The following is a 57,671-nucleotide window of genomic DNA, read 5'->3' on the forward strand; positions in this document are numbered from 1 at the left end:
GTTGTGTATGGGTACCATTGTAATTAAATACTGAAAAGAAAGGTTTGGTTTTGTCTTTTCTGTTTATGTAGCTCGCATTTTTATTAGTTTGCTCCCAAATGGTTTTCGGCGTATTATTCGCGTTATAATCTGTTTTACTATTGTTGCTACAGTAATATCCAGCTTCTTTTAAATATATTGGGAAGTAAAATTCTTCAGGAACTGCTCTTTTTTCACGATGCCAATCTGTAGCTAACATGGGGGCATAAATACTTGATATTAAAGTGGAACGTGCTGGAGAGCATTGTGCTCCGTTAGAAAAGGCATTGGTAAATACTATGCTATTTTTAGCCAAAGCATCAATAGTGGGTGTTTTGGTGAATTCGTTACCATATACAGCTAAAAACGGACTCATATCTTCTACAACTAACCATAAAATATTAGGTCTTTTTTCTTGAGCCTTCGTTATATATGAACTTATTAGCATTAATATAACGACAGAAAATAATAAGGATTTGTTTTGTGAGCGTATCATGATTTTTTTATGGTTGATTTAGATAGAGGGATACCCAAAACATTGTTTGGGTGTGAAATTAACATAACCTTAAGCTGGAAAAGAAGGCTTGTATTGAGGGTAGGATTGGAGGTGTGCCTATTAAATAAAACAGTACTAAAAAAATTAAAGCTGAACACTATTGTAATTGTTCAGCTTTAATTAAATTAATCCTAAGTAATCAGTTCAGATTACTTAGGACTTCACTAATAATCAAATTATTTTTTCACAACTTTAATCGTTGCAAGATCTAAACCTTTATTGTTCTTAGTTTTAACAAGGTAAATACCTTTATTAAGTTTTGTCATATCTACACCGTTTAAAGCATTTTGAGAACTAACTTTAGCTCCTAGAATATTATAAATATCTACAGAATAAACATCTTTTGATGAGAAATTTAAATAATCTACAACAGGATTTGGGTAAGCACTGAATATTTCTTTAGTTTGACTGTAAGCTGAAAGGGTACCTCCATTAAATAGTGTCGTAACTTCTGCATCAGATATAGCTCTTTGGTATACTTGGATATTATCCATTCTAGTTTGTAAATCTGCAGTTCTTCCATCATTTCTTACTCCATTAGCTGTAAATTCACCTGTAGCAGTGTTGATATGATCTACTCCATCTCCACTTCCTATAGAGTTTCGCCCACTAAAACCTAGGTACACTTTTCTAGTATCCCATTCTCCACTTGGTTGTGCAACGGTAGAAGTTGTTGATAATGCACCATCTTTATATAATCTATAAAGTTTATCTGTAGCGTTGTATGTGATAACAAAATCTCTAGATGTTGGTTCAACCGTACCATATGGAAATCCTCCAGTAGCGGTACCTATGGCTGTTATATCCAGACCAGTAGTAAATCCACCATTTCTAGAAGTTATTCTATCTGATTTCCAAACTCCAGCATCATTACCTACTATCGTTATAATTCCACAGTCGGTACTACCCATACCATGACCGAATACCATATAATTCAATCTAAGTGTGAAACTATCAGTACCTAACGCTGTTTCGTTAATTATGATGTGCCCCGTGTAATCAGTTTGTAAAAGCTTATTTCCTCCATCAGTAAAAATAGTATTTGCAAATTGAGCACGATCTTCAACTACACCAGTATCTTGTTGTACTATATCACCTCCATCTGTTTCAAAAAAATACACATTAGCACCTACAAAGGCCAAGACATTTCCTCTTGTATTGTCAGGGTCAACACTGGTAACACCACTAGGTAAATTATTAAGAGGGTCTGTTCCTTCAAAATCGATTGTAAATTCTGGACCTTGAGAATAAACTAAAAAGTTAAGGGTTAATAATAAAATGGTTGAGTAAATTTTTTTCATTTTAATTTAGTTTTATGGATTAATTAACAACCACTAAACTACATAAAAGTGTAAATGTTTTTGGGGTAAAATGGTGACATGTTATGGGGGGAAATGTTGCATTTCACAGTTTAGTACTTAGTAATCAAGTTTATGGGTTTTAATTAATAGTATTTATAACACTTAAGCTTCAATTTACGCTACGTGAAATTGTGAAGTTTTTTTGTTCCTTATTAAAACACCAATTACTGGCTCACCATCACTTTATTGGTGTACACTTGCTGTCCATTCGATACTGAAATAATATACATACCAGAAACCAATGGGTGATTTAATAATAGAATTGGCTCAAAATTTCGGATGTCATTGTAAATCTCTTTTCCATCGACGGTATACATTTTTATGATAATTTTATCGGAAGGATTACTATTAGGGATTTTTATTTGAAAACGACCATTAGCGGACGGATTTGGGATGATTTTTATTTCTTGATTATTAAATGAGACTTTACTAGTACTTAAAATAGACTTATTTAAAGTGATTTTAAGATGTGAGTACGAGGTTGCTGGCACCACAATGTTCCAGTTGGAAGCGTTTGTTATTGGGTATGTGGATGCTGTTCCCGTATCGGTAGAAGTCCAAAGCTTTCTATTAACAATACCATCACCCATATAATTGTTTAATAATTGTAAATCGACGGTGTTTTCTGTGGTGTTCTTGTTTATAATGTGGACATCGAGCGTCGATTCATTTCCAAAAACAACCAATTTAATATTGCTATTATTAGAGGTAGAGCTAATAACTTGACCTTCCGCATTATTTACTATGTTTTTAAAACCACTATATTTAACAGGGAGAGCACTTCCATTGGCATATACAAAACGTTTACAAACTTGATAGAAAATAACGCCTTCAGCACCACCTCTAATAGGTGCAAAAATATTATCAATACCAGCGATAAGAAGCCCTATGCCGTCTCCCGTGGAATATCTAGTCGCTTCTGTATACCAAACGGGATCTTCTGATTTTGCTACTAATGATGCCCATGTACTATCCCAATCAGATTCAGCGATAGATCCATCATCATAAAAATGAGATCCTACGATGGCTACGCGGTCTTCAATATCATCGACAGAATTTACAGCAGCTGAAAGGGCATAACTTTCAACACCAACCATTTCAGTGCTTCCTAACTTAGTCATCTGATTAATAATTTTTAAATAATCAGAATCATCACCTGGATCTTCATTATAAGGTGCTAAATAATCAACGGTAATTCCGGCATCGGTCATGCGTTGCATAAAACTATCTAAATATGCTGAATAGGTGGTAAGGTTTAGACTGTAAACATTATAAGCACAACACCCTGTCCAAGAAGCTGGGAATTTTTCAGCATTATGATAATTTATACCATAGCCATCACCATTCGCAACACTGGCAAAAATTTTAACATCTGGATTGTAGCTTTTTACAGAGTTTATAACTGTAATAACATTATCATAAATATTATCGGTTATGGGTTGTAAAGCAAATATGGGCACTCTTAGTATTTGTAGATTCATATCTTGAAATAACTTGGCAGATACGCTATTGGTATTGCCTTCAGCCCAAGCTTTAATGGTTAATTTGTTATCGCCTCCAAAAACAACACTTTGGTTAGGTAATGTGGGGTCTATCGTAATAATATCTGATTGTGCATTTACGGATAAACAAAAAAGAAACAGTATTTTGAGAAGTAGTAGTTTTTTCATTTTTGAGACAATTTTAAGTAACAAAGGAGTGATTAATAACTATAAATCACTCCTTTGTTTATACTAGTTTTATGCTGATTTTTATTTTTTTATAGCTTTTACAGTCGCTATACTAACACCTTCGGAGTTTTGACATTTTACTAAGTAAATACCTTTTGATAATGCGGACATATCGACACCACCTTTTACTTTTTGCGTGCTTATTTTAGAACCTAATAAGTTATATATTTCTACAGAAGCAATGTCTTTTGTTGAAAAATATAAACGGTCTGTTACTGGGTTTGGGTAGGCATTGAATGAGGATTTTGATTGAATATCATTAACACCAAGGACGGTTGAGCTATATAAACTCGAAATAAAAGCATCATCAGCAGCACCCGAATAAATACGTAAATCGTCAATGGCACCTGTAAAACCTCTTGCGGCTGGATTTCCATTGTAGTCGTTACCTACTCTAAGTTTTGAAGCCGTTGTATCAACATCTGTCTGCCAGTTGTTATTGGCAAGAAATGCACCATTTATATATAATTTAATACTATTAGGACCAACAGAGTTATCAAATACAACAGCCACATGGTACCAAGTATCAACAACTAAATCTGGTGACGATACATTAAAACCTTTACCTTGAATCTCAATTCTAAGTTTCACACCCTGAGCTTGGAAGGTCCATCGTTTAAAATTTACAGCTTCACCTAAGCCAACTATAGCCTGCCCGCTACCAACAATGGATGTTAATTTTATCCAAGCGGCCATGGTTCGTGATGCATTTCCAGAAATGCTAAAATCGGTGGCAGTTTCTAAATAATCTGCAGCAGTAAAGCCGGTTACTGCTCCATTTGTTACACCGTCTTGTCCTTTTTCAAAGGCGGCAGTAAACCCTGTAGATTCTGTTAAATTCCAATTTGTAGTTTCGTCAAGTAAGTTTCCATCAAACTTATAATGGGCCTCTAATGTTTGCGCATTTAAACTGTTTCCTGCCAAAATAAGAACAGTCATCGTGAAGAGTGATTTTAGAAAAGTAGTTTTTTGTTTCATTTTAATAAAGTTTAAATAGTTAGTAATAATGCTAAACTATTTAAAATCTATCTAAATACTGGGGAGTATTGTAGCAATAAAGGAGTGAAAATGTTTCAGTTTTGAAAGAATGAGATGAATATGATTTTAATTGTCCTTTTTAAGTGTTATATCTACTGATTTGTAACGTATTATCCTGGTTTCATTGATGCCTTATTGAAATTTAGTTTGCTGCTGTGTGTCAAATTCTGCTGAATATTCAATGTTTCTTTCAGTGGGTACAGGGGCATTGGATTCAAGTCTCCAAGTCTCTAGTTTTTTATAAAGCTCTTTTGTTTTCTGTGGGTTTTGTTCCGCAAGGTTATGTTGTTCACCTGCATCTTCCTTTAAATTATAAAGTTCCATGGCGTTATCTTCAAAATAATGATGTAATTTCCAATGTCCTGAGATTATTACAGAGCCAGGTCTAGTTCTAAATAAAGGATCTCTACTACCATCTTTTCCCTTATTGTAAGCTTGTAAGTAAATAGGGAAATGAAAGAATAAGTCTCTGTCTTTTATAGTTTCTCCTTTAACAAGGTTGTTTAAATCTAAACCATCCAATACTTTAGCTCGGTTTTTTGGTTGTGCGATGGTTTGAAGCGTAGGGTAAAAGTCTAAATTTGAAACATTTGTATGGGTTACCGTATTGGCTGTTAAATGATCTGGCCATTTTATGATTAAAGGTACACGAACACCACCTTCATAATACGAGCCTTTTCCGGCACGTAAGGGATCTTGATGCGAAATGGCACGAATACCTCCGTTATCTGAAGTAAAGATAATGAGGGTGTTTTTTTCTAAACCTTTTTCTTTTAAAGAAGCGAGTAACCTGCCTACGTTTTCATCCATAGAGGCTACCATAGCTGCGTATTCAGGGTTGTTTTGTCCGGCTACACCTTTCTTGTTTTTGAATTTTTCAATTAAATGTTCCTTGCCCATAATGGGGGTATGAACAGTGTAATAGGGTAGGTAAACAAAGAACGTACTGTCTTTAAATTTTTCAATAAAATTAATGGCTTCATTTGTTAAGCGATCTGTTAAATACTCGCCATCAGGACCATTTTTAATAAAATCGATGTTATACGGTGAAAAGTAACCACCTTTACCAGGGTTTCCTTTACTGCTGCCTCCCACATTTATATCAATACCTTGTTTCGATGGATCTTCTCCCACATGCCATTTCCCAAAACTCGCAGTGATATAGCCGGCCGATTTGAGCATTTGAGGTAACGTATAAATAGAATCATTGAGGTGATCTGTATTTTTTATAGGAATGATTTGTCGTGTTTTTATTTGCCCCCTATCTGAAGGACTCACGGTGAAAACTCCATGTCTGGGTGTGTTCAATCCAGAAATCATACAGGCTCTACTAGGCGCACAGTTGGCGGCACCAGCATAGGCATTTGTAAACACAAGACCTTCTTTTGCTAAAGCATTTAAGTTGGGCGTTTCGTAATAGGTACTCCCCATAAAGCCGAGGTCTTTCCAACCAAGGTCGTCAACATTAATAAGTATAATGTTTGGTTTTTTTATAGCTTTTTCTTTTGAAGCCGTTTTACAACCTAGTGCTAATAAGACAAAAAATATAAGGGCAGTGTTTAAAAGTTTTTGTAATAGCATTAATCTTGATCTTTATATTTTTTAATGTATTCGGTAGGGCTCATACCATATTCTTTTTGGAAACATTTACCAAAATATTTTTGATTATTAAATCCTGTCATGTATGCTATTTCAGAAAGGTATAAATCATTTGTTCTAAGCAGTTGTTCAGCGCGTTTTAATCTGATTTTCTTAATGAAGTTTACGGGCGTATCATTTAAAATGGTTTGCAGTTTTCTATAAAGGTTGGCGCGACTCATACCAACTTCAGAGGCTAAGTATTCTACGCTTAATAAATTGTCATTCATAGATTCTTCAATAATAGCGACTAATTTGCGTATAAAGCGTTCGCTGTTTGAATCGACTTCAATTTCAGAAGGTTCTGCAGTTATCACTTTACCAAATTGTTTTTTAAGTTGACCTCTTGCTATAAAGGTGTTTTTTACTTTCCATTTCACAAACTCTAGGCTGAACGGCTTTTCAATATAATCGTCGGCACCTAAACTTAAGCACTCTATTTTTGTTTCTTCAGAGTTTTTTGCGGTAAGCATGAATATAGGAATGCTGTTTATTTCTGGGTTTGCTTTAATTTGTTTTAACATAGAAATTCCATCTTCTACAGGCATTAATATATCGCTAATAATAAGCTGTGGTTTTTCTTTTAAAACGGCTTCATAACCTTCTTTTCCATTGGATGCTTCAGTAATATTAAAGTCGTCTTTTAATTCTTCTTTAAGCATTTGCCTTAAATCTAGGTTATCCTCAACAAGCAATACTTTCGGTTTGTTGGTTTGTGGCTGGGTTTTAGCATCATTAGCCATCGCGACTTCTTCTATAACCTGAAATTCAGAATTTTTTATAAAGTTCTTTTTCAATGGTTCAGCCATTTGCAGGCGTTCCCCTTTAGTATATTTATTTTTATCTATAGGAAGAAGAAACGTAAATTTAGTATAGGTGTTTTCCTTACTTTCAACCGTGATAATACCGTGATGTCTATCTATTAGTTTTTCAACTAATTCCATACCAATTCCGGTTCCTGGAATGTTGTTACTAGTCGATTTTGTTGCCTGATAATATCTATTAAAAATAAAAGGTAAATCGGATTCTGGTATGCCAACACCGTTGTCTTGAACCGTACATTTAATATAAGTTCCTTTGTCGAGGCGGAGTGTTGTCGCGCTTTCAGCGGTAATATCGACCTTTTCTAAATTCACATTTATTTCTCCTTGTTTTGGGGTATACTTAAAGGCGTTAGAAAGTAGATTGAAAAGTATTTTTTCTAATATGTCAACATCATACCACCCTTTAATTTCTTTCTCACTGGACGTAAATCCATATTTAATTTGATACATTTTAGCAAAGTCATTAAAAGCCTTTTTTATAATTTCAATGTCTTTAACAATATCATTTTTGGATATTCTAAGTTCAAATTTACCGGCATCAAACTTTCGGATGTCCATAATTTGATTGATTAGCCTACGCATTCTTAAGGTGTTATTGTAAATGCGTTGCGAGGTTACGGGACTAAGCGTGAAATTCTTTTCTTTTATAACTTTTTCAATGGTGCCAAAAATTAAAGACAGTGGCGTACGTAACTCATGAGAAATATCGGTAAAAAACACCATTTTCATCCGGTTATGTTCATTGTCCTTTTCTCTACTAATAGTCTCTTTTACTAAATTCTTCTTTAAATTGTACCATCTTCGAACTAAAACAGCACCAATAAAAAGTAAAATGGCAGAAAAAAGGAAATAAGCGAAATAAGCCAAATTACTTCTCCAAATAGGTGGCTCTATAGTGAATTTTAAGGCTGTTGGTGTCTCGTTCCAGAACCCGTCGCTGTTAGAACTTTTTACTTTAAAGGTGTAAGAACCAGGAGGCAAGTCGTTGTAATTGGCATTTCTATTTGATCCGTTTGTGTAAATCCAATAATTATTAAGGCCTTCTAGTTTATACGCGTATTCATTTTTAATAGGTGCTGTAAGGTCTAAGGATGAGAAGCTTACAACAATATTGTTTTGATTATAAGGAAGCTCAATAGGGTTTTTGGATCCTATTTTAATATCGCTAGATGTGTTTAATTCTGAATTGGTTTGATCTGCTTTGGTAGCGCCAAGTGTTTTAAAATTAGTAATAACGGTTGAAGGAGTCTTGGTGTTTTGAGAAATTTCATTTGTTAAAACACTATAAAACCCATTAGAACATCCAAAATATATTTGATCGCGCATGTTATTTGTTGCGCTAGATTTATAAATAAATTGGCTTTCTTGAATACCTTCTTCTATACCGAAATGTCTAAATTTTTCCTTCTTTAAATTATACCGAATCAATCCATCTTGGGTACTCAGCCAAATGTTTTTATTTCGATCTTCCTCGATTGACGAAATAGTATTGGAAACCAAACCGTTTGATTTAGTGAAATGTTTAAACTTATTGGCACCTTTAATGTATTGGTTTAATCCACCACCTCTGGTTCCTATCCAAATGGTGCCGCTACTATCTTCAAATAAACTTAAAATAGCGTTTGATGTTAATCCGTTTTCTATGGATGGTAAATATTCTTCAATAGATTCATTATTAAAATCAACCTTAAAAAGGCCTTCCCCTCGTGTACCAATCCATAATTCATTTGTTATAGTGTATAACAAGGTTGATGTATGGTTATTGGCTAGTTTGGTTTTAACGGCTTGTTTAAATTTTGATAGTTGATTTTCGGAGTTAATTATGTCTACGCCTCCATTCCATAAACCTACCCATATTTCATTATTGTTTATTACAGCAATATCATTTATTATGTTTTTGAATTTTTTTATCTCTGTTAGTTTTAAGTTACGTTTCTGGGGTGTGTAGCTGTCTGTTATATATAGTGCTGAGTTGTTTACTAAAAGAAGTTTATCTTTTTCGAAATTCCTGTATATAAGATTGAGGTTATTAATTCCTGTTTCAATTTTAAAGTAAGTATTTAACTTGGGGTTGTATTTGTATAACCCATCGTTCATGGCAACTAAAATGGTGTTTGGGTTATAGAATAATAGACTCCGCCCAATAGCATTATCAATCTTGTTTATGGTTTCTATTTTATTAAAATTGAAAATAGAGGTTCGCCCTAAATATTTGTTAATACCTTTTAAAGTACCAATCCATAAGTTTCCGTTGGTATCAAATGTTGTATTGGTTATATGGTTGCTTTTTAAACTGCCTTTTGAAGGGCTTTGAGAAAAGTTGGTAAACTCATAACTATTATCATTTCTAACAGCTTTAAATAACCCTCCTGTTGTGCCTATCCATATATCATTATTGGTTGGGTTTAGTGTTAGGTATGTAGACGTTGCATTAGGAGCCGTAGGATTCATAAAGTTTTCATAATGCTCTAAAATCTCAACTTTGTAGTCTGTTTTATTATAACCTAAAACAAAAAGACCTTTGTCTGTAAGTGCTATAATTTTGTTGTTTTCAAAAAGTTTTAAAGACTTAATACTTTTTTTGAAATTGGATTGTATGTATTCATTTTTATCGTTTAGAATAAAAATGCCTTTTGGTGTACCCAACCAATACCTTCCAAAATGGTCTTCTTCAAAAGAGTTTATTTGTCTTTCAAAGCTAATTAAATTAGCATCGTTCGTATAATTGAATTTGGTATCAAAATAAGTTTTGTCATATTCCTTAGTCGTTCTAATTTTAACAAGCCCTGTATTCCTTAAATTGGCCCAAATATCTCCATTAGAAGACTTATTTAGTACCGTTACTGTAATATTTTTGTAGAAGCCTTTAAATTTATTTTCACTTCTGTTATAGTGTATTAAATAGCTTTCACTTCCAATCCAGAGATTTGTGTTGTCGTCTTCTATAATAGAATTTATACCATTGTTAGGAATGGAGTGTTCGTCGAAAACGTCTAGCTGGAAAGAGATTAAATTATTACCATCGTAGCGGTATAGTCCTGTATCACACCCAATCCATAAATAACCATAACTGTCTACAAATTGTGTATTCACTTTTTTATTAAAGGGCACACCTTGTATTTCCAACTCATGAAAATAAGTGTCGTTTGATTGGGCATAACTAAATGTGAAACTTAGTAGAAATAGATAAAAGGAGCAAGTTGTTAGGGGACGAATTTTATTTCTAAAAAACATGTGTGTGGCTATTTATTTGTTAAGTTGGGAAGCGTTTCCACTTCTAATAATTGTTGAGATAATGGTGAAATCAACGATTGTACAATATCTTATTTTTTTTCTGACACTGCAACATTTTTACCACCCAATCATGTTGTAAAAGGAGCGTAATAATGTCTCAAAACGGCAATATCTTAACTTTTTAAGGATTTTGCAACATATGAGAGCAACAAAAGAGAATATTAGTTTGAATGTTGGTTGTAAGTTTGGTACTGTAAAATAATAGCTAGGAGATAGTAAGTATTTTATATGGTTGAATTAACGAATAATCTTTTCGTTAGATTTTTTTAAATTTTTATAACTAAATGCAAGGGATTGGGTTTTCAACTCCCTTTTTTTAAATCAAACTTAAATGTTCAAATTTTCTTTATCTATCCAAGTTTTAGTTGTTGCGGTGCTTTTAACGTCTTGTGATTTTTCGAATAAAAATCAAAAGACAGAGGCCATTGCTCAAAATGAAAAAAACATCAATGAAAAACAACCAAATATTATATATATTCTTGCTGATGATCTTGGATATGGTGATTTGAGTTGTTATGGTCAAGATAAATTTAAAACACCAAACATCGATAAGTTGGCATCTCAAGGCATGTTGTTTTCTCAGCATTATTCTGGTAGTACCGTTTGTGCGCCTTCTAGGTCTGCTTTACTAACGGGAATGCACACTGGCCACACCGTTGTTAGAGGTAACAAAGAAATGCAGCCAGAGGGACAATACCCTATTCCAGATAATACATATACACTGGCAGAAGTGATGAAAAAAGCAGGCTATAAAACTGGTGCTTTTGGTAAATGGGGACTTGGTTATCCTGGATCTGAGGGAGACCCAATTAGTCAAGGGTTTGATGAGTTTTATGGCTATAATTGTCAGCGTTTAGGACACCATTATTATCCAGACCATTTATGGTCTAATAATGATTCGATTGTGTTAAAAGGGAATGCGGGCCTTTCAAAGACTGAATATGCGCCTAGTTTGATTCATGATAAAACAATGGAGTTTATTGAGCAGAATAAATCAAAACCATTTTTCTTATACGTTGCTTCTATAATTCCACATGCTGAATTGGCAGCGCCAGAAGCTCTTATGGAAAAATATAGAAACAAATTTCTGCCAGAGAAGAAATTTAAAGGGGTAGATAGTGGTCCTGATTATAGAAAAGGGTCTTATGCCTCGCAAAATGAATCTCACGCTGCTTTTGTAGCGATGATTGATTTATTAGATCAACAAGTTGGGGAAATCATGGACAAAGTTGAAGAACTTGGAATAGCAGATAATACGATTATTATTTTCACATCAGATAATGGACCGCATAAAGAAGGTGGAGCCGATCCTAAGTATTTTGATAGTAATGGCCCCTTTAAAGGAACTAAAAGAGATTTATATGAAGGTGGTATTCGTGTGCCTATGATTGCGAAGTGGCCAGGGAAAATAAAACCAGGTAGTAAATCTGAGCTTGTTTCTGCTTTTTGGGATATTTTTCCAACGTTTACAGATATCACAGGTGTTGATACCCCTAAAAATATAGATGGTATTTCAATGTTACCAGAATTATTAGGTAATAAGGCAGAGCAAGTTAAACATAAATATTTGTATTGGGAGTTTCATGAAAAAGGAGGTCGACAAGCCGTTAGAATGGGCGATTGGAAAGCGGTGAAGTATAATGTATTAAAAACACCAGACACCCCTTTAGAACTTTATAATTTAACCAACGATTTGGGTGAAACAAACAATGTTGCAGCGCAGTTCCCTGATGTTGTAGAAGAATTGGAAGCTATTTTTAAAGAAGCAAGAACGCCTTCAGATGTTTTTACATTTAGTCAAGAGACGTTCTTAAATGTGGATTAATTAAATTTTAAGAATACATCAAACATAATAGTAGTAATTCATCATACTAAGTTTTAGAGGTGTTTGATAATAGTTGTGGTGAGTATACCCAATCTAAATCTCAAATCTTATCTTAAGGTTGGAGATGGTGATTTGACATGATTCAAATTAGTGTTTATACTCAAAAGATATATTTAAAAGAACACTACTAATGGAACACGTTTGGGTGTCGTGGTCATTTTAAAATTAAAAAGAAGCATAGAATGAATTTATTATTCAACACAAAAATAAAAAACATTCATTCTTATTATATATTGCTTTTAACTTTAGTTCTAGCAGTATCCTGTAAAAGTGCGGCAGATGATAAAAAAACGTTAAACTCTGGAAAACAACCAAATATCATTGTTATTTTAATTGACGATGCCGGTTATGCCGATTTTGGTTTTATGGGTAGTAAAGATTTAGAAACTCCTAATATAGATAAGCTTGCTAAAAGCGGTGTTATTTTAACAGATGCGCATGTAAGTGCTACGGTCTGCGCCCCTTCAAGAGCCGGGTTAATTACGGGGAAATATCAACAACGTTTTGGATTTGAAGCTAATAATACCGGTTATGGTGATTCTGGAGATATAGGACTCTCTGATGACGTAGTAACCATGGCCGATGTGTTTAAAGCAAATGGCTATAAAACGATAGCTTTAGGGAAATGGCATTTGGGAAAGGACAAAACAGACCACCCAAACCAAAGAGGATTCGATGAGTTTTTTGGTTTTGAAACAGGAAGTCGATCTTATTTTCCGCTAGAGAACCCTTCAAAATATAATATGCTACAACATAATGGCGAGCGTGTTGAGTTTAAAGGTTATATGACGGATGTTTTAGGTGACCAATCTGTAAAATATATTGAAGCGAATAAAGATCAACCATTTTTCATGTATTTATCCTATAATGCGGTGCATACACCTATGGAAGCTAAAGCGGAGCATTTAGAAAAATATAAAAAGCACTCAAGACAAAAGTTAGCAGCGATGACTTGGTCTTTGGATGAAAATGTTGGCAAATTGCAACAAAAGCTAAAACACTTAGGCTTAGAAGAAAATACTTTGATTTATTTTTTAAGTGATAATGGGGGAGCGGCGAACAACAGTTCTAGCGGTGGACCATTAAAAGGGTGGAAAGGTAATAAGTTTGAAGGTGGCCATCGCGTGCCTTTTATAGTTAGCTGGCCCAAAGAAATTAAAGGTGAACAAACATTTAGCGGCCTATCTTCTTCATTAGATATTTTTACAACGTCTTTAGCGGCAGCAAAAATCACAAAAGCAGAAAACTTAGTTTTAGATGGTGTCGATTTATTGCCCTATTTAAAAGGCGATAAAACTGGAAACCCACATGATAAATTGTTTTGGAGAAAATTAGAGGAGGCAGGAGCTAGAATAGGAGATTATAAATTGGTTCGATTGCAAAATTATGGAGCGTCTCTTTATAATTTGACAACTGATTTAGGTGAAACAACCAACCTTGAAACCATTCAAACAGAAGCATTTCAACGGCTACAAGACGAATTGAAAAGTTGGGAAACTAAAATGATGGAACCATTGTGGGGTGAAGAACGTGAGTGGATGGATGTAACTTATCACATTCACAAACGTTTAATGCAGAATAAAGAGGTTTTATACTCCAATCCGAAGACTATGAAGGCGTTAGAGTTTAAGGAAAAATGAGAAGTCAAATAGTATCCTAGAATTTAAATAGTTTTGTTCAAGTAGTAGGAAGTTATTTAATACATAAAAGAACGGAATAAAATTTTGTTAATAGGATATTTAATTTGATAGAAAGCAGGTTTTTAATTAATTGAATTCTTATAAAATTGATATGATAAAAGGTTTATTGGTTTTTAAACAATCCATTTTTAGTAAGCATTTTTTTAAATTGTTTTTGTGTTTTTTGGTAACAAGTTTTTGTTACGCACAAAATAGTCAGAAAATAGCATTAAACGGCGAATGGTCTTTTAAAACGGATCCTTACGCTAAAGGAGAATCATCCAAATGGTTTGCAAAAGATGTAAATACTGCATCTTGGGACACTATGACAGTTCCTGGAAATTGGGATTTGGTAAATGAGTACTCAGAATATGTAGGCGATGCTTGGTACACAAGAACCTTTAGGATTGATGAAACCTTAAATACGGCGCAACTTCGCTTAGTATTTCAATCCGTTTATAATGACTCTAAAGTTTGGGTCAATGGGCATTTTATAGGTGAGAATCATTTTGGATTTTTACCTTTTCATTTAGATATCACCAAATACATTAATAAAGGTGGAGAAAACAGAGTAACCGTTTTGGTTAATAATGTTTTCAAAAGTGGCGCTATGTGGAATTGGGGAGGTATTAGAAGACCAGTTTGGTTAGAAATAACACCTGAAACACGTATCGAATTGCAACATATAGACGCTGTTCCTAACTTGAAAAAGGGTACGGCGCAACTCAATGTAAAAGTCGTAAGTAGCAATTCTGGTTCTAGTCCAAAAGCGGTAAGATTTAATATTGACATTAAGAGAAAAGGAAGTGTTATTGCATCAGGAACAGTAAAAACTACCATTCCAGCCAACACCGTCAACCATATTATCAACTGGTCGTACAACTTACCAAAATCTAAAGTAGACTTATGGCATTTTGATTTTCCTAATTTATATGAATCTCATGTTAGTCTGTCTGATAGCAAAGCTGTTTTACATTCAAACACAGATCGATTTGGTATTCGAAAGATAGAAATAGTGGGGTTGCAATTGCTTTTAAATGGCGAAAGTATTCGTCCTGTTGGATTTAATGTGGTGCCCGAAGATCGCTTTACAGGAAACACGCTTCCCATAGAACGTATTAAGGAAGATGTAGATTTGATGAAGAGTCTTGGAGCCAATATGGCACGACTAAGCCATGTAAACTTACCCAAAGAATATTTGGACTATTTAGATGAAAAAGGGATTATGATCTTTGAGGAAGTGGGTTTATGGGGGAAAGATGTATTAGTAGATCCTGACCATCCAAAACCAAAAGAATGGTTGCAAAGAATTATAGAAAATAGTTATAACCATCCCGCAATTATAGGTTGGAGTGTAGGTAATGAACTAGGAATGGCATCTAAAAATCCTAAAGTTAATGAATATGTAAAAGGAGCACTACAATTGGCAGAAGAATTAGATCCTAATAGAATAGCGGTATCTGTGTCAAATACGGCGAATAACTCTGCTAAAGAAGCGACCATGTACTCCGATTTAGCAATGCTTAATGGGTATCAAAATTGGGGCAAAAAAGCCGAGGGTACTTGGAAAAATCATCAGAAACCAGTTTTCATGTCGGAGTTTGGAGAAGAACTAAATTCGGAAGACCCAAACTTAGGCGATATTCCTGCCGAAAAAATGCTGAATGAATTACGAAACAAACCCTATATTTTAGGTGCTTCGTTATGGGCTTTTAATGATTATAGGAGTACCTATTATGGGAAAACAGGATGGGCAACACCTCCCTCACAAAATAGAGCATGGGGAATTGTAACTTCTTTTCGAGAAAAGAAAAGAGGGTTTAAGAGTATTCAAAAGGAGTTTTCTCCTATTAGGGACTTAACTATTTCAACTATTGATACTAAAAATGGAAAAGCGAAAGTTACTATTCAACCCAGAAATAAATTAGACATTCCTGCCAATATATTGAGGGGCTATCAATTACAATGGACTCTTTTTGATAATAATTTTAAACTTGTTGAAACGCAAACTCAATCTGTTAAAACTATTTTCCCTGGAGATGCTGCATTTGAAATACCTTTAAACTGGAAGGCAGATGCTCATCTGAGTATGATAGAAATCACTTTTATCGATCCGCAAGGCTATAAAGTGTATGAAGAGATTGTCAACTTTAAAGTGCCACAACAGCCCGTTATTGAATTTACCAATACAGCGAACAATGCGGTCCGTCTTTATTTCAAAAAAAGTAAAGATGCAGAGGAGTATTATGTTCAGTATAAAAAAGGAGATTCCATTTTTAAGTCTGATAAAACAATTAACAGCTTTATCGAAATCGAAGATAAAAAAGTGAAGCTTGGAGAAACCTGGACATATCAATTAGTAGCCATTAATAATAAAGGGGAGAGTATCCCTTCTGAACCAGTTTTACTCATAAAAGACGAAGACGAATTACCACCAATAATTTGGGGTTCAAAACGTCTTGAAACTAATCTTTTTATAGCCTATAGCGTATCTCCCTACGATTATTTATATGAAGTAGCTTATGGTTTTGCCCCTAATAAATTAGATCATATAATAACTTCCAAAGTACAAGGAGTACTTAATATTCCCAATCTTGAAAAAGGAATACCTATTTATTATAAAATGAGAGTGATTAAACAATGGGGATTTGCTAGTGAGTGGACAGAAGCGTTAAAAAGTGAATGATTGTTTCTTTGTGAAATCAACTTCAATACGCTTTGCTTCTTATTGTAAACTAATTATTTACAACCTTAAAAAATAAAACAACTTAAATAAAGACAATTAAATGAAAAACAGATTATCACAAATCAGCTTATTGTCACTAGTTTTATTTTGTTTAAGTTGTAAATCTTTAATAGAAAAAAAGGTTGATATAGACACGACTGTTAAGATTGATAAAGGAGAAATAACTTCAGTTTCTGGAACAAGAAATATAAGCGGTGTTTACCCACATTTAACAACGTATGCACATGCAAGAGGAAACGGCAGCTATAGTTTTGGAAATGAATGCGGAATTGGAGCCTTGGCTGTTTGGAATGAAAAATTGTATATGATTAATTATGCAGCACATGAGCCAAAAGGAAGTGAGCACAAACTGTATATTATCGATAAAGATAATAATATGCAGGTTTTTCAAGGTAGTATTGGTGGTACACCAGCAGCTAGAATGATACATCAAGAATCGAATCAATTACTTATTGGTCCTTATGTTGTTAGTAGTTCTGGAGACGTACGAGTTATTCCAATTAAAGATATGAAAGGACGTTTAACAGCGATCGCAAGGCATTTAAAAGACCCAGAAAATATGGTTTACTATTATGATATGGAAGGCATGTTGTACGAGGTAAATGTAAATACTCTGAATGTAAAAAAGCTATACAATAATCCGTTGCCAGGTTGGCATGGAAAAGGCGCCTATACAAGTCAAAATAAATTAATATTGGCAAATAATGGCGAGCATGGAAACGAAAGCGGAGCGGAGTGGAAAGTTACTCTAGAAAATAAAAACAACAAAGAAGATAATGGAATTTTAGCCGAGTTTGATGGAGATAATTTTAAAATAGTAGAAAGAAGACAGTTTACAGATGTTACCACTAAGAACGGAATAAACGCAGAGCCAAATGATCAATCTCCATTGTGGGCAATGGGATGGGATAAAAGATCGATACGATTGAAGGTACTTGAAAAAGGAGAGTGGAAAACTTTTTTATTACCTAAAGCTACTTATAATAATGATCCTTCTCACGGTTGGTTTACAGAGTGGCCAAGAATTAGAGAAATTGGTAACGGAAAAATGATGATGGACATGCATGGGATGTTTTATGATTTCCCATCAACGTTTTCTCATGCGAAAACTTCAGGAATCAAACCAATAGGCTCCCATTTACGCTATATACCCGATTTTTTAAGCTGGAACAATAAGGTCGTTTTAGCCACAGATGAAACAAGTATACAAGGAAATCCTTTAGCAGGTCAGCCACAATCTAATCTTTGGTTTGGTAAACGTGAAGAATTGGCGAACTGGGGACCAAAATCCGCTTATGGAGCAATTTGGATCAATGATGAGGTTATTGCGAATCAACCTTCACTTCCTTTTTTAATTGCTGGTTTTGATAACAGAATTTTACATTTAAATAATTTTGATAAAATGCCAGTTACAATTACCATTCATGTTGATGAAGATGGAACAGGGAACTGGAAAGAATTACAAACGGTAGCATTAGAAAAAGAAGGCTATAATTATTATATTTTTAAGAAGGATTTAAAAGTAGAATGGGTACGATTGGTTGCTGATAAAACCAGTAAATTAACTGCTGCTTTTCATTTTACAGATCGTAAACTTAAAAATAGTACTGCAGGAAAAGAGTTGTTTAAAAGTCTTGCAGATGTAGATGAAACTGCAGAAGTATCCCATGCAAAACTATTTAGTAATAAAACCAATTATAATTTAAGCGTTTATGCAGGAGAAATAGACAATGACACCTTTAAAACCACAAAATTATATGAGTTTTTAAAGTATGATTTTAGGTATGTAGATGGTATAAAAGATAGTTTGTCAATAAACGCTTTAAAGAATAAAAAAGTTGGAGAAGAAGTTGATTTTTTTAATAAAAATGTAGCAAGTACTTCGGAAGGAAAAGAAATTCAAAAAGAGATTTGGTCAGAAGATGATGCATCTGTCATAGTACATGCAAAAGAGTATCAATTAAGGTTACCAAAAGGACATGCCGATTATTCAAGACAATTTTCAGCAAAAACAGCACGAGTAACCAGAGAAGTTGAATCCGAAAGAGAGTTGGCAAATATTTCGGGTACATTTTATGAGCTACCGCTATATAAAGTAGGTAAAGAACCTTTATATAAAATGATGCGACCTGTTGCAACACACAATAAACAAATTACTGAGTTTAATACTTGGAATGGTTTATTGGTTTTAAGTGGAGTAAAGAAAGACGCAAAAGAGTCAGACCACGTTTATAAATCTGATGATGGTAACGTGGCTCTTTGGTTTGGAGGTATTGACGATTTATGGAGTTTTGGAAAGCCAGTAGGAGAAGGTGGTCCATGGAAAAACACTCAAGTAAAAGCAAACCAATTATCTGATATGTATTTGATGACCGGTTATGACGAAAAAACAGTAGTTTTTGAATCTGATGTGGATACGCAGTTTGATTTATACATTGATATAAATCATTATTCAGACGAGCCTGTTTTGTTTAAAACCTTTCAGATAAAAGCAGGTGAAAAATTAACTTATAAATTCCCCGAAGGATTTAGTGCACATTGGGTACAGCTAAATTCTAGTAGCGCTTGTAAAGCCACTGCATGGTTTGTTTATAAGTAAATAAAAGGCTCAAATATTTTAGGAAACGATTAGGGAAGTCAAGAATAAAACCCCAGATTTTCCTGGTGTTTACAAGTAGCCAAAGGGAGGAGGAACCTAACCTATGTATTATGTGCTCTAAGGTTGGGATGCTATAAGAGTTTAATACATATGCAGGAAGCTTTTCAGAAGCTTAGAACTGGTATTGGCAAAAAAATAAGTATACATATTGCTAGAAATAGCTTCGATAATATTTCTGAGGATAAATTATCCATCCAAATGGTGCAATAACTATATAGCAATGCATCGCTAACAACAACCATACTTTATCAATCAAATTTCAAGTAAAAGGACACTGGTTTGTTGCGTCCGTTAAACATTATATTTCCCGATGCCATTATCATTTAGTCTCTAAAAAAATATGTCCTAATTTATCGTTAGTTTTACAAAAAAGTCTCCAATTTACCAACCATTTCGGTGCTTCCGCAGAAGAAGGGAATTCGCTGATGCAGCTCTGTAGGGATGATGTCTAAAATTCTTTGATTACTGCTTATGGCCTTTCCTCCAGCTTGTTCGGCAATGTACGCCATGGGGTTGGCTTCATACAACAGTCGTAATTTACCTTCTTTATTTTTAGTGCTGTTTGGGTATAAATAAATGCCTCCTTTTAGCATGTTTCTATGAAAATCTGAAACCAAAGAGCCTATGTATCTTGAAGTATAGGGGCGCTCTTCTTCTTCCTTTTGACAATATTTTATATAATTTTTCACGCCTTGCGGAAAGTGGCTGTAGTTACCCTCGTTTACCGAATAAATATGCCCTGTTTTTGGAATTTGTATATTGGGGTGCGACAAGTAGAACGATCCAATGGCTGGGTTTAAAGTAAAGCCATTAACGCCATGCCCTGTAGAATATACTAACATAGTTGATGTGCCGTAAATAACATATCCAGCGGCCACTTGGTCTTTGCCAGGTTGTAAAAAGTCTTTAAGTTCAACGGGTGTGCCTACAGGTGTAATTCTTCTAAAAATCGAAAAAATAGTACCTACTGATGCATTGACATCAATATTTGAAGAACCATCTAAAGGGTCCATCAGTACCACGTATTTTCCGTTATTAGAGGCGTCACTTCCTGTAATAGAAATGAAATCTTCAACTTCCTCTGAAACAATGCCACAAGCAATGTCTCTGTTTTTTATGGCTTGAATGAATTTGTCATTTGCAAAAACATCTAATTTTTGTTGGTCTTCACCTTGTACATTAACATCGCCAGCACCACCAATAATATCAACCAAACCTGCCTTGTTCACTTCATGGTTTACCATTTTTGCAGCAAGCCTGATGCTATTTAGGAGTTTAGATAATTCACCAGTTGAATAAGCAAATGAAGATTGGTTTTCAATAATAAATTCGCCTAGGGTCATTATTTTTTTCATAAAGTATAGTTGTGTTTAATATTATTGGTTGAAATATTCTTTCATTAACATGGCAGCGCCTAAAGCACTCGCATTTTTTCCTTTAGGAAATTGGATATGTTGATTCGGCATCATTTGAGTTAAATATTCAACAAATATGTTATTCCTGTTGAAGCCTCCTGAAATGTAAACGTCTTTTAAATTGTGCTTTGTATCTAAAATACGCTCAATACCTTGGTGAACACGTTGGCTTATTTCAAAAATTAATTGGTAATAAGCATGCTCGTAACTTTTGAAGGTATGGAGTTGATCCATATTTCCAATAAAATCCGTTGGAATGTCGTTTGGAAAAAATACATGTTTAGAACTGGTAAGAATCTTGCTGCAGAGTGATTTATTTAAAGTCAGTTCTAAAAAATGACTTTTATCAACTTCAAAATAATTACTTAAAGCAATGGCGTTTACTTCATGCACGCGACCTAAAAATTGCATCGATGATTTTATTTGTTTTTTGTCGGGTGTCATAAAACAAAGGCAATCATTTTTTAATTGATTAGTGGTTAGTGTTTCTTTGCTAAAGGGGTTCATGCAAATAATCCAAGTACCTGTAGAAAGTAAAACAAATTCTCTATCTGAGTTTTCGTTACTTTCCAATAGCGGAATTATGGAAGAGGAACTGTCGTGCAAGCCTTTACCGATATATATGTTTTGATGGTTCACTAATGATAAAGCAGCGTTTTTTCCTGGTTTTGGTTCAGGTAAATGGATGTCTTCATTAATTAACCAATCGTGATATTGCATGGCATCATAATTCCATGTGGCTGTATGTGCGCCGACCGATGTAAAATCGGCTGTAGCTTTTTTAGAAAATAAATAACTTAAATATTGTGGGTAGTGTAGTATCGTTTCAACCTGACTCCAAAAATGAGGTTTGCAATGTTTTAGCCAATATATTTGTAAGCCAGAATTTAGCATGCCATAAGCGGGAGATGCTGTTTTTCTGGAGTATGCTTCAACACCGCCTTGAGATTCATAAAACGGATTAAAATCGATGTCCAATGGCTTTAAATAGTTGTATAGTGGTGTAATTCTATTTCCGTTTTTATCTAAATACACTAAAGTAGCGCCATGTGTTGAAAAGTTGATGGCTTTAATGGTGTATTCGTTTTTATTCTGAATGGTTTTAATTTCATTTTGTATCCAAGTTTCAATAGATTCTATATCGTCACATGGGTCGTTGTCATCATCTTCCACTTCCTCAAAACGAATGGAATTTGTGTAAACAACATTAAAATTTTCATCAAATAAAAATATTTTTTTATTGGTTTTACCAATATCAAAAACGGCTATAACCTTTTTCATGTCTTAAAAGTTTATGTGAGATATAACTTCCTCTTGTTGGTGTAAGAGGAAGTTATTTTATTGATAGTAAAAGGAGTTCATAAACAAAAGATAAGTCGTGCTTAAATGTAGTTTATAGGCTTCCGTTTTACTTTATTAATTATGATTTGAATCCGTAAAGAGGACCATAAGTAGCACAAGCTTTATAATCTGCTGATTCTAAGTTCTCTCCAAAAGCAGACCACGCGCTTGGACGGAAAACATCTTCATCTGCGACGTTATGCATATTCACAGGAATTCTTAATAATGCTGCTAATGAGATTAAATCGGCACCAATATGTCCATAAGAAATAGCACCGTGGTTCGCGCCCCATTTAGCCATAACGGAATACGCATCTTTAAAGAGTCCTTTTCCAGTAACTCTGGGTACAAACCAAGTGGTTGGCCATGTTGGGTTGGTTCTTTCATCTAAAACCGTATGTATATCTTCTGGTAACTCGACACTCCAGCCTTCAACAATTTGTAATACGGGACCAATACCTTTTACAAGATTGATTCTGCACATGGTTAACGGCATGGTACCTTTGGTTTTGAATTGAGATGAAAAACCGCCACCTCTAAAATATTCGCCAATAGCAGCGGGCCATTTGGTGTTGTCTAAACATTTTTGAGCTTCTTCTTCAGAAATATCCCAAAATGGTTTCATTGTAGGATTGCCTTCTTTGTCTGATTGTTGTGCTGTAGCATCTAACGTTGTTGATCCAGAATTGATTAAATGAATAATTCCATCTTTGGCAATACCTGTTAGTTTTTTTCCTGTAACACGTTCTACAGATTCTGGGCTCCAATAGGTTCTTACATCCGAAAATATTTGGGCTGTATTGGTTAATAAATGACCAAATAGCATAGAAACCGCATTTAAACAATCGTTTTCTGTTGCAAAAACAAAGGCTTGACGAATACCATTCCAGTCGAATGATGAATTTAAAATAGATTCTGTAAAGTCAGCATTAGGCTGATAGTCCGTCCATTGACGCTGTCCTTGGAAACCACCCATAATAGCATTACGCCCTTTAGACTCTTCACCAAAACCAAGTTCTTTTAATTTAGGGTTGCCAACCATTAAATCACGACAAATAAGCGTCATTTTAATAACTTTTTCCCATTCTTGATCTTTAACTTCGGCTGATTTTTGTGCTTCAGGACTGTTGTAATCTTTACCTTCTTTGCAGTTGGCTTTGGTCCATACTAATGCTTTTTCGTATTCTTCTTTATCATAAATGCCTTCATCCATTCTGCGTAATAATTCAACAGACTCAACAAATTCTGAACGCACACCAATGTAATCCTGTAAAAAATTAACATCTACCATAGAGCCTGCAATTCCCATAGAGCTGTAGCCAATCGATAAATAAGATTTACCATTCATTTGTGCTACTGCTAATCCTGCTTTAGCAAAACGTAATAATTTTTCTTCTACATCTTTAGGGATGCTCATATCGCCAGCATCTTGAACTTCTCTTCCGTAAATACCGAAAGCGGGTAGTCCTTTTTGCGAATAACCTGCTAAAGCAGCGGCTAAGTATACGGCTCCTGGTCTTTCAGTACCGTTAAAACCCCAAACGGCTTTAGGTATTAATGGGTCGGTATCCATAACTTCAGTCCCATAGCACCAACACGGCGTTACAGTTAAAGATACTTCTACACCTTCTCTTTTAAATTTATCTGCACAAGCAGCTGCATCTGCAACGCCACCAATAGTGGTGTCTGCAATGACGCATTCTACTTGTTCTCCACTTGGAAAGCGTAGGTGGTCTTCAATTAATTTGGCTGCAGCTTTCGCCATATCCATACATTGCACTTCCAATGATTCTCTTACTCCATGTTCACGACCATCAATAACTGGACGAATTCCTATTTTAGGTAATCTACCTATTAATCTACTCATTTTAGTCTGTTTATTTGTTTAGTATTATGTGAATTGTTCTAGTTCTTTTAATTGCGCATCGGATAAACCAGCTGGTTTAAATCCGGCAGACCAACTCATTAATAATAGTTTGGCGCCTTTGTTGGCAACATCTAAGTAATCCCATGCTTTTTCTACATCTTCACCTGTAGCTGTTGCTCCGTGTTTTTCCCAAAGTGAAACGTTTCTTGTTTTAAAGGCTTCAATTGTTACTTTTGCTAAAGCTTCTGTGCTAGACAGTGCGTATGGTGTACAGTGGATTCCTTTAGGAACAAAAACGCGAACTTCAGGACACATCATCCATATTTGTCTGTTTAATTCTTCTTCATTATCAAATAAAGGGTGGTGGCTCATCACTATTAATTCAAGTGGATGCGTGTGAACAATAGCTAAATGTGTAGGGTTGTTTTCTGTATTAAAAAGATGGATGCTAGAGTGCGATATCAATTCGCAAGTAGGTCCAAAGCCTTCTCTTTTTCCGCCCCAAATAACAGTATAACCTGTAGCGTCCTCATTAATATATAAAATACAAGAAGCTTCTTCAATGCTGTCTACTAAACTTCTTAAGTAGCAACCCGTTCCTGTAATAAATAAAACATAGCCTGCGGTGCCTTTTGGAAATTCAAACGGAACGAATGTGTTGTTCTTTGTTTTTTGTTTTATCTCATCTAAATCAAAAAAAGAAGTTAGGTTCATAGAAATGTTTCCAGCATTTCTTTCAGCCCATTCTCTTTGCCATAAATAACCAGCAACTTTAGAAATTTTCTTTAGTTCTTTTTGTACTTCAATAGGAAGTTTTATATCGCTCATAAAAAGATAATATTTAAGTATTCTTAGGGTGTAAAATTAGATGATGGCATGAGGTAAATAGATATTCAAAATTTGTATATTTGTGTATAATTTAAACATGCCGTATCTATGAAGTTTGTAAATAAGATTGAATTGGGAGATCCATCGACTAAAAAGCAAAATTTTATTAATGTTAAATTGAAGATGTTATGTTGTAGGTATTGGTATTTAGATTTGTGGGATTGCCACGATATGGTATTTCCTTTTTGGCGTATTTATTGGAATAAAAATGAAGGTGGAGAGCTAACACTTCAAGATGATGTTTATAAAATGGATCCCAATTTTTTATATATAATTTCTCCGTTTACTTCCTTTTCTACCCGTTTTTTAAAGCATCATAAGTACGATTCTGGTATTCATGTTTCTGGGAAGAATTTAACAGAGAGACATAACGAGGCGTATTATGAAAACAAATCTCTAATTCATTTTTTTACACATTTTAATTTAGGAACACCGTTTGATAATGTGTTTCCGGGTATTTTTAAAATAGAATTAACCGATCATCTTAAGGAGCGACTCATTTATTTAACAGAGCGTTTAAAGATTGAAAACCATGATTTTAAGCTTACTTTTAATTTGAAGTTACAATCCTTTGTTCGGGAAGCTATCTCTAATATAGGAGCAGAGTTGTGGAAAACTATAAATATTGATGAGCGCGTATTAACGGTGCATCGTTACATTGAAGCTAATATTAATGAAAAGTTGAGTAATTCGGAATTGGCTTCTATTGTGAATATGGCGCCAAACTCCTTTGCGAGATTGTTTAAAGAAGAGATGAGTATCACCTTGCATAATTTTATTCAAAACAGAAAAATAGCTAAAGCATGTGAGATCTTTGAGTACACGAATGATACTATTGAGAGTATTTCATTTAAACTAGGTTTTTCAGATCGTTACCATTTCTCTAGAGTTTTTAAATCTGTTATAGGTATTTCGCCAGCGCTTTATAAATCGGGTAGGTATACTTAGAATTTTTATTAAAATGCCTTAGGAGTGTAAAATGTTTGTATTGTACACAAAATGTTTAATTTTTGTATATTACTATTATTATCTAAAACACATTTATCTAAATTAGATTCGTTTTTTAGAAGAGGAGCGCATCTTGTTAAGTAGTCAATTCTATTTATAGAAACACCTAATTTCTTTCTTTAGAAAACAGTTTTTTACTAGGCTTCGCTGGTAGTGTTTTTTGCCATTGAATGATCTTGTTTGTCAAATTGTCTACTACGGCACTCTGGTCGTGTTTCAAATCGGTTTTTTCATAAACATCTGCGGCTATATCATAAAGTTCCACATACGATAAATCGTGATTAGCAACTAACTTCCAATGATGGTCTACCACGGCAAAAGATACCCAATGGTCGGGAGTGTTTTTATTAATTGGCCATTGCGCACCTATTTTCCAAAAAAGAGGTTTGGTTCGAACAGGATATGAATTACCCAATAGTGTGGAAACTTGGCTAATTCCGTCTGGTTTGTAGTTTTCTGGTAATTTGGCACTAGCTATATCGCAAAATGTTGGTAATAAATCCACCGCCGAAATTAAGGAAGCGTCATCAATAACACCTGCTTTAATTTTTCCAGGCCAACGCGCAATGAAAGGAACACCAATACCACCTTCAAAAAGTGCGGCTTTGTAACCTTTTCGGCCACCTGTAATTCCTTTAGAAGCTCCGGTTGCGTAACCAACACCAGTTGCAGTATCTAAATATAATTTTAATTCTTCTACTGTTTTTACAGCTCTTGCGGGCCCATTATCTGAACTGAAAATAACGAGTGTGTTATCCGTTAATTTAAGGCGGTCCAGTGCTTTTAATACTTCACCAATCCTATCATCTGCATGCGAAAGTACAGAAGCATAAATATTATCAGCTTCCTTTAAGTGCGGAAAGCGTTGTTGGTACTTAGGTATAACATGGTGTGGTGTGTGGGGTTCATGAACCCATAAATTAATAAAAAACGGTTTGTTTTGGCTTTTGGACGCTTCCATGAAAGCAATCGCATTATCGGCATCTTTATAATAAGGCATTTGTTCTCCAGAACAGTTAAAAGCACCGTAAGTATCATAACCATATTCCGCAGGTGTAGGCGAATCAGGAATCATATTGTTAGATAAATGCCATTTACCAAAATGCGCTGTGGCATAGCCACTCTGCTGTAACAATCTAGGTAATAGTGTTGTGTTAGGGTCTAGCCAATCTGGCATATTGCGTTTTGCGTTACTTGGTGCCCAGGCAAAGTGCCCATCAATATTATGTCTTGCAGGGAATTGCCCGGTCATAACAGCCACTCTACTTGGCGAACAAACACCACTGGCCACTGTGAATCTTTGAAAATCGGTACCTTCTGTTACAAGGCGGTCAATATTTGGTGTTTTTACATAAGGGTGTCCATGGGCACTTAAATCACCCCATCCCCAATCATCAGTAAATATGAAAACAATATTCGGTTTTGTTTCAGCATCCTGTGTTGATTTAGCACTTATGGATTGTTTGCAACTTTGAAAAAAAATCACAAAGAGTAATAAGCATGTAAAGGGTTTAAGGGCTTTCATATCAACATAATTTTAAACAAAAATATCTAAATAGAGTAGATAGGGCTTGCTCAAACTTGTTTAATTATTTCTCAAATCAATCAAAATGATGCTTAAAAAGTTGAAATAATGGAAATGATAGATATGAGCAAATGATTAGTGGAATAGAGGATGTCGTTTAAAGCTGTGGTTTTTAATTTTGAATAAAGATGAAATAATTGATGTTGGATTGGGAAATGATGATAATATTTTCAACAATAAAATTATCTTTTAGAAATATGTGTTTATTAAGAAAAATGGTAGCCAGATGAATAGAGTGAAGTTAGATCGTGCAATAATTTTGATGCTGCTTTTTCTATGTATATTACAGTTTAATTGTAAAAATAAAAAAAGAGAAAAAAATCAGGTTGATTATCAAACCGAAACGGGAATAGGGAGGGATTTTGGAAGAACTGCTGCCGTAGCATATACGCCAGAAATACGCGAGCATATGGAAAAACTCTATGAAGATAAGTTTGGCCTTTTTGTTCATTTTGGACCTTATGCGCAGTTGGAAGGTATGTGGAAGGGAGAAGAGGTTGCTGCCGAATGGATTATGAAAAGGGCCTCCATTCCTGTAAAAGAATATGAAATGGAAGCTTCCGGAAAGTTCAAGCCAGAAAAGTTTAGTGCTAAGCAATGGGTAGATGTAGCAAAAAGTGCAGGAATGAAGTTTATGGTAGTTACGGCAAAACACCATGATGGTTTTGCTATGTATAAATCTGGAAACCCATATAATTTAAACGATTTTGCAGGTTTTGAAAGGGATATTCTTAAAGAACTTTCAGAAGAATGTGTGGCACGCGATATGGATCTTGGTTTTTATTATTCACAAAGTCAAGATTGGCATGAGGAAGGCGCTTTTGGTAATACCTGGGATTTTAATAAAGACATGCCACAAGAAAAGTTTGATGCTTATTTTAACGAAAAGGTGATACCTCAAGTAAAAGAGTTAACCACAAATTATGGTGATGTTTTTATGATGTGGTTTGATACTCCTGCGGGCATGCAGGAGTATCAAAGTGAAGCATTAATGGATGTTATTAAGAATAATCAGCCAGGTGCTTTGGTGAATTCTAGATTGGGGAATGGTTACGGTCATTTTGATGTATCTATTGATAATGGTAAAACACCAAGCGTGAGCACCTCTTCATGGTTGCCAGATTTGAAAATACCATGGCAATCTCACGGGTCTGTTACTGAAAAAGGTTGGGGTTATACCAAATATGGCAGTGAAAAGAATCGATCGGGAGCGTACGTAGATTTTATTTATAATTTGTGTCGTATTGTGGGTAATGGTGGTGTTTATTTATTAAATGTAGCGCCTAGTCCAGATGGTACTATTCCGCCATCACAAGTAAATAGTTTACAGGCTATTGGAGAATGGCTGGAAGTGAATGGAGAATCTATTTATGGGGCAGATCCGAGCCCTTTAAAATTCCCGCCTTTTGCCATTACTAGCCAACCGAATAAATTATATCTTCATATTAAAAATCTTGATAATTTGGAGGTTGAGCTTAATGGTATTCTCTCTAATGTGAAAAAAGCCTATTGTTTAGCTGATAAAGAAAAAAATAATTTGGCTTTTACTCAAAGTGAAGACACTATTAAAATTACGATTCCAGAGGTGTTAAAGCAACCAAGAGTGACTGTAGTTGTGTTGGAAATTGAAGATGAAATTGCTAAAGTTGTTGATGAAACATTGCAACAGCAAAAAGATGGTACTATAAAGTTACCAGTCGAAAAAAGTGAGTTTGAAATAAGACGAATGAGTTATAATTATGAGGAAAAAGTAACGCATAGATGGGGAGAAAACCCGAAACAAGGACTTATATGGACTGTTAACATTACCCAGCCAGGGCTTTTTAAAATTATAAGTGAAGATAATGCCGATGCCGATTTGCAATACAAACTGAAAACACTAGACGATACCCATATTTTAAATGCTAAAGGCGAGCTTGATATCATGAGTAAAAAAGTTCAAAATACGACTATTCGGATTGATAAAATTGGGGTTCAGAAAATTCAAGTTCATCCTTTCATAGGTTCTAAAAATAGTAGTCGCTATAAGTTTAAAGGACTGGAATTGATTAGGATAGAATGATGTAGCGAATCGCTTCAATGCTATTCACTGTTTTGAAAGCATTAATTAAGCAACAGAATGAGCAATTAGAACAAATGGTTTTCTCTTAATTTGGGGATATTTACACTTAGATTATAAGTGTATGAAATATTCAATTCAATTTGTTGCCAGTATTGTTTTATTAATAACAGTATCATGTAAAAGTGATCTATCTGTAAAGGAATCTTCTTTTAGTAAATCGCATGTTCCAGGGAATTACATATTAGATGCCCCGGAAGCATGGTGGCACTGGGGTATGGCTCCAATATACGATGCTTCGGGTAAGTTGCATGTATTTATGTCTACGATACCTAATGCTGGTAGCTGGATTAAGGATAGTAAAATTGTACACTATACCGCAAATTCTCCAGAAGGCCCTTATACCTTTGTGGATACTACATTTACAAGTAAAACGCACACGTATCATAACCCTCAAATATCTCAAGTTGAAGACACTTATGTGCTGGTATATTTATGGAAGTCTCGAGATACGCCAGGTTTTAATCAAGAAATTGGTATAGCAACCTCAAAATCTTTAGATGGACCGTGGACGGAAAGCCCTAATAATCCAATAATAAAAGCCTCTGGAAAACAAGGAGATGGTGCTAATATTGTACACGCTTCAAATCCTACTTTTTTGAAAGATGAAAATGGTAAATTTAGAGTGTACTATAAATCCATGACCGATGCGTATGGAACAGATAGACATCGTGAGATTTCTTTAGCAATAAGCGATAATATGGAAGGGCCTTATGAAAGCTATGCAGAAAACCCAATTATTAGTTATGCTGATAAAGAATTAGATATTGAAGATTGTTATGCATTTTATTATAAAGGGATGTATTATATGATTGTAGAAGACCGAAAAGGAGTAAAGAACATGCTGGAAGGAAATCCAATTCCTAAGAAAGAAATAAAGCCAGGAGGCAACCGCCCAGGGTTAATCTATAAATCTAAAGATGGTATAAATTGGGGTAGGCCAGAGGTTGGTTATAAAACCAATGAAGACTATTTTGGAGATAAATTGGCACGTACTGAGCGGCCACATATTTTATGGAAAAATGGGGAGCCTGAATACCTTTTTCTAGCTTGTCATGATGATGATCCTTCAGCAGGGTTTTATGTTAAAATTGATGGATGGATTCCAAATTAGAAACAAGAATAACTAAAAATAAATCATGAATTTCAAAAGATTAAAAATCACCTCGATACGTTTTTTGCTGATTTTGGTAGCATTACCGACAATGATATCGGCTCAAAAGAAGCCTAACGTCATTTTTGTTTTTACAGATGACCAAAGATTTAATGATTTAGGTTGTATGAGAACCCTACGCGAATTTCAGCCCACGACATGCTAACCGGTAAATTCGGTCATGTACGGCATCAATATGGTGCTACCACAGGTTCTGCGGCATCTGGAAGGTGGAAAATAGAATTTGTAGAAGATGGCGATTATAAAATAAGTTTAAGAAGATTTCCTCGAGAGAGTGGGTTGGCTATTAATGCCACCTTTCCGGAACAAGCAAAAATTCCCGAATTGGATAGAGTCATGTCAGCAAGTGTGAAGTCAGATTTTAAAGAGGCATATATTTATGTTGCTGATTTGATGAAATCAGGTAAAATCAAAGAAGGTCAAGAAGAGGTAACCTTTACTGGTAGTATTCCTGCGGGGAAATATGATATGGAAGCGCAATTAATTGATCAGAATAATGTGGTGCATCCGGCTTACTATGTTTATATCGAAAAATTATAGAGATTTTCCATTCGGAATTAATATCCAAAATATAGTGATAGGAATAAGTCAATTTAAGTTTTTACCTATGATTAGGGTTGAACCCTAATTTTGCTATATAAACTGTTGAAACTTTTGGTCTATTGAAAATGTGGATAGGAAAAGTATTTTATTAACAGTAGCTATTGTTATTTTAATGGTTCGCAATTGTTCTGATAGAGAAATTTATAGGTCACCTATTCCTAATTACAAAGTATAAAAAAGCAACGTTTGTTGCGTTGTAAACTTGAATCCGGCCTTGAGTAATAAGCCATTTAGAAAAAATATAAATGAGGACATCAAGTTGGAGTAGCAACGTTATTTATAATACGCTAGAGAAGGTTTTACTGTTAAGTGGGATGGTGTTATGTTTGGGTTTGAGGAAAAATTTGCAAAGAGTAAAGAATTGTTTAAATAGGTATCGTTATGAATAATATTAGAATTATAACAGTAATTACGTCACTTGTTTTTTCGGTGTCTTTGTTTTCACAGGAAGCTAAAAAGCCAAATATTATTTTAATTATGGCTGATGATGTAAGCTGGAATTGTTTTGGAACTTACGGTGCCGAAGATTATAAAACACCTAATATTGATGCCTTAGCTTCTAAAGGAATTAAATTTAATCATTGTTATTCTACACCAATTTGCACGCCTTCTAGGGTGAAAATCATGACGGGTCAATATAATTTTCGGAATTATACGTATTTCGGATACCTCAATCCTAAAGACAAAACATTTGGCCATTTAATGAAAGATGCAGGGTATAAAACGGCTATTGCTGGCAAATGGCAATTAAACGGATTGTACCATAATGCAGAAGGTAGTTTAGATGCAAATAGGCCACAAAAAGCGGGTTTTGATGAATCTTATTTATGGCAGGTAACAACGCAAAAAAGAGGCGTAAATGGAGGGGAGCGTTTTTGGAGTCCACCATTAGAACGTAATGGGAAACGGATAAGCATAAAAGAGAATATGGGAAAATACGGTCCTGATATTATGTCCGATTTTGTTTGTGATTTTATTGAGAAGAATAAAGACGAACCGTTTTTTGTGTACTACCCTACAGTTTTGGTTCATAGTCCTTTTGTACCTACGCCAGAAACTATTGGTAATCGACCGAGAGGTCAAGAAGCAAATAAAGCTCCTAAAGAAGCAAATTTTAAAAAAGCCAATTACGTGGCTATGATAAATTATTTGGATAAAATTGTTGGTAAAATCGTGAAAAAAGTAGAAGAAGTTGGGCAACTTGAAAACACCATTATTTTATTTACATCTGACAATGGAACAGAATCAATAATTTCTAAATGGAAGGGGCAAAATATTGAAGGGGCTAAAGGAGAAACAGTTGACATGGGAACACATGTGCCACTTGTAGCTTATTGGAAAGGGCATACACCGAAAGGTCTTGTAAGTGATGACTTAATAGATTTTGCCGATTTCTATACAACCTTTGCTCAAGCTGCTTCATTAAAAATGACGGACCAAGACCCTATTGATGGCCGTAGTTTTTTACCACAACTACAAGGAGAAATAGGAAAACCAAGAGATTGGGTATTTTGGCACTATCAACCTTACTGGGGAAATATAGGAAAATATGTAGGTGCTCAATTTGTAAGAAATCAAGAATATAAGTTGTATCGTGATGGCGGAATGTATCACATACCTAGTGATATTCATGAAAAGAAGAATTTGCTTTTAGAAGAGCAAAGTACTTCGGTTAAAAACGCAAAAGGAAATCTTCAAAAGGTACTTGATCAAGCGCCTCCAGCTCCTTCCGTTGATGAAAGTAGAGAGACTATAGAAAGACCTTTATATCCTTCTTGGAAGAATATTGTTAACCCAAATGATTAAAGTAAGTATAATAATTTATTGCAATTTCATTCAAAATTACCTTAGATAAGGCAATAAACAATAGTCTATTTATACGACATATAAATGAAAACAGAAAGATTAATAATTAAATTATGAGAAAGCACACCTTTTTATTACTGTTTACTACAGTGCTATTTTTTAATAGCTATAGTCAAACTAAACAAAAACAAAACAGCAGAAAGCCCAATGTAGTAATCATTTTTATAGACGATGAAGGTTATGGTGATGTAGGAAGTTATGGCGCAACTGGTTTCCAAACACCTAATTTGGATCAAATGGCAAGTCAAGGAATGAGGTTTACAAATTATTATGCGGCTCAGCCGGTATGTAGTGCTTCACGTGCTGGAATCTTAACAGGTTGTTACCCCAATAGAATAGGTGTTTCAGCGGCTTTAACACCACTCCATAAAAAAGGAATCAATTCCAATGAACTTACAATTGCCGAAATGTTTAAGGAACAAGGGTATAGAACTGCTTGTTTTGGAAAATGGCATTTAGGATGGCAAAAAGAATTTTTACCATTGCAACATGGTTTTGATGAGTATGTAGGTTTACCGTATTCCAACGACATGTGGCCGAGAGACAACATAACTGGAGAAAAAGTTCCCACAACACATAAACGTTCAAGGTTTCCAGAACTTCCATTGATGGAAGGGAACGAAATTAAAAAATATATAACATCGTTAAAAGATCAAGACGAGTTAACAACACTTTACACAGAAAAGGCTGTTGATTTTATCAATAAAAACGCAAAAGACCCCTTCTTTTTATATGTTCCACATACGATGGGACATGTGCCTCTGGGAGTTTCTGATAAGTTTAGAGGTAAGAGTGAGCAAGGATTGTATGGTGATGTTATGATGGAAATTGATTGGTCCGTAGGAGAGATAAACAAAGCATTAGAAAAAAATAAAATTGCGGATAACACTATATTTATTTTTACCACAGACAATGGCCCTTGGTTAAATTATGGAAATCATGCTGGATCAGCTGGAGGATTAAGAGAGGGTAAATTATCTAGTTTTGAAGGTGGTCAACGTGTTCCGTTTATTATTCGTTGGCCTGGAAATGTGCCTGAAGGAACGGTTTGTAATAAATTAGCTTGTGCTATAGATTTACTACCTACCCTTGCGGCTATTACAGATGGAAAACTATCTGAAAATAAAATTGATGGCGTAGATATTTCATCGCTTTGGAAAGGGGATTTTGAAGCAACACCTCGTGAAACCATTCTTTATTACTATAGAAAAAATAATTTAAACGCTGTTAGAAAAGGAAACTGGAAGTTGGTTTTACCACATAATTACAATTCTTACGATACAATAGCAGGAAATGATGGTGTTCATGGAAGAGCGAAAAAAATGGCTATTGAACAACCTGAACTTTATAATATGTCTAGAGATCCCGGAGAGCTATACAATGTAATAAGTTCTCATCCAGAAAAAGTAAAAGAACTGATGGTAGTTGTAGAAAAGTACCGAAAAGAACTAGGAGATATAAATGTAGGAATCGAAGAAGGAAGTGAAAACAGAAAAGTAGGCGAAATAAAAATGTAAATTTGCTATCACATCGTCGGATACCAAGGAGGCCTTTTAATTAAAAACTCCAAAATTTAAAAAATAAACTATTTATGAAAAATTATATGTCCTGTTTTTTGTTTTTAATTCTCGTTAGTTCTTGTGGCGAGCAGAAAAACTCAGATCAAGTAACGCAGCAACAAAAAGCGATTGAGCATTTACCATTTACACAAATTGAACTCCAAAATCTTGATGCTTTTGAGCCAGTGACCGAAAACTGGACAATTGTTGGAGATGCCGAGGTAGACCAATCTCTTCCTAAAAAAATAAAAGGGACTTCAGGAACCGGTGTTTTACTAAATATTCCAAAAAAAGGAAGTAGAAAAAATCTTTTTACCAATTTTGAACATGGTGATATCGAATTAGACTTGGATGTCATGATGCCTATAGGTTCTAATTCTGGAATTTATTTACAAGGAAGATATGAAATTCAACTTTTCGATAGCTGGAAGATAAAAGAACCTACATATTCTGATATGGGTGCTATTTACCAACGTTGGGACAAAACTGCAGAAAAAGGAAAACAAGGGTATGAAGGGCATCCTCCAGCTATAAATGCATCCAAAGCTCCTGGTTTATGGCAACATATTAAAATAAAGTTCTCTGCACCTACTTTTAATAAAGCAGGGAATAAAACTAAAAACGCAAAATTTGATGAAGTTTGGCTAAACGGCGTACTATTACATGAAAATATTGAAGTTACTGGACCAACTAGAGCCGCTGCCTTTGATACAGAAATCCCTATGGCTCCAATTATGATTCAAGGAGATCATGGTCCCGTTGCTTTAAAAAACATCAAATACAAATTGTATAAAAAACAGAATATCACTTTTTCTGATTTGAATTTCAAGGAACACAATACTACCTACGAGGAAAAGATACCTAATTTAAACATGGTAGAGGAAAGTAAAAATGAGACTGTGAAAGCTATTTCTTTAGAAAATCTAAAAAGTAGAAGTTATAATAAAACGTTATTGTACACAGGAAAATTACATGTTCCAGAAACAGGTGAATATTTATTCAACTTTAAAGCAGATGGCGGGGGAATTGGTGTATTACTTATCAATAACGATACCATCAAATCTAATATTATGACCTTAACAAAAGAAGCACCTGTTCCTTTTTCTTTGGCCATCAGTAAAGCGAAACCTCTTATTGAACATTTTGAATTATCTTTTGAAGGACCTGGAATCAAAAAACAATCTTTGGATTCTAAATTGTCTTTATCAGAAAAAACAATAAAGACAGACAAAAGCATGACCGTTAGCGCTAAAGAGGGGGCTATTGTTCAACGTAGTTTTTTAAGACATCATGGTGAGATTAGAACACATTGTATTTCTGTAGGTACACCAGAAGGAATACATTATGCATATGACATGAACTTAGGTTCTTTATTATCTGTTTGGAGTGGCGACGACTTTTTTGACGCCACGCTAATGTGGACTTCAAGAGGTGGAGAGCAGTTTGGAAGAACAGGAGCATTAACTATGCCTATGTTTGGTTACTCTGAATTCGCTTCACTAAAAGACAATAAGACTCCTTGGGTTTCCAAGAATGATGCTACAAAATTTATAGGTTATGATTTTGACAGTAATGGTCGTCCAATTTTTACCAATATTATAGAAGGAACAACCATTACAAATGAATTTTCTCCTATCGTAAAACACAGAGGAATCAATCGTAACATAACAACAAATGGAACCAAGGAACTATTCCATAAGATAAATGAAGGGGAGTCTATTAAGTTGTTGAAAGATGGGACTTATATTATTAACAACGACAGCTATTTTGTCAAGTTCTCAAATAAAAATTCAATTAAACCATTTATTCGGAAGTCGAATGGTAAGGAAGAACTTCTTGTAAAAATACCTAGTGGAAAACAGATTATTAATTATACTATTATTTGGTAAATAAAAGACATTATGAACGTATTCACAAAAATCACAAGCCTCTTTTTTATACTAATAAATGTAGTGGCATTTGCACAAGAGAAATCTCTGATAGACATAAAAGAATCTGCATATTATAAAATTGTAGATGTTCCAATTCCAAATGATGTTATGTTAGAGGTAGGTGGGTTAGCGATGACTGATGATGATAAACTTGGAGTCTCTACACGAAGAGGAGACGTTTGGTTGATTGACAAACCCTATAGTAAAACACCAATTTTCGGCAAGTTTGCTACAGGACTGCACGAACCACTAGGATTAGCTTTTAGAGATAACAGTTTTTACCTAACACAGAGAGGTGAATTAACACGTTTACAAGACAGGAACAATGATGGGAAAGTAGACTCGTTTAAAACAATTTATTCGTGGCCGCTATCAGGAAATTATCATGAATATTCATACGGGCCAAAATTCAAGAAAAATGGTGATATGATTGTTACTTTGAATCTAGGTTGGTCTGGTGGCGGAGTAAGTTTAACTAAGTGGAGAGGCTGGATGTTACAAATTACTCCTGAAGGAGACATGACACCCATAGCAACAGGCTTAAGATCTCCTGCGGGTTTTGCTATCAACGATCAGGACGATTTATTTTATACTGAAAACCAAGGAGACTGGGTAGGTTCTGGTAGATTGACTCATTTAGAATCGGGAGATTTTGCTGGACATGTTGAGGGATTGAAATGGACAGACGATCCACAATCTCCATTAAAACTAAAAGTTGAAGATATTGAAGAGTTTTCAGGTTTGACACTTTATGAATATGCTAAAAAAATACCTGAACTAAAAGCACCTGCTATATGGTTTCCTCACACCGTATTAGGAATCTCTACTTCAGATATGTTATACCATAAAAAAGGCGTTGACTTTGGGCCTTTTGAAAATCAAATTTTTGTGGGTGACCAAGGACATAGTAAGATTATGCGTGTGTATATGGAAAAAGTAAATGGTGTATACCAAGGCGCTTCTTTTCCTTTTAAAGAAGGCTTTTCTTCTGGAATTTTAAGAATGATTTGGGGTAACGACTCTAGTATGTTTGTAGGAATGACGAGTAGAGGTTGGGCTTCTACAGGAAAAAAAGCATTTGGTTTACAACGATTAGAATGGACTGGAAAAACACCTTTTGAAATCAAAACCATGAAAGCCCAAGATGATGGCTTCCTGCTTGAATTCACAAAACCCGTGAATAAAAAAACGGCAAGCGATATGGCTAGCTACAACATGATAAGCTTTACATATAAATATCATGTAACTTATGGAAGCCCTATAGAGCAAAAGCAAGATGCCATGGTACATGCCGCTATTGTTTCCGAGGATGGAAAAAGTGTAAAACTTTTGGTACATGGTATGCGTTTAGGGTTTATTCACCAATTAAGAGCAGATGGGGTAAAAGCTGCAAATGGAGAATCATTATTGCATAGTTCTGCTTATTATACCTTAAATGAAGTTCCTGGTGGTGTTTTAAAATCACCACAAATGCCTAAGATGCCAAAAGAAAATGAAAGTGTCAAGCAACCGAAACACACTTCGGAAATGCCTTTTACTTGGGATAATGGATCTGATAAAAAGCTGACTATCAGTACAAAACCTGGGATGAAATTCGATATTGAAGAATTAACAATTAAACGTAATACAAAATTAGAATTGACTTTTGTAAATGTTGATGATATGTTGCATAATCTTGTGTTTGCTATGCCTGGTAAAGATGTCCCCAATACTTTAGGATTAAAAGCGCTTGAGCTTGGTTTAGATGCTCCTAAATACAATTATGTCCCTGATTCTTCATTGGTGTTATACCATACGGCTACAGTAGGACCTGAATCATCAGAAACTATATATTTTGAAATCCCTCGCAGAAAAGGCCAATATTGGATTGTATGTACTTTTCCCGGCCACTCTAATACTATGAAAATAAAAGTAAAGGTAATTTAAGAAATCAGTGGAGTTGCTCTATAATAATTTGACAGTTTAAAAGAAGTAAAAACGGAAATGATTTGGCTAGATTCCAAATTAATTTTCAACCATTGAAGTCATCTCTTGGCTTAGCACTTTCCTTCGTTTTACTCAAGATTAGATGAAATGCATGAAAAACATAAAAAACAGATCGAAATGAGCAAGTAATATATAGGGTTAAATCTAAACTTTGGAAGCATAACCAACCAACTAAATATATAAACTATGTTAAAATTAAAAAACAGTTTTTTATTTCTTCCATTTTTTTTATTTGTTACTCAAACACATGCACAGTATTTGTGGTACGAAAACGAGACAGATACTGAGAACGTTTTATTCACAAACAGCAGCTCAGGCACTTTTACTACACATGAAACCAATCCAAACAGTAATGGAGCAAATGCAAATGTATTATGTTCTAAATTTGTTAGAGATGCATCGGTAAGTAAAGGTTTTACTTATTTTGATTTATCAAATCCTATTGAAACCGCTATAGAATATACCGTAAGTCTTAAGGGCTATATTGATGTTAAGCAAAATAAATTATCATCTAGCCCTAACAAGTTACGCGTGTATTTAAAAAACACAACTACTGGAGATATTAAATATAAACAGATAGATTTTACAGTAGGCAAAGACTGGGAAAACTTTTCTTTTGTTTTTGACACAACCGATTTCACGACAAGTGGATTGGGTAGTGGCGGTTATAATCAAATGTACATTGGTTATGGCAATGGGATTTCATCAGACAAGGAAATAACCTATTTTATAGATCAAATTAATGGTACTACAGATCAAACGGTTATTAATACAACTCCAATATCGCTTCAAGGCTCTTGGGGTGCTCGTTTATATGTGAGAGCAGGTGAAACTCTAGATGATTATGTTAAGCCTATTTCTGAAGGGGGTAAAGGCTATAATTATTTAGCAGGAGCTCAAGAAATAATAAGTAGCTACCCTACTATGGGGCATGTTATAACAAACGCGACTAACAATGCAAAATCATTTTTATGGACTCTAAGAACAAACGAAAATGTAGATGCTGTAAAGGGAGCTTCAGGTTCTATTATAGATGAAGAATTTGTACCTAGCTTAGCGAATGAACAAGTTATTATTGATGTCATCAACGAGTTTAAAAGTGCAAATAAAAAAGTGATTTTGTACTTAAACGGAATGAGCCCTGCAGATAGAGCTTCAATAACAGGAGCTCAATCATGGAATGACTATGTTGCTCAATATTTCTCTAATAACGAACATGCAGCATGGATGAATTTCTGTGAAGGTTACATAAAACGTTTTGAGGCACTAGGAGTAGATGGCTATTGGATAGATGCCTTTGGTAGTTATCCAGGTAATGATATTGAAAGAGCCGAATTTATTCAAATGATTCGTAATGTAGATCCAAATGTGATGATATCAGCCAACTATGATAAAGATTATTTTGCAGATATTAATGGCGATTTTATAAAAGTTGATACTGATGGCGTTGAAGACGCTGATGAAACTGATTATAAAATAGTCAAGCTCACAGCTATGGATCCTTGGTCAGATATGACTGGAGGACATATAACTCCTCTAGGTCAAGGAGCACCTCCTAATTCTTGGGCATACGAGGAATTTACAGTACCTGATATTCAAGCATCAGCAACATCGTCTTATGATGGTACTAAACAAACAGTAAAACATTTATTCTTGCCCATAAGATCAACTTGGTCTAGTGAAAGATCTGATTTAATGTTTGAAGGAGAACAAGCCTACAGATTTGTAAAAAAGATTACAGATGCTGGTGGAGCCGTTACTTTTTCAACGACGACAGATACAGACGGTACTACCATGGAAGATGAAGAAACGGTATTGAAATTTGTAGATCAACAACTAGCAGCCAATGCAGCAGCTTCACAATATGTTCGTCTTTTAGGCGCTTTTCTTGTTGGAGAAGAACAAATATTTCCATGGTATGAAAATGAAGAAGACACAGCAACAGACTATATTACAGTAGAAAGTTCGTTAGATGGTATTACTACAGAAAATTTTTCTAACCCATCTAAAACAGGAATCAATACCAGTAATACAGTTGCTAAATTTGTTAGAGATGGAGGAACAACAGCTAGAATTTACTATAGTTTACCAAAACCTATTACAGAGCTTTCATCACTTAAGATTACTTTAGATGCCTTCATAGATCAGAGTAATCCATCTAACGTAGATACTAGGATTCGAGTTTTTCTGCTAAACACGACCTTAAATACGAGAATCTTCGAACAATTAACGTTGTCCGCGGGGCAAACTTGGGAGAATTTAGTGTTTGACTTTAGTGCTCAAGGTACTTATCCTGACGGCTATGATCAAATGGCAATAGGCTTCGCAAATGGAGATTCATCGGGAGCTACTACCATGTATTATATCGATAATGTAAAAGGATCCACTAATCAATACCTTATTGGGTCAAGTAGTGGGTTAGCAATAACCTCTACGAGTGCTATTCGGACTGAAGGATCTAAGCTGGAACAGGACAAATCACTATTAAAAATATATCCAAACCCAGTAAAAAATTCTTTTAAAATGTCTAAAGAATTCAAATCCGTATCCATTTACTCCATAACTGGTGAAAAATTACTAGAATTTTCTGGAAATCAAAGTAGTTATGATGTTTCCAATCTAGATACTGGATTTTATATACTTAGAACTAATGATAATAAAGGAGGGAATGAAGTACTTAGATTTATAAAAAAATAAATTTATTAAGAAGTAGTTCTAAAAAAAACATTTTAATAGCTTTAACCTGATTTAGTCTTAAGATAAATATTTTTCTTAGGTCTATTTCAGGTTATTTATATAGTTATAGTCTGTTATCAGGCTAAAAAAAATAAATTTGGAAAAGGGTTTCCATGAACCAATCATATATAGGTTTAGTTTAGCACATTCCGTCTATGTGTGTCTCAATCAAATAAAAACAAAAACATGAATAAGACATTTTTATTTTACACTTCCATATATATTGTCGTTACTTTTTGGTCTTGTGTAATAGCGCAAAATACGAATCTAATAAGTGATGGAAGTGCATTTGAAGTTAAAGCATTTTACCCTAAATTTAGTTGGGATACAACACCTATGTACTACATGTTTGGTGACCCAAAAAGAGTACTGCTTCCAGAAGAAGTAGCGCACATTGCAAAAAGAACAGATTTTATATGTATTGAGAAATCACATGGTGAAGCACAATTAGGAGCTGCAGAATTAGGGGCAAAGCATGAGGTGGCAACTTTTAAGAAAGTGAAACCAGAGATGAAAGTGCTTTTCTATTTCAACTCGGCATACGCATGGCCATTTACATCATATAATAAAGCTTTTGTACAAAAAAAGATAGATCAACATCCCGAACTTAAAAAATTTCTAATAGTCGATCCAGAAACTAAAGAACTTGCAAAGCGCGGAAGCACCTACTTTTTCGATGTTTTAAACCCAGAGTTTCGCGATTGGTGGGTAAATACAGTCGCCAAAGGGGTTGAGTTTTCTGGGGCCGATGGTGCCTTTATAGACCAAATGCACGGGTTTTCTTGGTTACGTCAGGATAGAAGTAAAGAGGTGCAAAAAGCCATGGGAGACATGATGACTGCCTTAAAAACGAAATTGGGACCCGATAAAATTCTATTAGGAAATAATGCGCATACCAAATCGGCACAATATGTTTTTCCTGTGATAGATGCAAATATGTTTGAGCATTATAGTAACGACCTATTAAGTAAAGAAAAACTCCTTCAAGATTGGGAAGATATGCTTCGAATTGCCAAAGCTGGAAAAATGTCAATATTTCGTATCGGCGTGGAGTATGATTCGGTAACAGTAGCAAACGAAGAATTTTATAAAGGCAAAATGCGTAATGAACGATTTGCTGCGCTTTCAAAAGAAAAAATAGAATATTACCATGCCTGTTATTTAATAGGCGCTCAACCTTATTCTTATTTTCAATATGGTTGGGGCTGGCAATTGGCACATGGGTCTTTATTAGATTATCCAGAATTGGAAAAACCACTTGGAAAACCTAAAGGATCTTTTGTGAGAAAGTCGGCCGATTCATGGGAATTTACACGTCATTTTGAACATGCCTCGGTTTGGGTTAATACGGAAACAGGAAAAGCTCACATATCGTGGTATTAATAATTAATATTATTTGGTTATGCTATTAGTGTTTGTTTTCGGTAATTAAACTTCTCACAATTCTTCTTAAATAACATTAAACCTTTCTTTTGCATAAATAGAGAAAGTGAATGACTGATTAGAGTAAGGCTTATTTACATGGCCAATTTATCTTTGTTAATGAAAACAGTCATCTAAGGAGATTATCTTGAAAATGTAAATTTCAGGAATCACTATTTATTTTATAATAAACAGTAATAATGTATGCGTAAAATTAAAACAGTCGGCTTATTTATAACCGTGTTCGGAGTTTTTATTTTTTCTTCTTTTGGCCAAGAGAAAATAAAAACGAGTAAGAACTCACCCAATATCATTTTTATTTTAGCTGATGATTTGGGGTATGGAGATATTTCTAGTTATAATGAAAACTCAAAAATCCAAACACCCGAAATTGATAAACTAGCTTCCAATGGTGTTATGTTTACAGATGCGCATACCAGTAGTGCGGTATGTACTCCAACGCGATACGGCATCCTAACAGGACGTTATAATTGGCGGTCAAGATTAAAAAAGGGTGTTATACAAGGGTATAGTAAGGCTTTAATTCCACAAGACAGAACAACGATGGCAGGACTATTAAAAGCGCATGGCTATAAAACTGCTGGGATTGGTAAGTGGCATTTAGGCTGGGATTGGGCAAATATGGAAGCTGGTATTGATGCTGTTGATTTTTCCAGTAAAATTAAAAATGGGCCTACAACATTAGGTTTCGATTATTGGTTTGGATTTAATGGCTCTTTGGATATGGCACCATATGTTTGGGTAGAAAATGATTTACCAACGATGGTACCAACCAAGCACACTCAAAATATAGGTCAAGAAATGTGGAGAAAGGGACTTACCTCAAATGATTTTGAACATGAACAAGTACTTCCGAAAATTACAGCAAAAACGGTTGACTATATTAAAGAAAATGCCAACGGTAAAGCACCTTTCTTTTTGTATATGCCATTGCCTGCACCACATACACCTGTTGTACCAACAGATGCTTTTAAGGGCAAAAGTGGTTTAGATAACCCGTATGGTGATTTTGTATTGATGGTAGACTGGGTAGTAGGAGAGGTGATGAAAGCTTTAGAAGCGCAAGGTATTGCAGACAATACACTTGTGGTTTTTACTAGTGATAATGGTTGTTCGCCCACAGCAAATTTCAAGCAATTGGCAAGCAAAGACCATAACCCAAGTTATGTTTTTAGAGGCCATAAAGCCGACATATTTGAAGGGGGACATCGCGTTCCTTTTATTGTTCATTGGCCGGCAAAAGTGAAATCTGGTAAATCGGATCAATTGGTGTGTACTACAGATTTTTTCGCTACGGTTACAGATGCTTTAAATGTGAAAATTGAAGATAGCATAGCGGAAGATAGTTTTAGTTTTTTATCAGCATTGAAAGTGAAATCGAAAGCAACTGCTAGACAAAGCATAGTTCACCATTCTATAAATGGCTCGTTTGCATATCGTAAAGGAGACTATAAGGCTGTCTTTTGTTCAGATTCTGGAGGATGGAGTTTTCCTAAAATTAACACCGATGAAGCTAAGGGGTTGCCCAAGTTTCAGCTCTATAATTTAAAAAGTGATATAGCGGAAATGAATAACTTACAAAATAAAGAACCCGAATTACTTGAGCAGTATAGAAACGAATTGGCTCAAATTGTTCTAAAAGGTAGAAGTACAGAAGGAACTATTCAAGAAAATGATGGTGAAAAAAGATGGGCTCAGTTACATTGGATGTCTGATAAAGAATAACCATTGATTTATTTTGAGACATTTAAACATAAGAACGATATTAAAATAGAATATAAAATAAAACCTAATTATGAAGCGAACACATTTTTATGAATTTCCTGTAAAAGGGCTATTGAAAAGAGCGAATATCATAAGCTACCTTTTCCTTTTGGTATTACCAATGGCGCTTTTTTCTTGTAAATCGAACCAGAAAAAAGTTGAAAGTAAAGACAAACGACCGAATATTGTTTTTGTTATAACCGACGACCAAGGCTACGGAGATTTAGGGCATACAGGAAACCCAATTATAAAAACACCTACCATCGATAAATTTGCGACAGAGGCCGTAAGTTTAACAAATTACCATGTAGGTACTACGTGTGCTCCTACCAGAGCAGGATTGTTAACAGGTAGAAATTGTAATAGAAACGGTGTGTGGCATACTATTATGGGGGCGTCTATGCTAAATCGTGAAGAAGTAACCATGGCCGATGTATTAAAAGAAAATGGTTATAAAACAGGTATGTTTGGTAAATGGCATTTAGGAGATAACCATCCATTTAGACCATATGAAAGAGGTTTTGATGAAGCATTTTACCATGGTGGTGGTGGTATTGGACAAACACCAGATTATTGGAATAATGATTATTTCGATGATTCTTATCAAAGAAACGGTGTTCCTGAGAAAAAGGAAGGCTATTGTACCGATGTTTGGTTTGATGAAGCTATGAGTTTTATTGAAGATAAAAAGGACGAACCATTCTTCTGTTACTTAAGCTTAAATGCACCTCACGGACCTTATAATGTGCCGGAAGAATATTATAATATGTATAAAGATGAAACGGCCATTAGTGAGAAACAAAAGCGTTTTTATGGGATGATTACTAATATTGACGATAATTTCTCAAAGTTGTTGAATAAACTAGAAACTTTAGGTATTGCTGAAAATACCATTATTGTTTTCACAACAGATAATGGAACGGCAAGAGGTTATAGCGTAGATGAAAAATCGAATGAGTTATTAGGGTACAATGCAGGAATGCGAGGTACTAAAGGGAGTGAATATGACGGTGGGCATCGTGTACCTTTTATAGTTAGATGGCCAGATGGTGGATTAACAGGAGGTAAATCATTAAACAGTTTGGTGGCGCATGTAGATATGCTACCAACTCTAACAAAATTGGTTGGTCAAGATTTTAAGTCTTCAAAAACCATGGATGGTACAGATGTTAGCGATTATTTATTAGGAAAAGCAGACGCACCAAAACGTTATTTAGTTACAGATACACAACGTGTTCCTTGGCCAATAAAAGGTAAAAATAGTTGTGTTATGGATGATGAATGGCGTTTAATTAAAGGAAAAGAACTTTATAATATTAATGAAGACCCAGGACAGGAAAACAACGTTGCAGATGCACACCCAGAAAAAGTAGCCGAAATGAATGCTTTTTATGAAAGCTGGTGGGAAGATGTTATTAAAGAAACTAAATTTTCAGTGATCGAATTGGGAGTAACCGATATGGATGTACTTACATGTCATGACGCACGTACCATAGATTTCTACCCACCATGGAACCAACAAATGATTCGTGCAGGAAAACCAATGGAACCAGCACCGTTTACAGTTAATTTTGTAAAAGCTGGGAATTATAGGTTTTATTTAAGACGATGGCCAGTAGAAAGTGGTTTATCCCTTGGTGCAGCACTAACCGACGGACAAGCAGAAACTTCACATACAGAAGCTATTGTTGATGGAAAATCTATGAAGTTTTCTAAAGCCTATTTAAAAATAGCAGGTAAACAAGTGGAGGCTAATGTAGATAATAACCTGGGTGCTACAGTGCTTGAAATGGAAGTTGCTGAAGGTGAAACAGAACTAGTAGCCTATTTTGATATGGAAGATGGAACGCCTTGTAATGCGTTTTATATTGATGTTGAAAAATTGAATTAGTAATAAAACAAATAAAATTGCCTGTAAAATTTGATGGAAGTTTTACAGGCCATTTATATAATGATCTATTAAGGCACTACATTTAAGGTGTTTTAATAGATTTTTTTTTTACATAATATGGGACTCGATAGAAACGAGCGCTAGTTGGGGCTTTATTTAGGACTGAAAACGATTGCTTATTTCAAAAAAGCAGTATATTTAAATTGAATGAAACAGTAGAATCATGAAAACAGATGCATTTAACTTTTTGTTATTGATAATAATTGCAGTAAATTATTCAAATGCCCAAATAACATCTATAGAGGGAGATTATACACTTTATAAAACTAACTTTCATAGTTAATATAATGATACCATTGCTAAGCAACCGTACAATCTGAAACAAAAGATATCTAATTCAACAATTAAAGCAGAATATGTGTCCAATAGTTTCGATTCTGCGTTTTTAGAAGAATCAATTACTAATTCGAACTATACACTATTAAAAAATAATAAAGAACGAATAAAGCTGTTATATAATATCGATCAAGATGGTCATGCTTATTCATGTGCTTTTCGTATTCGAACTTCATCCATAAATAACCTCAGTAATAACGAAATTGAAACTATTTTAACGAGAGCAATGCAGCATAGGTTTCGCTTAACTAATATTCCTGATGGGGTTCGTTTCTTTTACTATGCATTCGCTGTTACCTATCTTATAAATTGATGTTGTTTTTACTCAACATGGCACTGGTTACAAACGAGCGCTAGCAAGGGGAATTACCGTGTATATTCGTCTTTAAAATATTTTAATTCATTTGATGATGATTTTCCTATAGATTTTGCAATTTCCTTTTCATCTTTCATTCGCATCAATTCAAAATTTAATGTATTTAAATTTAGTGCATCTCCTTCATATACTTTATTTAAAAGGTTTTCTAAATATTGATTGTTTTCAGGATTTTGTTTGGTACAGATTTCTTCAAAAAGGGTGTGTTTAAATAATGTAAAGTTATACAGGTCTCTTAAAATAACCTTATCGACATAACGGTTGTATAATTCCCATCTGTTTTCGTCAACTTTTATCATAAGGTTTACTTGCGTATATAAGCCATATCCTCTACCTGGAACCTCAGTATGTGACCAAGACTTTACCCAACAGTATTGTTTATTGTCATATTCAAAATACATTTCCTGTATAAGATCAGAATAATGTTTATCTCTATCAACAGTTGCTCTTCTCTTAAACCATTCTTTTCTAGCTTCACTAATTGGCAAATTTTTATTGTAATGATTTAACCTGCTCCATTCTACAGAATTTTCAGAAGCAAGTGAATTTAATAATTCTTTAGGTGTTCTGTTTTTTGCTTGTTTAATATCCTTATATAATTTTTTAATCTTTATTGAAGGATTGTATGTAACCAGCTTTACATTTTTAATTTGAGATGAGGTGGTAAGTCTCACATTATGACTCGTGTTTTGAGAATATGTAAAGAATCCTAGTATCAAAAAACTGTATTTTATTAGTTTTAAAATCATTTTCGCTTTTTAGTATTCCGTTATTTTATCGTAATCAAGTACATTAAAACTTTCAAAATAATTTAACATTAATTATTAACCGCATTGAATTGAGTTTCTAACGGCACACCGTAAATAGATTCCAACTCCTTAACGCTTTTTTTGTAATATGCTGTTGCTGGTGGTAAGTTGAAATTATTCCAAAAAAACGAGTTATATTTCACTTCTACATCTTGCATTCTTTTGCGATAAACGTCTGAATGTTCAGTGTCTATGTTTTTTTTATTAGTTTCTATACCCAAAACGATTATTTCATTTCTTACCGCAATTTTTGCGTTTTTTGTTTTTGTTCCTAAAATTATTTGTTGATGTTCCGTTAAATTTTGATGTCTTCTTGTGTAATGATTGTGATAGCTTAAATAGAGTTTTCCGTCTTTATTTTTTTTATAGATATACATGACAGTAGAAGATTTATTGGTGGTTTTATATATCTTAAAGTCATTAACACCTATATAAAGGATAGGATCTAAATAAGGCTGTCTTTTTTTTGTTTTAATTTGAGCTTCAATAATTACAATATCCTCCCCGTCATAAGAAGTGTCTCCGGTTTTTGTCCATTTATAATCATTAATAGAAAGACCTCTTCTTAAAGGGTCTATACGAGTCATAAAATTTATAGGGTATATGCTTCTTGATTTTTTATCCTTAAAAAACCTATAATCTGCCGATTTTCTACCCTCTACAACCTCTATTCTGTTTACTTCTTGTCCGCCACTAGGACCTCTATCTTTAACTTTTAAATAATGTTCAACAAAAAATTTAGCTTCGTCATTTTCAACAGCGAAAAATCGATTCAAAATTTTTAATTCGTGTACCGAGCTTACCGTATTATTCTTTAAGTTTTTAAACGCTAACTGCACATATTGCGCGGGTTGTAATATATTAACTTCATCAAGAGATACGATATCTTCCTCCAGAATGATTGTTTTTTCGCTTAAGGCTAAAAAATCTTTCACTAGTATTTTTGAGGTTAGATAGCCTATGCTTGAAACCTCTAGGGTGTCTAATAAATTATCTTTTGATAGTTCTAAGTAAAACTTACCATCTTCATTACTTGAAGTTCCTATCCATTTAGAAGGTATTCCAATAGCCGCATAGGGGATGCTATATTTAGTTTGATCTAAAATAACACCTTCCATTTTCAATGAGTTTTGTTGAGATTGTACCGAAATGGTTAAAAGAAAGAAAGCAGAAACAAGGGTGATTGCTTTTAATGAATACATAATAATAGTTTTTTGTTTTTTTAATAGATTAATGCTTTTAATACAAAAAGCATAGACCATTTTGAAATGGTTTTAAAATCTAGCGATACTAGAATTTAAGAGGCAAAGCTGGACCCAGAGCCCTGAAAAGGACCTTTTAGGCTTTAATTCAGAATATAAAATTCTAAGGTATTTTAGTTTCATAGATTTGGAAGGAGCCTATGACTATTTCCAATCTATTTTAGCGTCTTTGGTGTCAAGGTTAACCCAAACAGAAGCGTGCTCGAATTCACGGGTTAGTATCCAACCATTTACTTTCATATCGTGTAATGGTTTACCTAAGTGTTTATCAAATTCAGGATACCAATCTGTTGCTCCATGTTCAAAACGGTAACCCCAATTGTATATGAAATAGGAGTTTTCTTGAGCACCGACTAAAAATGAAGCTAATGGAAATGTGATGTTTTCTTTAGATATTTTTTGCTTTTCTTTTAAAGGTTTCGCCATGAAATCTTTGTCTATCCAAGCATATCCAGGCCATCCTTTAAAAACAACAATTTTTCCTGTTTTTCCAGCTTTTTCCATTTCCAGTATGTCTTGAAGCATGCTTTCTTTGGAATGACTTTGGATTATGCCAAAATGCTCAATCATTACAGCATCGGTGTTATCCGGGAAGTTATTTCCAACATTTCTATTGGGAGTACTTCGTATGCCGTTATAAACTATGAGCTTGTCATTTCCAAGAGCAATTCTGGTCTCAGCTATTAACTTTTTTAAGCCGTCTAAAATGCTATTATATTTCGTTTCTCCCCAAAATTCAATATTGGCAGGATTTGTTACTTGAATAAACGCATCCATGAAAACACCATCGGTAGAACCTTTAGTGATTTCATTTTTTGCCGTTTCAACCCACCATTTTCTTACTGCTGGATTGGACAAATCATAGCGTTTTATTTTTTCGTTTTTTAGATCAAGTTTTCCGTCCTTAGTTTTTAGCCACCATTCGGGGTGATTTGTGTAAACATCATGTGCTTCATACATGGAGTAATCTAAAAAGGCATTCCAATAGAAAATAACTTTCATATCTGGATTGAATCGCTTTAATTTTTTAGCGTCGGCCTCAATACCCATTTCTGTGTTTTTATATGTAGGAAGCCCATGTCCCTTTTCTAAAACAATAAAATTGGAACGGGATGTAATAAATTTTGCCTCATCGTTGGTTAATGCGCCGTTTTTTCCAAAATGAAATGCAATGGGAACTTTATCCCAATTGAATTTTGGAAAGGCTTGGTTTGTTTGACTTGTAGATTGATAACAAATAAACAAGATCAACGCATTAATTACAATTTTGACAGAAGTACGTTTCATAAATTAATTAATGGGTCTTAATGCTATTGATTTTAGACTCGCTGTTTCTCTATTTCCTTCTACCAAAGTAGTTGTTATGGTGTGAATTCCTGGGGTTTTAAATTCTAAAATCCCCATATTGTAAAATACATATTTTTCGGTGGCTGCTTGTTGGTTTTGTACCATAACACCTTCATCTGTCATAGTTTTCCAAACTAAACGGTCTTCGCCTTTATACGATAAATCTATATAGTAGTAGCCTGCTTCTTTAACATCGATTTTCCAAGTTACTTCACCGTTTTCTTTCCAGTCGCCAACTTGATTGGCATGTTTCCATTCACCAAATTTTTCCATCCAACGTTTGTTTTCTTGGGTGGCATTGCTAACGGTTCCAAATTCGGTTATTAACTCTGTTTCAGTATTTGGATATACACCTAATGCTGTATCTTCAGCAACTATTTCAGCGTTATTTTGAATATCAACCTCCACTTCAATAATAGAAATTAAAAGATCTGGTGCTTTATAGGGCACATTGAAAGTTACCCAATTATCTTTACCTTGATTGAATTCAATGGTTTTATCTTCACCTTCAGGATTTAATATTTTAGCCGACTTAATTTTAGTTTTCAAACCAGGTAAATACAATTTACCATCCGTAGGCCATTCTGAAACTGCTAAATACATGCTGCTACCTTTGGTAGTCACATCACCCCATGGTAATTTGTAATCCCATGGTGAAGCGCCTGCTGCATATACTACTTGAGGGTATTTCTTTAACCATTTCCCTGATTCTCTTAAAAATTCAGCACCTATTTCAGGAACCATACCTAATTGGTTTGGACCTACATTAAATAGATAAGAACCACCTCTAGCAACGGTTTCTACCAATCGGCCTAAAATTATTTTCGGACTTTTAAAGTTATTATCATACCAAGCATAAGACCAAGAATCGTTATTGGTATCGCATGTTTCCCATAAGCCTTCAATACGTTTTGTTGGAACTTCCATATCGCCTACACTGGCATAATCGCCTAAACCATAACCTACACGGCTACACATCATAGCTTTTGGTTGTAGTTTTCTAACCATAGCGGCTAACTCCACAACGTATTTTTCTTCCATATCTCCAGGCGTATCAAACCATACAAAATCGATATCGCCATAATTTGTGCAAATTTCTTTTACTTGTGGCTTACACTTGTTATAAAAGTAATCTTTAAAAGTAGCTTCTTTGCCCTTTTCGTCTGTCTTAGGGCCCCTAGTTCCTCCAGGTGCTGTCCAATCTTGGTTGTGCGAGTAATAGAACCCGAAACCTAAGCCTATTTCGTGACAGGCATCTGCCAACTCGTGCATAGGGTCTCTTCCAAAAGGTGTGGCATCTACAATGTTAAAATCACTTACTTTAGAATCGAACATGGCAAACCCTTCATGATGCTTACTGGTAATTACAATATATTTCATGCCAGCATCTTTGGCTAATTGTGCTATTTTTTTAGCATCAAAACCAGTTGGGTTAAAATTATTTGCAATTTGTTTATAATCTTTAACAGGAATTCCTGCCATTCTAGGATTCATAATCCATTCGCCTATACCGTAATACGTTTTATTGTCCCAAACGCCACCTAGATTAGAAAACAATCCCCAGTGGATAAACATTCCAAAGTTACTTTCATCAAAAAAGGTTGCTTTTCCGCTTTTTAAGGCGTCTACAGATACTTTTGTTTCACCCCACATTTCGTCCATGTTTTCGGTCTTAGTTTGAGAGAACGCATTCGAACTAATAAGAAGTAGGGCCATTCCCAGTAGGAAGAAAGGAGTGTTTTTTCTTTTTAAGGTCATTATTAATTTTTTTATTTTTGAAAAGTTTAAAATGTATTATTAAAGGGATTTGGTTAAGGTGTTTAATTAAAGCCCCTTAATAATTGTATTTTGTGTTAAAAGGTTTTAATAGCCTTCATTTTGTTTCCAACCATTTTCTAGATTCAATTCTATTTCAGATTGAGGGATAGGGAATAACCATTCGTTATCTGGCCATTGAGGTCTTTCGTTATAAAATGGGGTATAAACATTTGTGTAATCTGATAAAGAACCTTGATCTTCGGTCCAATCAAGAAGAATGTTGGTGGTCTCTGCAACCAATCTATTGGTTCTTATTAAATCGAATTTTCGTTTAAATTCTGCATTTAATTCCACGCGTCTTTCTTGCCAAACAGCTTCTCTAAAATTAGTCTGTGATAGGGCAGGTGTTAAATCATTTAATCCTGCTCTATTTCTCAAATCATTTATGGCTTTATAAGCATCGGTATTTGGAGTACCATCAGCTTCATTTTGCGCTTCTGCATAGATCAACAAAGCATCCGCATAGCGGTATAATACCACATTTGAATTAGTATATTGAAAACTTGTTCCCTCCAAACCAAGATAGTAAGAGATATCTATAAATTTTCTAAAGGTTGGTTGGCAAAGGTATGGTTTCCCAGAAGGGGAGTCATATCTGGTCATGATGCTCCAAAGTCGTTCATCGCCATCTTCAAAGGCACTATATAAATCTGGGGTCGGCAATTGTGCACCTACTCCTGGTGGCCTTCCTGGGAAGAATAAACCATCAGGGTTATCTTCTGTTTCCTGTCTAAGATTACCTGGCCAGCCTTCATTTTCTAAAGGTGTTGCATTGGCATTTCCTCCCCAGTAGCCTGCAGCACTTCCGGTACCGTTACTTTCTCTACTTAACCAACTACCAAGACCTGCAACTTGCACATATGATAATTCTAGCATCGATTCTTTTGTAAATGGGTTGTTGTCTTCCCATGCCATACCAAATGCCGGTGTATTTCCTGACCCCACAAGGTTTAAGCTATGTGGAGAATTGTCAATAACCTCTTTTGCTTTATCACGTGCTAAAGCCCAATTGGACGCATCGCCTTGAATAAAATCACCTTGAGATGTTCTTCTATGACCTGCTCGTGTTAAGTATACTTCAGATAAAAGAAGTTTCGCAGTCCATTTTGTAATATGGCCATCGTGTAAAGCATCGCTACAATTTGCTTCGGCGAACTGAAGGTCAGGAATAATAACCTGATCGTAAATGTCTTCGGCACTTACTCTTGGTTTTTGAAAATCGGCTTCAGAAGTGATTGCATTAACGATTAATGGTTGATCGCCAAAGGCTCTCACTAATTGGTAGTAGTATAAGGCTCTTAAGGCTCTTGCTTCACCTAAAACTTTGTTTTTTTCAGCCTCATCCATATCTATTGCTGGCACATAGGTTAATACGGTATTAGCTCTACCAATGCCTATCCACCATTCACTATACACACCATGTTGTTCAAATACGGGATCGGATGGTGATAAGGTATGCGTTCCAAAGGCATCATAATTTCCACCTTGTCTTCTACTTACTTGATCATCTGTATAGGCATCTACAGCGGTCCAAAACCTGTTATGTACGTTGCTTAAGCTTTTGTAAACACCATCAACAGCTGTTCTAGCATCTCCGGCAGTTTTGAAAAAATTACTTTCTGAAATAAAGGTTGGTGGTTCTTCTAGAAGATATTCCTCACACGATATACTCATGACTACAAGTAGTAATAAGCCTATTTTTATTTTTATATTCATCTTTATTATGTTTTAAGTTTGTTTTTTAAAATTTTAAGTTGACTCCCATTCTGATAACACGTGCAGATGGATAACCAGCATTGTCGTGTCCTAAATTTGTTGTAGAAGACCCTCTTAATGATACATCAGGGCTAAAGCCTGTGTAGTTAGTCCAAATATGTAAGTTGGTTCCAGAAACGTATACTCTTAAACTACTTATGTTTAGTTTTTCAGTCAATTCTTTTTTAAAGTTGTAGCCAATAGTTACATTTTGTAAACGAACGAAAGAGCCGTCTTCAATATAACGATCGCTAAAAAGATTGGTGTTGTTACTGTTATTACCAGAATCTACTCTTGGCCAAACCGTACTAGGGTTTGTGGGTGTCCATCTATTTTGTGTAAGGTTTAAACTTTGTCTTCCGCTAAAGTTTAACAGACGAATGTTTTGTATATTCGCTATATCTTTTCCTATTTGAGAATCTACAAAAATGCTAAAATCTACACCGCCAATTTTAAAAACATTGCTAATACCAAAGGTTATGTCCGGTTGTGCTTGACCTATTATGGTTCTATCATCCGCATTAATAGCCCCATCGGGTGTTACATCTTCAAATAATTGTTCTCCTGGTCTGCGGTCTAAATCTGTTACAGGCTGACCTCCTTCGTAACCATCTACAAAAGTATAAGTAGCATCAGGAGTCGCATTATACATGTCGATACGCTCTTGATTTGTAAGACCTTGAAACTCTACAAAGTCATCAAACTGAGCTATTCCTGCAGTTTTATAACCAAAGAAGGTTCCTATTTCTTGGCCTATAATTAAACGTTGGGTTCCGCCGGAAATAGTTCCAGGATCCCATCCACTGAAAAGATAATCTGAAGCCATATTTCTAACAGTTGTTTTACCTGTAGCAATATTACCTTTTACTCTCCAAGAAAAATTTTCACTGTTTATGATACGAGCATTGAATGAAGCTTCAAGTCCATTGGTCTCTAAAGAGCCAAAGTTCTCGGTGTACGTGCCAAATCCAGATTGTACTGGTATTCTATTACCCGTAAATAATAGGTCCTCTGTTATTTTGTTATAATATTCAAGTGTTCCTGTTAATTTGTTTTTAAATAATCCAAAATCTATTCCAGCATCTAATTGTGTTGTGGTTTCCCATGTTAAATTAGGGTTTGGTAATTGGCTAGAATAATAAATGGTAGACGTAGCCTCATTAAATGCGGTTAAATCGCTGGTGTATTGGTCTAAAGATTGATACGTTCGGATGGCTTGGTTACCAGAAGCACCATAACTAATCCGTAGTTTTAGCTCATTTATAGTAGAACTATTTTTCATGAAATTCTCTTCTGAAAGCTTATAAGCAAAAGCCGCTGCTGGAAAAAACGCCCACTTTTTGTTAGCCGCAAATTTTGAAGATCCATCATAACGTCCTGTTAATGTAAACAAGTATTTTTTATTATACGTATAGTTTATTCTTCCAAAGAACGAAGCTAATTTGTCTTCTGAATAAGAAACTCTATCAGGATCTTGAAAGGTTGCCGAACCTGGATCGTAGTATGTTAATAAATCATTAGCAAATCCATAATTAGAAACATAAATACCTTCACTTTCACTAGACTCAAGCGATTGTCCTAAAATGGCATTAATGCTGTTTTTTCTACCTATTTTTTTTCTGAAATTTAAAGTGTTTGTAATAGTCGTTCTTGTATTTCTAGAATCTCCAGTTCTCGCTCTACCGCCTTCAGCTACGTTATTTGGTAAAATATTTAATTGGTAATAACGTTGCGCTGTATTTCTATTTTGATACGAAAATGCAGTTTTGAATGATAAAGCCTTTGTGAAATTATAGGTAGCATCAATATTACCTATCATTTGAGTAAGTAAATTATTGTAATTGTTAGCTGCTAATGCTGTAATAGGAGTCCAAAGCTCAATACCTTCATCCTCATCATCAGAGAGAAGACCTGAAGTTGGTGACGCTCTAAGAGCTCTAGAAACAGCACTGGTTGCACCTCTAATATTATTAACCTTCGTGCTAATGGCTTTTTGGGTTGAAGTGACATGAGAATAATTTATACTAGTGCTTACTTTAAATTTTTCAGAAATATTAGCATTTATGTTGGCCCTAGTTGAAGCACGTTTATAATCTGTGCCTTTAACAAGACCTTGTGCATTTAGGTAGTTTGTTGAAATTAAGTATTTAACATCTTCATTACCACCACTAAAACCAACATTGGTATTGGATGTAGTCCCTAGACGAAAAAGGGTTTTTTGCCAATCGTTATTTTGTAGTAAGCCAGCTCTAGCAGAATCTAGTCTAACCGATTCTGCTTCTACATTGCCATTACCAGCATTAGCAGATGCTTCACGATTTAATATATAATAGTTATTCGCGTCTAATACATCTATATACATAGGAACTTCTGAAACTCCATACTCTTGTTCTACTGAAACAACTCCTTTACCTGTTTTTCCAGTTTTTGTTGTAATCAATATAACCCCATTAGCACCACGTGAACCATATATGGCCGTTGAAGATGCATCTTTAAGAATTTCTACAGATTCTATGTCTGAAGGATTGATCATTGCCAGAGGGCTTAAAGAGGAGCTTTCTACATCTTCGCTACCTAATCCGTCGGAACTCGAATTATCCATCGGGATACCATCTATAACATATAAGGGTTCACTACCATTTAGCGAGCTAATAGCTCTAACACGAATGGAAGCACCTGTGCCAGCTTCACCAGAATTTTGTGTTACAACAACACCAGCTGCTTTACCTGCTAAGGCTTGATCTAGACTTACAGCCCCTGCTTGAGTAATTTCTTCGGCTTTAATGGAAGATACAGATCCTGTTAAATCACTTTTCCTTACCGTTCCATAACCAACAACAACAACTTCATCAAGTGAGGTGTCCGATTTAATTAATGTTACATTAATAATGTTTTCATTCCCTACCACAACCTCTTTGGTTTCTGTACCTAAATAGGAAAATATTAAAACATTTCCAGGTTTGGCTTTCAGGGCATATTGTCCATCAAAATCTGTTATGGCGCCTTTGGCCATGCCTTTAATAATAATAGTAACACCTATTAAAGGTTGGTTTGTTCCATCTATCACACTTCCTGAAATACTTTTTTCTTGCGAAAAAGCATGAACGCTTAGCATGATAAGAAAAATGGTTACAATGTTTTTCATATAAATTATAGTTTATTTAGTTTTTGCTAATGTAAAGCAATTATCAAAAAACCGTTTTTCTGTATTCGCTCAAATCTTTGCTCATTTTGAGCAAACATGTGAAATAGCCCGTTATACCTGCCTTTCTAGTTTTATTTTAAATTTGATTTTCGTAAAATT

Annotated in this window: 33 protein-coding genes (1 of these 33 cut by a window edge); 16 read left to right on the forward strand and 17 right to left on the reverse strand. The window is 34.7% G+C overall.

Going from position 1 to position 57,671, the window contains the following annotated elements; genetic code table 11:
- The 6 genes from Q5N74_RS09265 to Q5N74_RS09290 all read right to left on the reverse strand — a co-directional run.
- A protein-coding gene (locus Q5N74_RS09265) for a sulfatase (protein WP_304388504.1) crosses the window boundary here: on the reverse strand, positions 1-514 show its beginning. 1,349 nt of this gene lie to the left of the window's left edge; 514 of the gene's 1,863 nt are visible here — the first part of the coding sequence; its start codon is at positions 512-514; the stop codon falls past the left edge of the window.
- Positions 515-750: 236 nt separating this feature from the next.
- Positions 751-1,875, reverse strand: a complete 1,125-nt coding sequence (locus Q5N74_RS09270) for a T9SS type A sorting domain-containing protein (protein ID WP_304388505.1) — start codon at positions 1,873-1,875, stop codon at positions 751-753.
- 224 nt (positions 1,876-2,099) lie between these two features.
- On the reverse strand, positions 2,100-3,605 hold the full coding sequence (locus tag Q5N74_RS09275) for a T9SS type A sorting domain-containing protein (protein WP_304388506.1): 1,506 nt from the start codon (positions 3,603-3,605) through the stop codon (positions 2,100-2,102).
- A gap of 81 nt (positions 3,606-3,686) precedes the next feature.
- Entirely contained in the window at positions 3,687-4,643 is a 957-nt protein-coding gene (locus tag Q5N74_RS09280) for a LamG-like jellyroll fold domain-containing protein (RefSeq protein ID WP_304388507.1), read from the reverse strand.
- Positions 4,644-4,835: 192 nt separating this feature from the next.
- Complete coding sequence (locus Q5N74_RS09285; RefSeq protein WP_304388508.1) at positions 4,836-6,284, reverse strand: sulfatase; 1,449 nt, start codon at positions 6,282-6,284, stop codon at positions 4,836-4,838.
- Positions 6,284-10,399 carry a hybrid sensor histidine kinase/response regulator transcription factor gene (locus Q5N74_RS09290; RefSeq protein WP_304388509.1) on the reverse strand — a complete coding sequence of 1,372 codons (4,116 nt, stop codon included), beginning with the start codon at positions 10,397-10,399 and terminating at the stop codon, positions 6,284-6,286. Before Q5N74_RS09290 ends, Q5N74_RS09285 begins: the two co-directional genes overlap by 1 nt.
- 391 nt (positions 10,400-10,790) lie before the next feature.
- Between Q5N74_RS09290 and Q5N74_RS09295 the strand changes: the two genes are divergently transcribed.
- The 4 genes from Q5N74_RS09295 (at position 10,791) to Q5N74_RS09310 (ending at position 19,368) form a co-directional block, all read left to right on the forward strand.
- Positions 10,791-12,284, forward strand: a complete 1,494-nt coding sequence (locus Q5N74_RS09295; protein ID WP_304388510.1) for an arylsulfatase — start codon at positions 10,791-10,793, stop codon at positions 12,282-12,284.
- A gap of 242 nt (positions 12,285-12,526) precedes the next feature.
- On the forward strand, positions 12,527-13,984 hold the full coding sequence (locus tag Q5N74_RS09300; protein WP_304388511.1) for a sulfatase-like hydrolase/transferase: 1,458 nt from the start codon (positions 12,527-12,529) through the stop codon (positions 13,982-13,984).
- 151 nt (positions 13,985-14,135) lie between these two features.
- Positions 14,136-16,709: a glycoside hydrolase family 2 protein gene (locus Q5N74_RS09305; protein ID WP_304388512.1), complete on the forward strand. Its 2,574-nt coding sequence runs from the start codon at positions 14,136-14,138 to the stop codon at positions 16,707-16,709.
- Positions 16,710-16,809: 100 nt separating this feature from the next.
- Positions 16,810-19,368: a hypothetical protein gene (locus Q5N74_RS09310; protein WP_304388513.1), complete on the forward strand. Its 2,559-nt coding sequence runs from the start codon at positions 16,810-16,812 to the stop codon at positions 19,366-19,368.
- 422 nt (positions 19,369-19,790) lie between these two features.
- Here Q5N74_RS09310 and fbp read toward each other — a convergent pair whose 3' ends face one another.
- The 4 genes from fbp to rhaD form a co-directional block, all read right to left on the reverse strand.
- Positions 19,791-20,783, reverse strand: a complete 993-nt coding sequence (gene fbp / locus Q5N74_RS09315; protein ID WP_304388514.1) for a class 1 fructose-bisphosphatase — start codon at positions 20,781-20,783, stop codon at positions 19,791-19,793.
- A 21-nt stretch (positions 20,784-20,804) separates the two neighbouring features.
- Entirely contained in the window at positions 20,805-22,124 is a 1,320-nt protein-coding gene (locus Q5N74_RS09320) for an FGGY family carbohydrate kinase (protein ID WP_304388515.1), read from the reverse strand.
- 139 nt (positions 22,125-22,263) lie between these two features.
- Positions 22,264-24,051 carry an L-fucose isomerase gene (locus Q5N74_RS09325; protein WP_304388516.1) on the reverse strand — a complete coding sequence of 596 codons (1,788 nt, stop codon included), beginning with the start codon at positions 24,049-24,051 and terminating at the stop codon, positions 22,264-22,266.
- Between the two features lie 24 nt (positions 24,052-24,075).
- Positions 24,076-24,879 carry a rhamnulose-1-phosphate aldolase gene (rhaD, locus tag Q5N74_RS09330; RefSeq protein WP_304388517.1) on the reverse strand — a complete coding sequence of 268 codons (804 nt, stop codon included), beginning with the start codon at positions 24,877-24,879 and terminating at the stop codon, positions 24,076-24,078.
- Between the two features lie 108 nt (positions 24,880-24,987).
- On the opposite strand from rhaD, the gene Q5N74_RS09335 reads away from it, so the two are divergent.
- Entirely contained in the window at positions 24,988-25,887 is a 900-nt protein-coding gene (locus tag Q5N74_RS09335) for an AraC family transcriptional regulator (protein ID WP_304388518.1), read from the forward strand.
- 166 nt (positions 25,888-26,053) lie between these two features.
- On the opposite strand, the gene Q5N74_RS09340 is transcribed toward Q5N74_RS09335, so the two are convergent.
- Positions 26,054-27,472, reverse strand: a complete 1,419-nt coding sequence (locus Q5N74_RS09340) for a sulfatase (RefSeq protein ID WP_304388519.1) — start codon at positions 27,470-27,472, stop codon at positions 26,054-26,056.
- A 286-nt stretch (positions 27,473-27,758) separates the two neighbouring features.
- Here Q5N74_RS09340 and Q5N74_RS09345 point away from each other — a divergent pair, with 286 nt between their 5' ends.
- The 11 genes from Q5N74_RS09345 to Q5N74_RS09395 all read left to right on the forward strand — a co-directional run bounded on the left by Q5N74_RS09345 (position 27,759) and on the right by Q5N74_RS09395 (position 46,604).
- The gene (locus tag Q5N74_RS09345) at positions 27,759-29,594 is read left to right on the forward strand and encodes an alpha-L-fucosidase (RefSeq protein ID WP_304388520.1); all 1,836 of its coding nucleotides are present in this window, start codon (positions 27,759-27,761) and stop codon (positions 29,592-29,594) included.
- A gap of 121 nt (positions 29,595-29,715) precedes the next feature.
- A complete protein-coding gene (locus tag Q5N74_RS09350; RefSeq protein ID WP_304388521.1) occupies positions 29,716-30,765 on the forward strand; it encodes a glycoside hydrolase family protein in 1,050 nt (349 codons plus the stop codon).
- 198 nt (positions 30,766-30,963) lie between these two features.
- Positions 30,964-31,365, forward strand: coding sequence for a hypothetical protein (locus tag Q5N74_RS09355; protein ID WP_304388522.1), 402 nt, complete (start codon positions 30,964-30,966; stop codon positions 31,363-31,365).
- 444 nt (positions 31,366-31,809) lie between these two features.
- Positions 31,810-33,234 carry a sulfatase-like hydrolase/transferase gene (locus tag Q5N74_RS09360; RefSeq protein WP_304388523.1) on the forward strand — a complete coding sequence of 475 codons (1,425 nt, stop codon included), beginning with the start codon at positions 31,810-31,812 and terminating at the stop codon, positions 33,232-33,234.
- Positions 33,235-33,347: 113 nt separating this feature from the next.
- Positions 33,348-34,811, forward strand: coding sequence for a sulfatase (locus tag Q5N74_RS09365; protein ID WP_304388524.1), 1,464 nt, complete (start codon positions 33,348-33,350; stop codon positions 34,809-34,811).
- 74 nt (positions 34,812-34,885) lie between these two features.
- The gene (locus tag Q5N74_RS09370; protein ID WP_304388525.1) at positions 34,886-36,742 is read left to right on the forward strand and encodes a family 16 glycoside hydrolase; all 1,857 of its coding nucleotides are present in this window, start codon (positions 34,886-34,888) and stop codon (positions 36,740-36,742) included.
- A gap of 12 nt (positions 36,743-36,754) precedes the next feature.
- A complete protein-coding gene (locus Q5N74_RS09375) occupies positions 36,755-38,710 on the forward strand; it encodes a plastocyanin/azurin family copper-binding protein (RefSeq protein ID WP_304388526.1) in 1,956 nt (651 codons plus the stop codon).
- Positions 38,711-38,956: 246 nt separating this feature from the next.
- Positions 38,957-41,467 carry a T9SS type A sorting domain-containing protein gene (locus tag Q5N74_RS09380; RefSeq protein ID WP_304388527.1) on the forward strand — a complete coding sequence of 837 codons (2,511 nt, stop codon included), beginning with the start codon at positions 38,957-38,959 and terminating at the stop codon, positions 41,465-41,467.
- A 225-nt stretch (positions 41,468-41,692) separates the two neighbouring features.
- Positions 41,693-42,889, forward strand: a complete 1,197-nt coding sequence (locus tag Q5N74_RS09385; RefSeq protein ID WP_304388528.1) for a putative glycoside hydrolase — start codon at positions 41,693-41,695, stop codon at positions 42,887-42,889.
- A gap of 243 nt (positions 42,890-43,132) precedes the next feature.
- The gene (locus Q5N74_RS09390) at positions 43,133-44,674 is read left to right on the forward strand and encodes an arylsulfatase (protein WP_304388529.1); all 1,542 of its coding nucleotides are present in this window, start codon (positions 43,133-43,135) and stop codon (positions 44,672-44,674) included.
- A gap of 70 nt (positions 44,675-44,744) precedes the next feature.
- Positions 44,745-46,604 carry an arylsulfatase gene (locus tag Q5N74_RS09395; RefSeq protein WP_304388530.1) on the forward strand — a complete coding sequence of 620 codons (1,860 nt, stop codon included), beginning with the start codon at positions 44,745-44,747 and terminating at the stop codon, positions 46,602-46,604.
- 762 nt (positions 46,605-47,366) lie between these two features.
- Here Q5N74_RS09395 and Q5N74_RS09400 read toward each other — a convergent pair.
- The 6 genes from Q5N74_RS09400 to Q5N74_RS09425 form a co-directional block, all read right to left on the reverse strand.
- Positions 47,367-48,125 (reverse strand): hypothetical protein, encoded by a 759-nt coding sequence (locus Q5N74_RS09400; RefSeq protein WP_304388531.1) that lies wholly within the window; start codon positions 48,123-48,125, stop codon positions 47,367-47,369.
- 68 nt (positions 48,126-48,193) lie between these two features.
- Positions 48,194-49,387, reverse strand: a complete 1,194-nt coding sequence (locus Q5N74_RS09405; protein ID WP_304388532.1) for a carboxypeptidase-like regulatory domain-containing protein — start codon at positions 49,385-49,387, stop codon at positions 48,194-48,196.
- 204 nt (positions 49,388-49,591) lie between these two features.
- On the reverse strand, positions 49,592-50,734 hold the full coding sequence (locus Q5N74_RS09410; protein ID WP_304388533.1) for a putative glycoside hydrolase: 1,143 nt from the start codon (positions 50,732-50,734) through the stop codon (positions 49,592-49,594).
- Positions 50,735-50,737: 3 nt separating this feature from the next.
- Positions 50,738-52,552: an alpha-L-fucosidase gene (locus Q5N74_RS09415; protein ID WP_304388534.1), complete on the reverse strand. Its 1,815-nt coding sequence runs from the start codon at positions 52,550-52,552 to the stop codon at positions 50,738-50,740.
- Between the two features lie 105 nt (positions 52,553-52,657).
- Positions 52,658-54,328 (reverse strand): RagB/SusD family nutrient uptake outer membrane protein, encoded by a 1,671-nt coding sequence (locus Q5N74_RS09420; protein WP_304388535.1) that lies wholly within the window; start codon positions 54,326-54,328, stop codon positions 52,658-52,660.
- Positions 54,329-54,353: 25 nt separating this feature from the next.
- On the reverse strand, positions 54,354-57,512 hold the full coding sequence (locus Q5N74_RS09425) for a TonB-dependent receptor (RefSeq protein WP_304388536.1): 3,159 nt from the start codon (positions 57,510-57,512) through the stop codon (positions 54,354-54,356).
- Positions 57,513-57,671: the final 159 nt, after the last annotated feature.

Source organism: Mariniflexile sp. AS56, from assembly GCF_030552475.1.
Lineage (GTDB): Bacteria > Bacteroidota > Bacteroidia > Flavobacteriales > Flavobacteriaceae > Mariniflexile.

What these genes read in the sequence shown, in the direction of transcription:
- Q5N74_RS09270 (WP_304388505.1), bottom strand. Translation starts at nt 1,875, where the DNA reads ATGAAAAAAATTTACTCAACCATTTTATTATTAACCCTTAACTTTTTA.
- Q5N74_RS09275 (WP_304388506.1), bottom strand. Translation starts at nt 3,605, where the DNA reads ATGAAAAAACTACTACTTCTCAAAATACTGTTTCTTTTTTGTTTATCC.
- Q5N74_RS09280 (WP_304388507.1), bottom strand. Translation starts at nt 4,643, where the DNA reads ATGAAACAAAAAACTACTTTTCTAAAATCACTCTTCACGATGACTGTT.
- Q5N74_RS09285 (WP_304388508.1), bottom strand. Translation starts at nt 6,284, where the DNA reads ATGCTATTACAAAAACTTTTAAACACTGCCCTTATATTTTTTGTCTTA.
- Q5N74_RS09290 (WP_304388509.1), bottom strand. Translation starts at nt 10,399, where the DNA reads ATGTTTTTTAGAAATAAAATTCGTCCCCTAACAACTTGCTCCTTTTAT.
- Q5N74_RS09295 (WP_304388510.1), top strand. Translation starts at nt 10,791, where the DNA reads ATGTTCAAATTTTCTTTATCTATCCAAGTTTTAGTTGTTGCGGTGCTT.
- Q5N74_RS09300 (WP_304388511.1), top strand. Translation starts at nt 12,527, where the DNA reads ATGAATTTATTATTCAACACAAAAATAAAAAACATTCATTCTTATTAT.
- Q5N74_RS09305 (WP_304388512.1), top strand. Translation starts at nt 14,136, where the DNA reads ATGATAAAAGGTTTATTGGTTTTTAAACAATCCATTTTTAGTAAGCAT.
- Q5N74_RS09310 (WP_304388513.1), top strand. Translation starts at nt 16,810, where the DNA reads ATGAAAAACAGATTATCACAAATCAGCTTATTGTCACTAGTTTTATTT.
- fbp (WP_304388514.1), bottom strand. Translation starts at nt 20,783, where the DNA reads ATGAAAAAAATAATGACCCTAGGCGAATTTATTATTGAAAACCAATCT.
- Q5N74_RS09320 (WP_304388515.1), bottom strand. Translation starts at nt 22,124, where the DNA reads ATGAAAAAGGTTATAGCCGTTTTTGATATTGGTAAAACCAATAAAAAA.
- Q5N74_RS09325 (WP_304388516.1), bottom strand. Translation starts at nt 24,051, where the DNA reads ATGAGTAGATTAATAGGTAGATTACCTAAAATAGGAATTCGTCCAGTT.
- rhaD (WP_304388517.1), bottom strand. Translation starts at nt 24,879, where the DNA reads ATGAGCGATATAAAACTTCCTATTGAAGTACAAAAAGAACTAAAGAAA.
- Q5N74_RS09335 (WP_304388518.1), top strand. Translation starts at nt 24,988, where the DNA reads ATGAAGTTTGTAAATAAGATTGAATTGGGAGATCCATCGACTAAAAAG.
- Q5N74_RS09340 (WP_304388519.1), bottom strand. Translation starts at nt 27,472, where the DNA reads ATGAAAGCCCTTAAACCCTTTACATGCTTATTACTCTTTGTGATTTTT.
- Q5N74_RS09345 (WP_304388520.1), top strand. Translation starts at nt 27,759, where the DNA reads ATGAATAGAGTGAAGTTAGATCGTGCAATAATTTTGATGCTGCTTTTT.
- Q5N74_RS09350 (WP_304388521.1), top strand. Translation starts at nt 29,716, where the DNA reads ATGAAATATTCAATTCAATTTGTTGCCAGTATTGTTTTATTAATAACA.
- Q5N74_RS09355 (WP_304388522.1), top strand. Translation starts at nt 30,964, where the DNA reads ATGCTAACCGGTAAATTCGGTCATGTACGGCATCAATATGGTGCTACC.
- Q5N74_RS09360 (WP_304388523.1), top strand. Translation starts at nt 31,810, where the DNA reads ATGAATAATATTAGAATTATAACAGTAATTACGTCACTTGTTTTTTCG.
- Q5N74_RS09365 (WP_304388524.1), top strand. Translation starts at nt 33,348, where the DNA reads ATGAGAAAGCACACCTTTTTATTACTGTTTACTACAGTGCTATTTTTT.
- Q5N74_RS09370 (WP_304388525.1), top strand. Translation starts at nt 34,886, where the DNA reads ATGAAAAATTATATGTCCTGTTTTTTGTTTTTAATTCTCGTTAGTTCT.
- Q5N74_RS09375 (WP_304388526.1), top strand. Translation starts at nt 36,755, where the DNA reads ATGAACGTATTCACAAAAATCACAAGCCTCTTTTTTATACTAATAAAT.
- Q5N74_RS09380 (WP_304388527.1), top strand. Translation starts at nt 38,957, where the DNA reads ATGTTAAAATTAAAAAACAGTTTTTTATTTCTTCCATTTTTTTTATTT.
- Q5N74_RS09385 (WP_304388528.1), top strand. Translation starts at nt 41,693, where the DNA reads ATGAATAAGACATTTTTATTTTACACTTCCATATATATTGTCGTTACT.
- Q5N74_RS09390 (WP_304388529.1), top strand. Translation starts at nt 43,133, where the DNA reads ATGCGTAAAATTAAAACAGTCGGCTTATTTATAACCGTGTTCGGAGTT.
- Q5N74_RS09395 (WP_304388530.1), top strand. Translation starts at nt 44,745, where the DNA reads ATGAAGCGAACACATTTTTATGAATTTCCTGTAAAAGGGCTATTGAAA.
- Q5N74_RS09400 (WP_304388531.1), bottom strand. Translation starts at nt 48,125, where the DNA reads ATGATTTTAAAACTAATAAAATACAGTTTTTTGATACTAGGATTCTTT.
- Q5N74_RS09405 (WP_304388532.1), bottom strand. Translation starts at nt 49,387, where the DNA reads ATGTATTCATTAAAAGCAATCACCCTTGTTTCTGCTTTCTTTCTTTTA.
- Q5N74_RS09410 (WP_304388533.1), bottom strand. Translation starts at nt 50,734, where the DNA reads ATGAAACGTACTTCTGTCAAAATTGTAATTAATGCGTTGATCTTGTTT.
- Q5N74_RS09415 (WP_304388534.1), bottom strand. Translation starts at nt 52,552, where the DNA reads ATGACCTTAAAAAGAAAAAACACTCCTTTCTTCCTACTGGGAATGGCC.
- Q5N74_RS09420 (WP_304388535.1), bottom strand. Translation starts at nt 54,328, where the DNA reads ATGAATATAAAAATAAAAATAGGCTTATTACTACTTGTAGTCATGAGT.
- Q5N74_RS09425 (WP_304388536.1), bottom strand. Translation starts at nt 57,512, where the DNA reads ATGAAAAACATTGTAACCATTTTTCTTATCATGCTAAGCGTTCATGCT.